The organism is Actinomycetospora sp. (genome assembly GCF_036497245.1).
GTDB lineage: Bacteria > Actinomycetota > Actinomycetes > Mycobacteriales > Pseudonocardiaceae > Actinomycetospora.
Map to the genome: position 1 here is coordinate 1 of NZ_DASXJS010000081.1, position 50,995 is coordinate 50,995.

General features: G+C 74.6%; 53 protein-coding genes and 1 pseudogene. 33 read left to right on the top strand and 21 right to left on the bottom strand.

Annotated features, from left to right (window positions below; translation table 11 throughout):
- Window positions 1-145: pseudogene (locus VGI02_RS08775) on the top strand (DNA polymerase IV); the annotation flags it as partial.
- Window positions 146-196: 51 nt separating this feature from the next.
- Here the strand turns inward: VGI02_RS08775 and VGI02_RS08780 are convergent.
- On the bottom strand, window positions 197-1,384 hold the full coding sequence (locus VGI02_RS08780; protein WP_331626939.1) for an epoxide hydrolase family protein: 1,188 nt from the start codon (window positions 1,382-1,384) through the stop codon (window positions 197-199).
- A 142-nt stretch (window positions 1,385-1,526) separates the two neighbouring features.
- Between VGI02_RS08780 and VGI02_RS08785 the strand changes: the two genes are divergently transcribed.
- The 7 genes from VGI02_RS08785 to VGI02_RS08815 all read left to right on the top strand — a co-directional run bounded on the left by VGI02_RS08785 (window position 1,527) and on the right by VGI02_RS08815 (window position 8,411).
- Entirely contained in the window at window positions 1,527-1,799 is a 273-nt protein-coding gene (locus VGI02_RS08785) for a hypothetical protein (protein WP_331626940.1), read from the top strand.
- Window positions 1,800-1,844: 45 nt separating this feature from the next.
- The gene (gene mdlC / locus VGI02_RS08790) at window positions 1,845-3,482 is read left to right on the top strand and encodes a benzoylformate decarboxylase (protein WP_331626942.1); all 1,638 of its coding nucleotides are present in this window, start codon (window positions 1,845-1,847) and stop codon (window positions 3,480-3,482) included.
- Window positions 3,483-3,618: 136 nt separating this feature from the next.
- Entirely contained in the window at window positions 3,619-4,572 is a 954-nt protein-coding gene (locus VGI02_RS08795) for an ATP-binding protein (protein WP_331626943.1), read from the top strand.
- 35 nt (window positions 4,573-4,607) lie between these two features.
- A complete protein-coding gene (locus tag VGI02_RS08800) occupies window positions 4,608-5,006 on the top strand; it encodes an SCO5389 family protein (protein ID WP_331626944.1) in 399 nt (132 codons plus the stop codon).
- Between the two features lie 191 nt (window positions 5,007-5,197).
- Window positions 5,198-6,217, top strand: a complete 1,020-nt coding sequence (locus VGI02_RS08805) for an ABC transporter ATP-binding protein (RefSeq protein WP_331626946.1) — start codon at window positions 5,198-5,200, stop codon at window positions 6,215-6,217.
- An 8-nt stretch (window positions 6,218-6,225) separates the two neighbouring features.
- Window positions 6,226-7,029, top strand: coding sequence for an ABC transporter permease (locus VGI02_RS08810; protein ID WP_331626947.1), 804 nt, complete (start codon window positions 6,226-6,228; stop codon window positions 7,027-7,029).
- Between the two features lie 95 nt (window positions 7,030-7,124).
- A complete protein-coding gene (locus VGI02_RS08815) occupies window positions 7,125-8,411 on the top strand; it encodes a pyridoxamine 5'-phosphate oxidase family protein (RefSeq protein ID WP_331626948.1) in 1,287 nt (428 codons plus the stop codon).
- Window positions 8,412-8,461: 50 nt separating this feature from the next.
- Here the strand turns inward: VGI02_RS08815 and wrbA are convergent, their stop codons facing one another.
- Window positions 8,462-9,058 carry an NAD(P)H:quinone oxidoreductase gene (gene wrbA, locus VGI02_RS08820; protein WP_331626949.1) on the bottom strand — a complete coding sequence of 199 codons (597 nt, stop codon included), beginning with the start codon at window positions 9,056-9,058 and terminating at the stop codon, window positions 8,462-8,464.
- Window positions 9,059-9,379: 321 nt separating this feature from the next.
- Here wrbA and VGI02_RS08825 point away from each other — a divergent pair, with 321 nt between their 5' ends.
- Together VGI02_RS08825 and VGI02_RS08830 are read left to right on the top strand one after the other, a co-directional pair.
- Window positions 9,380-10,696 (top strand): PucR family transcriptional regulator, encoded by a 1,317-nt coding sequence (locus VGI02_RS08825; RefSeq protein ID WP_331626950.1) that lies wholly within the window; start codon window positions 9,380-9,382, stop codon window positions 10,694-10,696.
- Window positions 10,684-12,678 carry a homocysteine S-methyltransferase family protein gene (locus VGI02_RS08830; protein ID WP_331626951.1) on the top strand — a complete coding sequence of 665 codons (1,995 nt, stop codon included), beginning with the start codon at window positions 10,684-10,686 and terminating at the stop codon, window positions 12,676-12,678. Before VGI02_RS08825 ends, VGI02_RS08830 begins: the two co-directional genes overlap by 13 nt.
- Window positions 12,679-12,695: 17 nt before the next feature.
- Here the strand turns inward: VGI02_RS08830 and VGI02_RS08835 are convergent, their stop codons facing one another.
- From VGI02_RS08835 to VGI02_RS08865, 7 genes are all read right to left on the bottom strand, one after another.
- Window positions 12,696-12,896: a hypothetical protein gene (locus VGI02_RS08835; RefSeq protein WP_331626953.1), complete on the bottom strand. Its 201-nt coding sequence runs from the start codon at window positions 12,894-12,896 to the stop codon at window positions 12,696-12,698.
- Window positions 12,897-13,021: 125 nt separating this feature from the next.
- Entirely contained in the window at window positions 13,022-13,810 is a 789-nt protein-coding gene (locus tag VGI02_RS08840) for a tyrosine-protein phosphatase (RefSeq protein ID WP_331626954.1), read from the bottom strand.
- 22 nt (window positions 13,811-13,832) lie between these two features.
- A complete protein-coding gene (locus VGI02_RS08845; protein WP_331626956.1) occupies window positions 13,833-14,579 on the bottom strand; it encodes an energy-coupling factor ABC transporter ATP-binding protein in 747 nt (248 codons plus the stop codon).
- Window positions 14,576-15,340, bottom strand: coding sequence for a cobalt ECF transporter T component CbiQ (gene cbiQ / locus VGI02_RS08850; protein ID WP_331626957.1), 765 nt, complete (start codon window positions 15,338-15,340; stop codon window positions 14,576-14,578). The genes VGI02_RS08845 and cbiQ overlap by 4 nt, the downstream gene beginning before the upstream one ends.
- Complete coding sequence (locus tag VGI02_RS08855) at window positions 15,341-15,724, bottom strand: PDGLE domain-containing protein (RefSeq protein ID WP_331626958.1); 384 nt, start codon at window positions 15,722-15,724, stop codon at window positions 15,341-15,343. It abuts the gene before it with no gap.
- Entirely contained in the window at window positions 15,721-16,434 is a 714-nt protein-coding gene (locus tag VGI02_RS08860) for an energy-coupling factor ABC transporter permease (protein WP_331626960.1), read from the bottom strand. Before VGI02_RS08860 ends, VGI02_RS08855 begins: the two co-directional genes overlap by 4 nt.
- Before the next feature lie 87 nt (window positions 16,435-16,521).
- Complete coding sequence (locus tag VGI02_RS08865) at window positions 16,522-17,163, bottom strand: TetR/AcrR family transcriptional regulator (RefSeq protein WP_331626961.1); 642 nt, start codon at window positions 17,161-17,163, stop codon at window positions 16,522-16,524.
- A 112-nt stretch (window positions 17,164-17,275) separates the two neighbouring features.
- Between VGI02_RS08865 and VGI02_RS08870 the strand changes: the two genes are divergently transcribed.
- Entirely contained in the window at window positions 17,276-18,571 is a 1,296-nt protein-coding gene (locus tag VGI02_RS08870) for an FAD-dependent oxidoreductase (RefSeq protein ID WP_331626963.1), read from the top strand.
- A 44-nt stretch (window positions 18,572-18,615) separates the two neighbouring features.
- Here the strand turns inward: VGI02_RS08870 and VGI02_RS08875 are convergent, their stop codons facing one another.
- Together VGI02_RS08875 and VGI02_RS08880 are read right to left on the bottom strand one after the other, a co-directional pair.
- Entirely contained in the window at window positions 18,616-18,792 is a 177-nt protein-coding gene (locus VGI02_RS08875) for a VOC family protein (protein WP_331626964.1), read from the bottom strand.
- A 54-nt stretch (window positions 18,793-18,846) separates the two neighbouring features.
- The gene (locus VGI02_RS08880; protein WP_331626966.1) at window positions 18,847-20,145 is read right to left on the bottom strand and encodes a cytochrome P450; all 1,299 of its coding nucleotides are present in this window, start codon (window positions 20,143-20,145) and stop codon (window positions 18,847-18,849) included.
- A gap of 180 nt (window positions 20,146-20,325) precedes the next feature.
- Between VGI02_RS08880 and VGI02_RS08885 the strand changes: the two genes are divergently transcribed.
- Together VGI02_RS08885 and VGI02_RS08890 are read left to right on the top strand one after the other, a co-directional pair.
- Window positions 20,326-21,498, top strand: a complete 1,173-nt coding sequence (locus VGI02_RS08885) for an isochorismate synthase (protein ID WP_331626967.1) — start codon at window positions 20,326-20,328, stop codon at window positions 21,496-21,498.
- Between the two features lie 26 nt (window positions 21,499-21,524).
- The gene (locus VGI02_RS08890) at window positions 21,525-22,232 is read left to right on the top strand and encodes an RluA family pseudouridine synthase (protein ID WP_331626968.1); all 708 of its coding nucleotides are present in this window, start codon (window positions 21,525-21,527) and stop codon (window positions 22,230-22,232) included.
- Between the two features lie 51 nt (window positions 22,233-22,283).
- Here VGI02_RS08890 and VGI02_RS08895 read toward each other — a convergent pair whose 3' ends face one another.
- Complete coding sequence (locus tag VGI02_RS08895; protein ID WP_331626969.1) at window positions 22,284-22,745, bottom strand: SRPBCC family protein; 462 nt, start codon at window positions 22,743-22,745, stop codon at window positions 22,284-22,286.
- Window positions 22,746-22,818: 73 nt separating this feature from the next.
- On the opposite strand from VGI02_RS08895, the gene VGI02_RS08900 reads away from it, so the two are divergent.
- The gene (locus VGI02_RS08900; protein ID WP_331626970.1) at window positions 22,819-23,340 is read left to right on the top strand and encodes an O-acetyl-ADP-ribose deacetylase; all 522 of its coding nucleotides are present in this window, start codon (window positions 22,819-22,821) and stop codon (window positions 23,338-23,340) included.
- A gap of 205 nt (window positions 23,341-23,545) precedes the next feature.
- A complete protein-coding gene (locus VGI02_RS08905; RefSeq protein ID WP_331626971.1) occupies window positions 23,546-24,070 on the top strand; it encodes a L,D-transpeptidase in 525 nt (174 codons plus the stop codon).
- Window positions 24,071-24,092: 22 nt separating this feature from the next.
- Here VGI02_RS08905 and VGI02_RS08910 read toward each other — a convergent pair whose 3' ends face one another.
- The gene (locus VGI02_RS08910) at window positions 24,093-24,719 is read right to left on the bottom strand and encodes a copper resistance CopC family protein (protein WP_331626972.1); all 627 of its coding nucleotides are present in this window, start codon (window positions 24,717-24,719) and stop codon (window positions 24,093-24,095) included.
- A complete protein-coding gene (locus VGI02_RS08915; RefSeq protein WP_331626973.1) occupies window positions 24,716-25,729 on the bottom strand; it encodes an alpha/beta hydrolase in 1,014 nt (337 codons plus the stop codon). Before VGI02_RS08915 ends, VGI02_RS08910 begins: the two co-directional genes overlap by 4 nt.
- Window positions 25,730-26,110: 381 nt before the next feature.
- On the opposite strand from VGI02_RS08915, the gene VGI02_RS08920 reads away from it, so the two are divergent.
- Window positions 26,111-27,334 (top strand): acyl-CoA dehydrogenase family protein, encoded by a 1,224-nt coding sequence (locus tag VGI02_RS08920; RefSeq protein WP_331626997.1) that lies wholly within the window; start codon window positions 26,111-26,113, stop codon window positions 27,332-27,334.
- A gap of 25 nt (window positions 27,335-27,359) precedes the next feature.
- Here the strand turns inward: VGI02_RS08920 and VGI02_RS08925 are convergent, their stop codons facing one another.
- Entirely contained in the window at window positions 27,360-28,130 is a 771-nt protein-coding gene (locus VGI02_RS08925; protein WP_331626974.1) for an enoyl-CoA hydratase/isomerase family protein, read from the bottom strand.
- A 119-nt stretch (window positions 28,131-28,249) separates the two neighbouring features.
- Here VGI02_RS08925 and VGI02_RS08930 point away from each other — a divergent pair, with 119 nt between their 5' ends.
- The 3 genes from VGI02_RS08930 (at window position 28,250) to VGI02_RS08940 (ending at window position 30,738) form a co-directional block, all read left to right on the top strand.
- Complete coding sequence (locus VGI02_RS08930; RefSeq protein ID WP_331626975.1) at window positions 28,250-28,957, top strand: dienelactone hydrolase family protein; 708 nt, start codon at window positions 28,250-28,252, stop codon at window positions 28,955-28,957.
- Between the two features lie 74 nt (window positions 28,958-29,031).
- The gene (locus tag VGI02_RS08935) at window positions 29,032-29,778 is read left to right on the top strand and encodes an HAD-IIA family hydrolase (RefSeq protein WP_331626998.1); all 747 of its coding nucleotides are present in this window, start codon (window positions 29,032-29,034) and stop codon (window positions 29,776-29,778) included.
- Between the two features lie 102 nt (window positions 29,779-29,880).
- A complete protein-coding gene (locus tag VGI02_RS08940; protein WP_331626976.1) occupies window positions 29,881-30,738 on the top strand; it encodes a CPBP family intramembrane glutamic endopeptidase in 858 nt (285 codons plus the stop codon).
- A gap of 42 nt (window positions 30,739-30,780) precedes the next feature.
- On the opposite strand, the gene VGI02_RS08945 is transcribed toward VGI02_RS08940, so the two are convergent.
- Window positions 30,781-31,527, bottom strand: a complete 747-nt coding sequence (locus VGI02_RS08945; protein ID WP_331626977.1) for an SDR family oxidoreductase — start codon at window positions 31,525-31,527, stop codon at window positions 30,781-30,783.
- A gap of 172 nt (window positions 31,528-31,699) precedes the next feature.
- On the opposite strand from VGI02_RS08945, the gene VGI02_RS08950 reads away from it, so the two are divergent.
- Window positions 31,700-32,323, top strand: coding sequence for a hypothetical protein (locus VGI02_RS08950; RefSeq protein ID WP_331626978.1), 624 nt, complete (start codon window positions 31,700-31,702; stop codon window positions 32,321-32,323).
- A 25-nt stretch (window positions 32,324-32,348) separates the two neighbouring features.
- On the opposite strand, the gene VGI02_RS08955 is transcribed toward VGI02_RS08950, so the two are convergent.
- Both VGI02_RS08955 and VGI02_RS08960 read right to left on the bottom strand, forming a co-directional pair.
- Complete coding sequence (locus VGI02_RS08955) at window positions 32,349-32,795, bottom strand: DUF2267 domain-containing protein (RefSeq protein WP_331626979.1); 447 nt, start codon at window positions 32,793-32,795, stop codon at window positions 32,349-32,351.
- A gap of 61 nt (window positions 32,796-32,856) precedes the next feature.
- Window positions 32,857-33,162, bottom strand: coding sequence for a hypothetical protein (locus VGI02_RS08960; protein WP_331626980.1), 306 nt, complete (start codon window positions 33,160-33,162; stop codon window positions 32,857-32,859).
- A gap of 379 nt (window positions 33,163-33,541) precedes the next feature.
- Between VGI02_RS08960 and VGI02_RS08965 the strand changes: the two genes are divergently transcribed.
- Entirely contained in the window at window positions 33,542-34,528 is a 987-nt protein-coding gene (locus VGI02_RS08965) for an aldo/keto reductase (protein ID WP_331626981.1), read from the top strand.
- 28 nt (window positions 34,529-34,556) lie between these two features.
- On the opposite strand, the gene VGI02_RS08970 is transcribed toward VGI02_RS08965, so the two are convergent.
- Entirely contained in the window at window positions 34,557-36,023 is a 1,467-nt protein-coding gene (locus tag VGI02_RS08970; RefSeq protein ID WP_331626982.1) for a LuxR C-terminal-related transcriptional regulator, read from the bottom strand.
- A 94-nt stretch (window positions 36,024-36,117) separates the two neighbouring features.
- Between VGI02_RS08970 and VGI02_RS08975 the strand changes: the two genes are divergently transcribed.
- From VGI02_RS08975 to VGI02_RS09010, 8 genes are all read left to right on the top strand, one after another.
- Entirely contained in the window at window positions 36,118-36,771 is a 654-nt protein-coding gene (locus tag VGI02_RS08975) for a GntR family transcriptional regulator (RefSeq protein ID WP_331626983.1), read from the top strand.
- A gap of 207 nt (window positions 36,772-36,978) precedes the next feature.
- Complete coding sequence (locus VGI02_RS08980) at window positions 36,979-37,395, top strand: GlcG/HbpS family heme-binding protein (RefSeq protein ID WP_331626984.1); 417 nt, start codon at window positions 36,979-36,981, stop codon at window positions 37,393-37,395.
- Window positions 37,396-37,426: 31 nt separating this feature from the next.
- Window positions 37,427-38,329, top strand: coding sequence for an MIP/aquaporin family protein (locus tag VGI02_RS08985; protein WP_331626985.1), 903 nt, complete (start codon window positions 37,427-37,429; stop codon window positions 38,327-38,329).
- Window positions 38,326-38,742 (top strand): diol dehydratase small subunit, encoded by a 417-nt coding sequence (locus VGI02_RS08990; RefSeq protein ID WP_331626986.1) that lies wholly within the window; start codon window positions 38,326-38,328, stop codon window positions 38,740-38,742. Before VGI02_RS08985 ends, VGI02_RS08990 begins: the two co-directional genes overlap by 4 nt.
- A 39-nt stretch (window positions 38,743-38,781) precedes the next feature.
- Window positions 38,782-40,494, top strand: a complete 1,713-nt coding sequence (locus tag VGI02_RS08995) for a propanediol/glycerol family dehydratase large subunit (protein ID WP_331626987.1) — start codon at window positions 38,782-38,784, stop codon at window positions 40,492-40,494.
- On the top strand, window positions 40,491-41,072 hold the full coding sequence (locus VGI02_RS09000; RefSeq protein ID WP_331626988.1) for a propanediol/glycerol family dehydratase medium subunit: 582 nt from the start codon (window positions 40,491-40,493) through the stop codon (window positions 41,070-41,072). The genes VGI02_RS08995 and VGI02_RS09000 overlap by 4 nt, the downstream gene beginning before the upstream one ends.
- 88 nt (window positions 41,073-41,160) lie before the next feature.
- Window positions 41,161-43,020: a diol dehydratase reactivase subunit alpha gene (locus VGI02_RS09005; protein ID WP_331626989.1), complete on the top strand. Its 1,860-nt coding sequence runs from the start codon at window positions 41,161-41,163 to the stop codon at window positions 43,018-43,020.
- On the top strand, window positions 43,017-43,448 hold the full coding sequence (locus VGI02_RS09010) for a glycerol dehydratase reactivase beta/small subunit family protein (RefSeq protein ID WP_331626990.1): 432 nt from the start codon (window positions 43,017-43,019) through the stop codon (window positions 43,446-43,448). Before VGI02_RS09005 ends, VGI02_RS09010 begins: the two co-directional genes overlap by 4 nt.
- On the opposite strand, the gene VGI02_RS09015 is transcribed toward VGI02_RS09010, so the two are convergent.
- Together VGI02_RS09015 and VGI02_RS09020 are read right to left on the bottom strand one after the other, a co-directional pair.
- Window positions 43,416-44,375 (bottom strand): patatin-like phospholipase family protein, encoded by a 960-nt coding sequence (locus VGI02_RS09015; protein WP_331626991.1) that lies wholly within the window; start codon window positions 44,373-44,375, stop codon window positions 43,416-43,418. The genes VGI02_RS09010 and VGI02_RS09015 overlap by 33 nt on opposite strands.
- A 214-nt stretch (window positions 44,376-44,589) precedes the next feature.
- Window positions 44,590-46,299: a metallophosphoesterase gene (locus VGI02_RS09020; RefSeq protein WP_331626992.1), complete on the bottom strand. Its 1,710-nt coding sequence runs from the start codon at window positions 46,297-46,299 to the stop codon at window positions 44,590-44,592.
- A gap of 110 nt (window positions 46,300-46,409) precedes the next feature.
- On the opposite strand from VGI02_RS09020, the gene VGI02_RS09025 reads away from it, so the two are divergent.
- The 4 genes from VGI02_RS09025 to VGI02_RS09040 form a co-directional block, all read left to right on the top strand.
- Window positions 46,410-48,062, top strand: coding sequence for a CocE/NonD family hydrolase (locus VGI02_RS09025; protein ID WP_331626993.1), 1,653 nt, complete (start codon window positions 46,410-46,412; stop codon window positions 48,060-48,062).
- Window positions 48,063-48,401: 339 nt separating this feature from the next.
- Entirely contained in the window at window positions 48,402-49,355 is a 954-nt protein-coding gene (locus VGI02_RS09030) for an alpha/beta fold hydrolase (RefSeq protein ID WP_331626994.1), read from the top strand.
- A gap of 137 nt (window positions 49,356-49,492) precedes the next feature.
- Window positions 49,493-50,320, top strand: a complete 828-nt coding sequence (locus VGI02_RS09035) for a SigB/SigF/SigG family RNA polymerase sigma factor (RefSeq protein WP_331626995.1) — start codon at window positions 49,493-49,495, stop codon at window positions 50,318-50,320.
- Window positions 50,321-50,577: 257 nt separating this feature from the next.
- The coding region (locus VGI02_RS09040; RefSeq protein WP_331626996.1) for an amino acid permease at window positions 50,578-50,995 on the top strand (418 nt) is incomplete at its 3' end.

Genomic DNA, 50,995 nt, shown 5'->3' on the forward strand with positions numbered 1-50,995 from the left:
CGGGCACGGCTGGGTGCAGGGAGCCGGGCACGGGCGGGTCACCGTCCGGTTCGAGACGCGCACGACGGGTGCGGGGCGGGCGGTCACCTTCGCGAGCGACGATCCGGAGCTGTCCCGTGCCGATCCGCTGGTGTCGCTGACCTAGGTGGGCTACGCCCATGTGAGCACTTTCGGGTGCTATAGCCACCGAAAGTGCTCACGAGCCGAAGGCACCTCGCAGCTCCGCGACGAACAGCTCCGGCTCCTCCAACGAGGCGAAGTGCCCGCCCCGGTCGAGGACGTTCCAGCGGCGTAGGTCGGTGTAGCGGGCCTCGACCCACGACCGCGGCATCTTCGCCATCTCGGCCGGGAACACCGACACCGCCGAGGGCACGGTCACCGGTGCCGTCCGGTCCACGCGGCCGAAGCTCTCCCAGTACAGCCGCGCCGACGACGCCCCGGACGCGCCGAACCAGTACAGGGCCACGTTGTCGAGCAGCCGCTTCCGCGGGACCGAGGGCTCGAGGCCCGCGCCCCCGTACGTCCACACGGCGAACTTCTCCGCGATCCAGGCCAGCTGCCCGGCAGGCGAGTCGACCAGCCCGTAGCCGAGGGTCTGCGGGCGCGTCCGCTGCTGGCCGGAGTAACCGCTCCCGACCTCGCGGAACTCCCGCGCCTGCGCCAACCACTCCTGTTCGAGCGCGGGCAGCTCCTCGGTGCGCGCGCCCTCCGGCCGGTCGGCCAGGGGCATCGTGGTGTGCAGCATGGCGACCCGATCGGGATGACGGACCCCGAGCGCGGTCGTGACCATCGCGCCCCAGTCGCCACCCTGCGCGAGGAACCGCGGGTAGCCCAGACGGTCCATCAGCTCGGCCCACGCGTCGGCGATGTGATCGACGTCCCAGCCGGTCGTGGTCGGCTTGTCCGAGAAGCCGAACCCGGGCAGCGACGGCGCGACGACGTGGAATGCCGGGTCGGAGGCCTCCGGCGGGTCGGTGAGAGCGTCCAGGACGTCGAGGAACTCGACCACCGAGCCCGGCCACCCATGGGTGACGATCAGTGGCTTTGCGTCACTACGCGGTGACCGTACGTGCAAGAAGTGGAATCCGAGACCGTCGATCACCGTCCGGTACTGACCGCGTCGGTTGAGCTCGTCGGACAGGGTTCGGACGTCGTGGTCCTCGAGCCACGAGCGGCACAGGTCCGCGACCACGTCGGCCGGGATCCCCTGGGACCAGTCGGGCACCGGGGCGGGCTCCGGCAGTCGCACCCGGCGGAGACGTTCATGCAGGTCAGCGACCTGTTCGTCGGGGATGTCGAGCACGAACGGGACGACCTCGCGGGTCGCGCCGAGGGGCGTGGTTCCGGTCGCCGCGTCACGGGGCGCGGTGGCGTCGCGGGACATGGGCCCGACGCTAGACGCCCGGCGATCACGCTGCCGTACCGGCCACCGGATGGGGTGTCACCCCACCCCGCAGTCGTCGGAACCCGGTCCCCCGAAGGTGGCATCTTCCGCCCGCGGCGTCACACGGGCCGTCATCGTGGCGATGAACGGAGCGGAGGTGATCAACGTGCTGAACGAACAGCCTGCGGCGCTGCTGGCGGCAGCGGCGGATCTGGACGAGTGCGACGGCTACGTGGTCCTGGTCTTCGACCCCGAGACCGGCGAGATGGACGCCCACGGCCCGTACGAGGGCGTCCCGGCCACGATCCGCGCGGAGGAACTGCGCCGGAACTTCGACCAGGACGACCTGCCGGACGTGGTCGTCCGCGTGAGCAGGTTGCACCTGCCTGCGCCGGTACCCCAGCAGGTCTGGTGATCGGTCGTCTGGTGATCGGTTGCGCGAGGGGGTAGACCCTGGGGCGTGGCCACGGACGCGAAGCGAAGCGGAGCCGGACCCGGGACCTCCGTGCGGGAGCTCGCGCTGGAACTGTTCCGGGCGCACGGCATGACGACGGTGTTCGGGAACCCCGGCTCGACGGAGCTCCCGATGCTCCAGCAGTTCCCCGACGATTTCCGCTACGTCCTGGGGCTGCAGGAGGCGGTCGTCGTCGGGATGGCCGACGGGTACGCCCAGGCGTCCGGACGGCCGGTGCTGGTCAACCTCCACACCGCGCCGGGAGTCGGCAACGCGGTGGGGGCGCTGGTCAACGCGACGGCGAACAAGACGCCGCTGGTCGTCACCGCGGGCCAGCAGGTGCGGCCGATGATGGCGCTCGAGGCGATGCTCACGAACCCACGGGCGACCGAGCTGCCGCGCCCCGCCGTGAAGTTCTCCGGTGAGCCTGCGCGCCCGGCCGACGTGCCCGCGCTGCTCGCCCGCGCGATCCACGCGGCGACGACCCCGCCGATGGGCCCGGTCTTCGTCTCGATCCCCATGGACGACTGGGACGTCGAGCTGACCGGTCCGGATCTCGAGGTCGCGCAGCGGGCGGTGCACCGGACCGTCCGTGCGCCCCTGCTCGCGGACGAGGCGGGCCTCGCCACCCTCGTCGCGGCCCTGGACGGCGCGAGGTCGCCGGCGCTGGTGGTCGGCGGCGACGTCGACGCGGGCGGTGGGTTCGACGACGCCGTGTCGCTCGCCGAGCACTGCTCGGCCGCGGTCTACGGCCCGCCCGCCGACGGCCGCGTCGGGTTCCCGGAGGACCACCCGCACTTCCGCGGCGCGCTGCCGATGGCCATCGCGCCGCTGGCGGAGGCGCTCGAGCCGCACGACGTCGTCGTCGTCCTCGGGACCGCCGTCTTCCGCTACTACCCCTACGTGCCGGGCCGGTTCCTGCCCGAGGGCACGGCGCTGCACCACGTCACCACCGACCCCGACGAGGCCGCCCGCGCCCCGATGGGGGACGCCCTGATCGCCGACCCGACGGCCGTCGTGCGGGCCCTGTGCGAGCGCGTCGCGCCGTCCGGGCGGGCGGTGCCCGGGACGAGCCCCGCCGCCGAGCCCGCCCAGGCCTCGGCGACCCCGGGGACGCTGACCCCCGAGGAGGTCTTCGACGTGGTCGGCGCCGTGTGGCCCATCGACGGCGTGGTGGTCGACGAGTCGCCGTCGAACCGGGCCGCCCTGCACGCGCGCCGCCCGGTGCGGCGTCCGGGAAGCTCGTTCTTCACGACGTCGGGCGGGCTGGGGTTCGGACTGCCCGCGGCGGTGGGGGTGGCGCTGGCGGACCCGTCGAGGCCGGTCCTCGCCGCGATCGGCGACGGCTCGATGCAGTACGCCATCCAGGCCCTCGCGACGGCCTCGGCGCTGGCGGTGCCCGTCACGGTGATGGTCCTGGAGAACCACGAGTACGCGATCCTCAAGTGGTTCGCCGCCCGCGAGAATACCGCGAAGGCGCCCGGGCTGGACCTGCCGCCGGTCGACTTCACCGCGCTCGCCGCGGGATACGGGGTGCCGGCGGAGTCGGTGTCCACGCCCGACGAACTGCGCGCGGCGCTGGAGCGCGGGCGGGACGCGGACGGTCCGCGCCTGGTGTCGGTGCCGATCGGCCGCGCGGGCTGATCGACAGGGCGGACCCGTCCGCGGACGAGTGGGTGGCCCGTTCCGCTCGTCAGGTGACAGCAATGGTCCATTGCTGGCACCCCGGTGGTGTCCCCCGATCGATAACGACAACCGTTGTCGTCTAATCTCCCGTCCCGTGAAGATCGCCTTCGTCGGCAAGGGTGGGAGCGGGAAGACCACGCTCGCGTCGCTGTTCGCCCTGCGCGCGGCCGCGAGCGGGGCGCCGGTCCTCGCGCTCGACGCCGACATCAACCAGAACCTCGCCGTCGCCCTCGGCGCGGCACCCGAGGTCGCCGCCGGTCTGCCCACGCTCGCCGGACACGTCGGCGCGCTCAAGGAATGGCTGCGCGGCGACAACCCGCGCCTGCCCGCCGCCGAGCAGATGATCAAAACGACGCCGCCCGGGCGCGGGTCCCGGCTGGTGCGCGTCGTCGAGGACAACCCGGCCTTCGACGCGGCGATCCGCGAGGTCGTCCCCGGGGTGCGGCTCGGTACGGCGGGCGCCTTCGACGACGCCGACCTCGGCGTCGCGTGCTTCCACGCCAAGACGGGGGCCGTCGAGCTGCTGCTCGGCCACCTCGTCGACGGACCCGGCGAGTACGTCGTCGTCGACATGACCGCGGGCGCCGACGCGTTCGCGTCCGGGCTGTTCACGCGCTTCGACCTCACCGTGCTGGTGTGCGAGCCGACGCTGCGCGCCGTCGGGGTGGTGCGCCAGTACGCGGGCTACGCCCGTGACTTCGGGGTCCGCCTCGGCGTCGTCGGCAACAAGATCGCCGATCCCGACGACGAGGAGTTCCTGCGGTCGTCGCTCGCGGACTCCGACGTCGAGCTGCTCGGGTGCGTGGGCGCCTCGCGCCACGTCCGCGCCGGCGACCGCGGCGGCGACCGCGCGATCGACCGTCTCGAGCCGGCCAACGCCGCTGCCGTCGACGGGCTGCGCGCCGCCCTCGACGCGATCCCCCAGGACCTGGCGCGCTTCCACGCCGACACCGTCGCGCTGCACCGCCGCAACGCGCAGTCGTGGGCGGGCGCGCACCTGCTCGACCAGATCGACCCCGACTTCGTCCCGTCCCTCGCCGGCCACTGAGCCGGTTCCCCCAGCCGATACCCCGGAGGTTTCCCGTGTCCCTCGACGTCTCTCCCGACCTGCTGGCCGCCGCCGAGCGCGGCGAGGTCGACGACGCCGCGTTCGTCGACTGCGTGCGCGGCTCGCTGCCCTACGCCTGGACGGTCGTGTCCTCGGTCGCCGGGGCGGACCCGGTGCCCGGCTCGCCCACGGTGCACGAGGTCCCGCCGCCCTCGGAGGCCGAGCGCGGCGAGCTGCTGCGCGCCCTGGCCTCGGACGCGATCCGCGGCGGGCTCGAGCGCCACTTCGGGGTGCGGCTCGCGTTCCAGAACTGCCACAAGGTCGCGGCGTTCTCGCCCGCCGGCCTGGAGGGGGTCGACGCCGGCACCTACGCCGCGTTCGTCTCGCCGCGGGGTCAGCTGCTCAACCAGAGCCCGGAGCTCCGCGACTGCTGAGCGGTCCCGCCGGAGCGCCCACCCCGTTCTGACCGAAGGGCCCCTTCGCTCGACTAGATCGACCGAGGGGCCCTTCGCTCGGAGCCGGGCTTGACCTCAACGATACTTCAGGTCGCACCCTGTCCGGCATGACCGCGACCACGAGCAATCGACATGCCCCGCCCGCCGGGCCCCCGGTAGCGTCGACGCACGTGTCCACCGAGACCCGGGCCCTCGCCCCGGACAGCCCCGCGCCCGACGTCGCCGCGCCGGCCGTCGAGGTGGCCGACCTCGTCAAGCGCTACCCCAAGGCCCGCACCAACGCCGTCGACGGCATCTCGTTCGCCGTCGCCCCCGGTGAGGTGTTCGGCCTGCTCGGGCCCAACGGCGCGGGCAAGACCACCACGATCGGCGTGCTCACCACCCGGGTGCGCAAGACCGCCGGGCGGGCCACCGTCGCCGGTATCGACGTCGCGTCCGACCCGGTCGGGGCGAGGGCGGTGCTGGGCGTCGTCCCCCAGCGGCCCAACCTCGACCGGTCCCTCGACGCCAGGGCCAACCTCGTCTGGCACGCGGCGTACCACGGCGTGCCCCGGGCGCGGCGCGGTCCGCTCGCGGACGAGCTCCTCGAGCGGATGGGACTCACGGAGAAGGCGTCGACCAACCCCGACGAGCTCTCCGGCGGCCAGGCCCAGCGCCTGATCATCGCGCGGGGGCTCATGCACGACCCCCAGGTGCTGTTCCTCGACGAGCCCTCCACCGGCCTGGACCCGCAGGCACGCCTGTTCGTCCACGACCGGGTCGCCGAGCTCGCCGCGGGCGGGGTGACCGTCGTGTTGACCACCCACGACATGGACGAGGCCGCGAAGCTCTCCGACCGCGTCGGCATCGTCGATCACGGCCGCCTGCTCGCCCTCGACACCCCGGCGGCGCTGGTCGCCGGGCTGTCCGGGTCGGCGACGGTGGACCTGGACGTCGTCGGGGCGGACGCCGCGGCGCTGCGGGAGCGGCTCGCGGGAGTGCGCGGCACCGCGGGCGCGGAGGTGCTCGACGCCGGCGCGGAGGGCGGCACGGCCCGGCTGCGCGTCCGCGTGGACGGCGAGGCGGGTGCCGCGCTGCCCGGCCTGCTCGACGAGGTGGCCGTGGCAGGCGGCCGGGTCCTCGACGTGGCGCTCGGCGAGCCGACGCTCGAGGACGTCTTCATCGACCTGACGGGACGGGGGCTGCGATGAGCGCGGCGATGACCACGACGATCACGCGGCCCTCCCGCCGGGCGACCACGACGCGGGCCTTCCTCGGGGTGCTCGGGCGGGACGTCGCGGTGACCGGACGCGAGTTCGGGAGCTTCCTGTCCCAGGTGATCGTGCAGCCGTTCTTCCTGCTCTTCGTGTTCGGCAAGGTGCTCGGCCAGCTCGGCTACATCGCGCCCGGCTACGCGCAGCTGCTGCTGCCCGGCCTGCTCGCGCTCAACGCGTTCCTCGTCGCGGTGCAGGCGGTCGCGCTGCCCCTGGTGATCGACTTCAGCTACACCAAGGAGATCGAGGACCGTCTGCTCGCGCCGCTGTCGACGCGGATGGTCGCGCTCGAGAAGATCGTGTTCGGGGCGATGAGGGGCCTGCTCGGCTCGCTGCTCATGATCCCGGTCGGCTATCTCGTGCTCGACGACGTGTCGTGGAACCTCGCCGGCCTGCCGGAGTCCGCGTTGCTCCTCGTGCTCGGCGCCCTGGCCGGCGGCGCCGCGGGCCTCGTCATCGGCACCCTGGTCTCGCCCCGGCGGATCAACATCGTGTTCGCGGTGGTCATCACGCCGCTGCTGTTCACCGGGTCGACCCAGTTCCCGTTCCTGCAGCTGTCCTCGTTGCGCTGGTTCCAGGTGGTCTGCGCGCTCAACCCGATCACCTACGTGTCGGAGGGGCTCCGCGGGGCGCTGACGCCGCAGATCCCGCACCTGCCCGCGTGGGTGTGCTTCGTGGCCCTCGTGGTGGCGTGCCTGCTGTTCGGTGCGGTCGGCATCCAGGGGTTCGTCCGGCGTGCGCTGGACTGACGCACGGTTTGCACGGCATCCTCCAGACGTCACGCGGCCGGTACCCCGTTCGGGGCATCCGGCGCCTGCTGTGACTCCGGGGGGCGGGGATGGACATGACACCGGACACCGATCGGGTCGGTGACCAGCGCACCGACGAGGGCGCCGGACGGGGCGCGCCGGGGGACCGGACCGTCCCGGTGCCGCAGCCGCGCGGCGCGTCGCCCGCGGTCGACGACTCGCCGACGGGGGAGGTCGACGTCCCCCGGCGGCGCGGCGCCGCGGACGTCCGCAACGGCCGTGCCGACTCCGACGCCGGCCCCGAGGACTCCGACCCCGGCCCCGAGGACACCGACCCCGGCGACGAGACCGACCTCCCGGAGGACGACGACGAGGAGCTCGGGGGCGGTCCGCTGCGCGGTGACGTCCTCGGGCGGATCGCGGGCGCCACCGCCGCGGTCCTCGCCACCGCCGACCGCGACGGCGTGCAGGACATCAGCGTCCTCGGGGGGTCGCGCTGCTTCCTACGGGTGCTCGACCGGCACCGCTTCGCGTTCCCGGACTCGGGCGACGAGCCCACCACCGCGGCTCGGGCCAACCTCGCCGAGACCCCCGCCGTCGGGATGCTGCTGCTGGTGGGCGGCACCCGACGTGCGCTGCACCTCAACGGCACCGCCGCCGTGGTGCCCGCCGAGGAGCTGCGCGCGGAGGACCCCACCGTCCCGGAGCACCCGATCCCCGGCGAGCCCACGGACGTGTGGGTCGTCGTGGAGGTCGGCGATCTCTACCCGCTCGACGGCGAGGAGGCCCCGCGCCTGGCCGACGCCCCCGCGGTCGCGGCGCCTGCCCCCGCGTCGTCCGGTCGTCGGGGGCGGGCGGTGGTGGCCGCCCTGGTCGCTCTCGCCGTCGTCTGCCTGGCGGTCGTCGGCGTGGCCTCCGTCGTCTCACAGCCCCCGGTGCCCGCGGCCGCCCCACCGCCACCGGCACCCGTCGTCGATCCCGGTCCGACGGGTCCGGCGACCCTGCGCGGTCAGGTCACCGAGATCCGTGATCCCGCGACCGTGGTGGTCGACGTGGCCGGGCGCCCCGTCACCGTCGGCATCGTCGGGCTGGACGCGGCGACGGTCCCGGACTGCGCCCGCGCGGAGTCGACGGACTTCGCGCGCCGCACCCTTGACGGGCAGACCGTCACCCTGGTCCCGGATCCGACGCTCCCGGTGCAGCCGGGCGTCACCCGCGCCTACGCGGTGCTGGGCAGCCAGCTCTCCTACACCGACGCGGCGATCCGCGGCGGCCACGCCCCGGCAGCAGGGCCGTCGCAGTACGGCGGGGTGTTCGACGGCGAGCAGACCGAGGCGAGGGACGCCGGCGTGGGCATGTGGGGTCCGCCCTGCGTCCGTTAGGTGCGCTCCCCGCTCGTGAGCAGGAACTGACGCGGTAGCGACACCCGGGGTCACCCCGTGAGCCGGGCCGTCACCTCCGCCAGCCGCGCCCCCTGCACCCGGGCGGCGCCGAGAGCAGCGTCGTCGGGCCTCGCCGAGCGCCGCGACACCCACGACGCGCCGTACGGGTTCCCGGTCTCCATCAGCGAAGGGTCGTGCGCGTAACCGAGCGGCATGATCAGCGAGCCCCAGTGGTAGAAGACCATGTTCATCGCGACGATCGTCGCCTCCAGCCCGCCGTGACCGGTCGAGGCCGACGTGAACGACGTGCCGACCTTCGACGCGAGCTTGCCCTGCGCCCACAGCCCGCCGGTGGTGTCGAGGAACGCCTTGAGCTGCTCGGCCGCCGCCCCGAATCGGGTCGGGCTGCCGAGCGCGATCCCGTCGGCCCACTCGAGGTCGTCGAGGGACGCGACGGTGTCGTAGGGGTTGTTCTCCACCCACTCCTTCCAGCGGCGGTTCCCCTCGATCGCCTCCGCGGGCGCGCGCTCGGCGACCGGGCGCACCCGGACCTCGGCGCCGGCGTCGCGTGCGCCCTCGGCGAGAGCCTCGGCGAGGGCGGCGACGTTGCCGGTGGCGGAGTAGAAGACGACGGCGATGCGAGCCAACGCGGACCTCCGGGGAGCGAGAGCGACGGTGTCGGCCCACCCTCTCGCGGGGACGCCACGCGCGCGTGGCAGGACCCCGCGCGTGCGGCGCGGCACACTGGTCTGGTGGCGACGGCGGGCCGGTTCCCCTCGGGCCGTCCGGCGGGTCCCGTCCGGGCGGCCTCGTCGCCGACGGCCGGGGACACGCAGCGCAGCGGAGCTGGACCATCGGGTCGGGACACGCAGCGCAGCGGAGCTGGACCATCGAGTCGGGACACGCAGCGCAACGGATCCGGATCGTCGGGCCAGGCGGGCGGCACGGAAGCCCTGCGCGGACTGGTCGTGCTCCACCGCCGCCTCTCCACCCTGGCGACCGCGCACGACACCGGACCCGCCGCCGTCGTCGGGCTGCTCACCGAGGAACTGGGTGCGGTCGCGGGCGTGATCGGCCCGGGCCCGGACCACACGGTCCTGGCCGCCTGCGCGCCCGGTGCCGACGAGGCCCGGGCGGCCGCGGTCCTGCGCGCCGAGGTCGCCGGGGCCCGCGCCCGGCGCGTCCTCGCGGCGGCGGGGCGGGGTGGGCGGGCGCTGCGGGTGCCGGGCAGCGGGACCTGGGTGCGTGTCGTGGTGCCGGTCGTCGTGGGCGGGGACACCGCCGCGTTCCTGATCGCCGAGGAGGACCCGGCGCAGCGTGACCGGCCCGCCGCGCTCGAGGGTGACGACGTCCTGCTGCTCGCCGCCGAGCACGCCGCGACGATCGTCGGGGTGCTCCTCGGCCGGGAACGGGTGCTCGCCGTGGCCGCGGGCACCGTCCGGGACGACCTGCTCTCCGGGCTCCTGCTCGGCCGTGCCCGCTCGACCGACGAGGCCGCCCAGTGGGCCGAGCACGTGGGGTTCGACGTCGGCGTGGCCCACCGGGTGCTCGTCGTCGTGCCGCGCGGCCGGCCCACCCACCCCGACCCCACCCGCCCGGACCCCACCCACGCCGAGGTCGCCCCGGACCCCGAGGCCGCGACCGCCCGCCCGCTGCTGCTGGCCGAGGTGCGCGACCGGCTGGCCCGGCTCGTCCCCGGTGTCCTCGCCCTCGTCCGCGACAGCGAGGTGGTGGCGCTCGTCCCGGTCGCCGCCGACCCGGTCGCGGTCGGGACGGCCGCTGCCCGGGCCTTCGCCCGGAGCCCGGCCGCCGAGGCCGCACGGGGCGCCGAGGGTCAGGGACGGTGGCCGGTGACGGTGGCCCTGGGCCGCGAGGTCGACGACGTGGCCGGGCTGCCCCGCTCCTACGACCAGGCCCGCCGCACCGTCGAGGCCGCGCGCCGCCTGGGCCGGGAGGGGCGACTGCTGCGCTTCGACGACCTCGGGGTGCACCGGCTCCTCCTGCAGGTCCCCGACCCGGAGGACGCCCGCGTGTTCGCCCGCGAGGTGCTGGGGCGCCTGGCGACCGACTCCTCCGAGCGCACGGTCGAGCTCATCCGCACCCTCGCCCGGTACTTCCGCGAGGACGGGAGCCCCCAGCGCACCGCGAAGGTCCTCTCGGTGCACCCGAACACCGTCGGCTACCGGCTGCGCCGCGCCGAGGAGCTCTCCGGCCTCGCGCTGGACCGCTACCAGGACCGGCTGGCCGCGCAGGTCGCCCTGGAGATCCTCGGGTGGATGGAGTGAGCGGGTTCGTCGAGGCCCTCCGCGGCAGGCCGCTGCTCGGCGACGGCGCCATGGGCACGCTGGCGCAGGCCACGGGGGCCCGCTCCGAGGGCGCGGGGACCGAGCTGGCGCTGTTCGCCCCGGAGCTCGTCGCGGCGCTGCACCGGCGCTACCTCGACGCGGGCGCCGAGGTCCTCCAGACCCACACCTACGGCGCGATCCGGCCGCGTCTGGCCCGCCACGGCCTGGCGGAGCGGGTACGTGACATCAACCTCGCCGCGGCCCGGCTGGCCCGGCAGACCATCGAGGACGCAGCCCCCGGCCGGCCGGTGTTCGTGGCCGGCTCGGTCTCGCCCGCCACCTCGCCCCGGGCCGCGGCCCCGGTCGAGGCCGCCGCGGTGCGCGCCGCGGTCCGCGAACAGGTCGCCGCTCTCGACGAGGGCGGGGTCGACCTGGTGGTGCTGGAGACCTTCGCCTGCGCCGAGGAGCTCGCGGCGGCCCTCGAGGCGGCCCGCGAGGTCAGCGACCTCCCGATGATCGCCCAGGCCACGTTCGCCGACGAGGACGGCACCCCGGTCACCACCCGCGGGGAGACCCCGGAGCAGGTGGCCGCGATCGTGGGGGCGCTGCGCCCGGTCGCCGTCGGGTCGAACTGCACGCTCGGCCCCCAGGGGCTGCTGGCGGTGGTGCGGCGGATGGCGACCGCCGTACCGGACGGTGTGCTGGTCACCGCGCTGCCCAACGCCGGGCTGCCCCACGTCGTCTCGGACCGGTCGGTGCGCTTCGCCTCCGACGCCGACCACTTCGGCCGCTACGCCGCCCACTACGTCGCCGCGGGCGCACACCTGATCGGCGGGTGCTGCGGCACCACACCCGCCCACGTCGTCGCGGCCGCCCGTGCCCTGGCCGCGGCGCCCGCCCTCGACGGCGTGCTCACTCCGACGTCGGCCCTGCCGGCGCGGCCGGTGGTCGTCGCCGGTCGCGGACCGGTCCTCGACGTCGGCCCCGCGGACGACGCCGGCCCCGTCGAGGACGCCCGCTCCGACGACGGGTCCGCCTCCGGCCCCACGGTCCCCGGGCCGGGTCACGGGGCCCTGGCCACGTGGCTCGACGCACGGCCCGGTCGGCGCCGGTCGCTGCTGGTCGCGGAGGCCACGGTGCCCGGCTCGGACGACCTCGCGGTGTCGCTGGCGCGGGGCCGTGCGGCGCTGGGGGCGGGAGCCCAGGTGCTCTGGTCGGCCCGGGAGCGCTCCCGCCGCCCGCGGACCACGGCGTCCGCCGTCGCCGCGGCCCTGCACGACAGCACCGCGGCCGACGTCATGCTCACCGTGACCAGCTGGAACACCAGCCGGATGACGCTGCAGGCCGACCTGCTCGGGCTGGACGCGCTCGGCGTGCACGCGCTCGTCTGCGAGACCGGCAACCCGCCGGTGCACGCCGACCGCGCGGTCCGCGACGGCGTGTGGGAGGTCGACGCGGTGGGTCTCGTCGAGCTCGCGACATCCCTGGCCCGCGGGGTCGATCCCGACGGGTCGCCGCTGCCGGTGGCGTGCCCGTTCCGGGTCGGGGTCCGCGTCACGCCCGGGTCCGACGACCTCGACCGCGAGCTCGCGCGGGTGCGGACGAAGGTGGAGGCGGGTGCGGAGTACCTGGTGACCCGCCCGGTCTACGAGCTCGACCGGCTGCGCCGGGTGCTCGAGGGGCTCGCCGCGACGGGCATCCGCCTGCCGGTGCTCCTGACCGTGGCGCCGCTGTCGGGGTTCGCGGAGGCCGAGCAGCTGCGCCACGAGGTGCCCGACATCGTGCTGCCCGACGCGGTCCTCGAGGGCGCACGCAGCGCGGGGGAGGACCCGGGGCCGGGCCTGGAGCTCGCCGCCGACCTCGTGGCCGAGGCGGTCGGTGAGGGCCTCGTCGACGGCGTGGTCGTGCGGCGGCCGGGTCCGCCGGGCGCCCTCGCCGAGGCGGTGTCACACCTCGGAGCGGCGCTCGCGGTCCGCACCTGAGGCAGCCCCGTCGGAGCTCAGACGGCGACGGGCGCGCTCGGGGCCGGGCGCGGGGCGGGCACCGTGGTGTGCACCGCGGCGCGCAGGTGCGCGACGGTCTGGCGCAGGTAGGCGATCTCGCGGGTCAGGGACGCCACGGTCTCACCGGCGAAGTCGTAGGCCAGCTCCTCCGGCATGACCATGACCCCGCAGCACGGGCAGGTCGCGGGCGTCGTCATGGGTGGCCACCTTTCGCGGTGATCGGGCCTGATGACACCAGTGTCCTGACCCCTCCGGGGTGCGGCACTGTCCCGCAGGACAGCCTTTCCCCGTCGCGCGTTGTGGTCGGGCACAGTCGCCCGGGTCACTGGCCCAGGAGGACCTTGCGCCACTGCTCCACCCGCTCGCCGGGGATGCCCGCGAGGGAGGCCACCCGCTCGGCACCGTCGCCGTCGAGGCGGTCGAGGACGGGGACGATCTGTTCGCGGCGCACCCCCACCTCGCCGGCCCGGACCACCCCGGGGCGCAGGGCGCCACGCCGTTCCAGCCGGCGTTGCAGCCCGACCCGGCGGGCGTTGGTCCGGGCGAAGTCGGCGTCGACGGCCGCGCGGGTCACCCCGGCGAGGCGCAGCAGGACCGCGACCGCCACCCCGGTGCGGTCCTTGCCCGCGGCGCAGTGCACGAGGACGGGGTGCGGCCCGTCGATGACGGCGTCGAGCACCGTCGGGAGCCAGCTGCGCGCCGCGTCGACGAGGCCGAGGTACAGCTCGCCCGGGGCGAGCCGGTCCTCGCGGCCGCGGGCGAGGATGTCGGGCGCCAGCGCGTCGACCACGGGCAGGTGCACCCAGCGGGTGGTCGCGGCGGGGAGCGGATAGGGGTGGTCGAGCTCGGGATCGCCGCGCAGGTCGATCGCGACGCCGGGCGGCCAGGCCAAGCCCTGCGGCCACCCGGGCGAGGAGGGGCCGTCGTCGGCGAACGGGGCGTCGCCGCGCAGCAGGATCCCGGGGCGGGTGCGCCCGCCGTCCTCGGTCGGCAGACCGGCCACGTCGCGGATGTTCGTCGTCGGGGGGCCGGGCGGGACGTGGGCGGCGAGGTCGCGGACGTTGCCGGCCTCGCGTCGGAGCCGGCGCAGACGCCGCAACGGGTTCCTCACGGGTGCCGATCCTCGCACCGGGTCATCGGCCGCCGTCGGGGACGCGGAATCCGAACGGCAGCTCGAGGCGGTGGCGACGCAGGAACTCGTCGTCGGCGAGCAGTTCGTGGGTGGGGCCGTCGGCCACCACCACGCCGCCGTCGAGCACCACCGCGCGTCCGCAGAGCTGGAGCGCGTAGGGCAGGTCGTGGGTGACCATGAGCATCGTCCGGTCCAGCCCCACGAGCACCTCGGCCAGCTCGCGCCGCGCGACCGGGTCGAGGTTCGACGACGGCTCGTCGAGCACCAGGATCTCCGGGTCGCAGGCCAGGACGGTGGCCAGGGCCACGCGTCGGCGCTGTCCACCGGAGAGGTGCATGGGGGAGCGGTCGGCGTGTTCGGCCATCCCGACGGCACCGAGGGCCTGGGTCACCCGCTGCTCGAGGGCGGGCCCGGTGACCCCGAAGTTCGCCGGACCGAACGCGACGTCGTCGGCGACCGTGGGCATGAACAGCTGGTCGTCGGGGTCCTGGAAGACGACGCCGACCCGGCGGCGGATCTCCTGGAGGTTCCGCTTCTCGACGGCCAGCCCGCCGACGGAGACCGCGCCCGCCCCCGCGCGGTGCACGCCGTTGAGGTGCAGGACCAGCGTCGTCTTGCCCGCGCCGTTGGGGCCGAGCAGCGCGACCCGCTCGCCGCGCTCGATGCGCAGGTCCACCCCGTAGAGCGCCTGGTGCCCGTCCGGGTAGGCGAAGGCGAGGCCGGAGACGTCGAGGGAGGGAGGACTCACGTCAGCGCGTACCCGGTCGCCGCGCCCATCACCGCGAGGACCGCCGGGACGAGCGCGCGGGCCCAGGTCCGGCGGCTCGCGCCCGTCTCCCCGACGAGGGGCATCGCCCCGGTGTAGCCCCGGGCGAGCATCGCGAGGTGGACGCGCTCGCCCCGCTCGTAGGAGCGCAGGAAGAGCGTGCCGACCCCGCGCACCGTCGGGCCGATCTGCCACAGGAACCGCGGGTCGTGCCCGCGCGCCACCCGGGCCAGGCGCATCCGCCGGCCCTCGGCGGCGATGACCTCGAGGTAGCGCACCATCAGCGTCGCGATCGTCGTGACCATGCCCGGCACGCGGAGCCGGCCCAACCCGGTCAACAGGTCACGCACCGGCGTCGTCATCGCCAACGTCACCGAGATCAGCACCCCGAGGGTGCCCTTGACCAGGATGTTCCAGCCGGCGAGCAGCCCGTCGACGGCCAGCGAGAGCCCGAGGAACTCGGTGCGCGGGCCCGCGGCGGCGAACGGGAGCAGGACCGAGAGCACCACGAACGGCGCCTCGATCAGCGAGCGCACCGCGATCGCGCCCACCGGCAGCCGCGCCACGATCCAGATCCCGACGAGCAGCGCGAGGTGGGCCCCGAAGATCCAGAACGCCGCGCGGGGGGTGGCGACGACCGCCAGCACCATGACGAACGCGACGACGATCTTCACGTGCGCCGGGAGGCGGTGGACGACGCTGTCGCCGGCGTGGTGCAGGGCGTGCGCGTGGCCTGCGCCCATCTAGGCGGTGTCGTCGGAGCCGGACCCACCGGTCGTCCGACGGCGGCGCAGCAGCCAGAAGAGACCGCAGGCGACGAGCAGCGTCGCGATCACCCCGACGACGCCCGCCACCCCGGTGAGCGCCTCGTTCCCGCCGACGGCGTAGCCGGCGAACGGGCTGCCCTCCGCGGCGTGCTCACCGGCGCTCTGGGCGATGCAGGTGCCCTGCAGCTGCTCGCCCTCCCCGGTCCCGACGGTCTCGCAGCCGGACTGCGTGACGGCGTCGAGCCCGTCGGGGGAGCTGCTCGCGGCGTAGGAGACGACCCCGGCGAGCAGCAGCGCAACGACCAGGAAGACGCCGAGGAAGGCCCCGTGGCGACGGTTCCGCGTGGTCGGGGCGCTCATCGACCGGCCTGCTCGGACGTGCGGATCTCGAGGTCGGGACGTTCGCCGCGCCACAGGTAGACGAGGTCGGGACGGACCGCCGCCACCGCCCCGACGGTGAGCGCGGTGATGATGCCCTCGCCGATCCCGATCAGCGCGTGGAACCCGGTCATCAGCCCGAACACGGTGCCGAGCGCGAGCCCTTCGCCGCCGAGGGCGTACTCGAGCACGAAGCCCAGCGACGCGACGACGACGTTCACCCAGGCCGCGACGAACGCGGTCACCAGCAGGCCCGCGCGGCCGCGGCGGGCGAGCGGGCGCAGCGCCACCGCGACGCCGAAGCCCACGAAGGTGCCGATCAGCGCCATGTTGGTGATGTTCATGCCGAGTGCGGAGAGCCCGCCGTCGGCGAAGAGCAGCCCCTGCAGGGCGAGCACGATCGCGATGCACAGCGCCCCGACGTAGGGGCCGACGAGGATCGCGGTCAGCGCCCCGCCGAGCAGGTGACCGCTGACGCCGGGCAGCACCGGGAAGTTCAGCATCTGCACGGCGAACACGAAGGCGGCGACCAGTCCGGCCAGCGGCGCGGTGCGGTCGTCGAGGTCGCGGCGGGCGCGGGCGACGCAGAACGCCAGGCCGACGACGGCGACGACGCCGAACGCCAGCGACACCGGAGCGTTCACGATGCCGTCGCTCATGTGCATCGCGACGACGGAACCGTCCGCTTCCATCCGCGACCTCTCTCGTCACCCGTTCGGGACCCGCCGGGGTTGAGAGTGTCGCAATGTCGTGCTTGTCGCACTAGTCCTGCGACTACATCAGACTGGCTGTTCGGAGGGTGGTGTCCGACCGAGAAGGGTGTCCACGGCCCGGACGAAGCCGTCGGCGTCGTCGAGACCGAAGGCCTGGCGCTGCAGGATGAACCCGGGCAGCAGGGCCATGACGACGCGGGCGCCGTGGTCGGGGTCGAGGTCGGCGGGCACGTCGCCCGCCGCCTGGCCGCGCCGCAGGACCTCCGCCACCCGGACCCGGACGACGTCGAACCCCGCGGCGGCGCGCCGGCGCAGCGTGTCGTGGCGCATCAGCTCGCCCCAGGCCTGGACCCCGCAGCGGGCCAGCTCGTCGGTGGGGGCCACGTCTCCCGGGCCGAGCTCGATCGTGGGACCGCTCATGGGGCCGACGACGGCGGCGACGATGTCTGCGACGCCGGCGGGGGAGCCGTCCTCGCCGACCGCCACGATGCGGCCCGCCATGGCCCCGAACGCCTGCCCGGCGATCTCGAGGATCACGTCCTCCTTGCTCGGGAAGTACCGGTAGAACGCCCCGGCGGACATGCCTGCCTCCCGCGCGATGTCGGGCATCGAGGTCTGGTGGAAGCCGTCGCGGGCGAAGCAGCGCCGGGCGGCGGCCAGGATCTCGGTCCGGCGGGCCTCCCGGCGCTCGGCGGTGATGCGGGGCAACTCCGACCTCCTCGGCCGCCGGCCAGCTTCCGTGAATGCTCGTTCGCCTTGACGGGGCGCACGGTTCGCCGCCATCATAATGAATGAGCGTTCACGGAACGAGGAGGCGGTCATGGCGACCGAGGAGATGACGTCGAGGACGACGTGCTGCGTCGTCGGTGGCGGTCCTGCCGGGATGATCCTCGGCCTGCTGCTCGCGCGGGCCGGGGTCGAGGTGACCGTGCTGGAGAAGCACGGGGACTTCCTGCGCGACTTCCGCGGGGACACCGTCCACACCTCGACGCTGACCCTGCTCGACGAGCTGGGTCTCTGGCCCCGGTTCGCCCAGCTGCCCTATCGCGGGCTGACGAAGGCCCGGATCCGGCTCGACGCGGGCGACGTGGACTTCGCCGACATGACCCGGCTGCGCGTGCCGCACCCGATGATCGCGATGGTCCCGCAGTGGCACCTGCTCGACATGCTCGCCACCGCGGCGGACGAGGAGCCCTCGTTCACCCTCCGGATGAGCACCGAGGTGACGGGGACGGTGCGGGACTCCTCCGGCCGCGTCACCGGGGTCCGGCTGGCCGACCGGGCCCAGGACGGCACCCTCGGCGCCGAGTCCGAGCTCGCCGCCGACCTCGTGGTGGCCTGCGACGGACGTGACTCCCGGCTGCGCGCCGACTCGGGGCTGCCGCTGCGCCGCTACGACGTGCCCCTCGACGTCGAGTGGTTCCGGGTCCCCCGGCACGACGGGGACCCCGAGGGCGGCCTGGGACGGGTCGGGCGCGGCCGGTTCATGGTGTTCCTCGACCGCGGCGACTACTACCAGTGCGCGCTGATCATCGGGAAGGGCACCGACGCCCGGCTGCGCTCCGGGACGATCCAGGGGTTGCGCGACCTCGTGGGCGGCATGAACCCGTGGATGGCGGACCGGCTCGACGCCATCGCCTCCTGGGACGAGGTGAAGCTGCTCTCGGTCACGCTCGACCGGCTGCGGCAGTGGTCGGCGCCCGGCCTGCTGTGCATCGGCGACGCCGCGCACGCGATGTCGCCGGTCGGCGGGGTCGGCATCAACCTCGCGATCCAGGACGCGGTGGCCGCGGGCCGGGTGCTCGCCGGGCCGCTGCGGGCCCGGGACCGGGTCGCCGTGACCAAGGCGGCGTCCTCGGTGCAGCGGCGCCGCACGTTCCCGACCGTCATCACGCAGACGCTGCAGGACCTCGCACACCGTCGGGTCGTCGCGCCGCTGCTCTCGTCGGACGCGGTCGCCGACGAGGCGGACATGACCCTGCCGCTGCCGATCCGGCTGATCCAGCGGTTCCCGGTGCTCCAGTGGGTGCCCGCACGGCTGGTCGGGGTCGGCGCGCTGCCCGAGCACGCGCCCGAGTTCGCGCGCCGGGCCCCGATGCCGGTGCCGTCGGGCTGAGGTCCGCCGTGGTGTCAGCGACGCGGCATCGCTGACACCGGACGTCAGCAACTCCGCATCCTCGTCGGCCCGGCGATGCCGCTGTGCTCGATGCCGGCCGCGTCCAGGTGGTCGCGCCAGGCGGCCACCGCGTCCGCGTCGGCGCAGCCGAACCCGATGTGGTCGAGCCCGACCCGTGCCGGGTCGAACCGGTCGTCGTCGGTGGGAGGGATCGAAGGCATGCCGTAGCCATGCCCCGTGACGTGAGTCACGACACTCCGGGCCTGCCCGACCGGTCAGGCGGCGACGGGGAACCTGCGCGGTCCGCGCAGGATCGTCGCGGTCTTCCCGACCACCCGTCCGGTCGTGCGCAGGCCCGGCATCCGCTGCGCGAGCATCCGCAGGGCCACCTCTCCCTCGAGCCGGGCGAGGGCGGCGCCCAGGCAGTAGTGCGCGCCGCCCGAGAACGCGAGGTGCGGCGTCGTCTGGACCCGTCGCAGGTCGAACCGGTCCGGGTCGGGGTGGGCCTCGGGGTCGCGGCCCGCCGCGGCGACGAGCACCAGCACGCCCCAGTTCCGGCGGAACTCCACTCCGCCCAGCTCGGTGTCCTCGTGGGCGATCCGGGCGGTCAGCTGCACCGGTGGGTCGTAGCGCAGCGTCTCCTCGACGGCGCCCGGGGCGAGCGACGGGTCGGCGGCGAGGGCCTCCCACTGCCCCGGGGTCGACTGCAGTGCCCGGACGGCGTTCCCGACGAGGTTCGTGGTCGTCTCGAACCCCGCGACCAGCAGCAGCTGCGCCAGCGTCACCAGCTCGTCCAGGGACATCTGCCCGGCGTCGAGGGCCCCGACGAGCTGCGAGACGACGTCCTCGCCCGGATCGGCCCGACGGCGCTCCACCAGCTCGGTGAACAGGACGCGCGCCTCGGCGGTGGTGCGGGCGAGCTCGTGCGCGTGGGCCACCGACCGGACCCCGTCGAGCGACGTCCCGAGCGCCCGTCCCCAGCGCGCGAAGCGGTCCGCGTCCACCGACGGGATCCCGAGCAGCCGCGCGATCACGGTGATCGGCAGCGGCGCGGCCAGGTCGGCGACCAGGTCGAACCGGCCGCGGGCGGCGGCGTCGTCGAGCAGTCCCGCCGTGATCTCCTCCGCCACGCCGCGGTACTGCTCCAGCCGCCGCGGGGCGAACGTCGGCTGGGCGAGGCGCCGCAGCCGGGAGTGGTCCGGCGGGTCCAGGCCCAGCAACGAGAGATCGACCGGCTCGAGGAGCGAGGGCTCGCCGTCCGCGGGCGCGAACGGCGGCCGCCCGTCGGCGAGGCGGACCCCGAACCGGCGGTCGCGCAGCACCTGTTCGCAGAGCGCGTGCGTCCCGACCGCGGAGATCCCGACGCGGCTGCGGGCGAGCCCGCCGGTGGCGCGGATCGCGGCGTAGGTCGGGTACGGGTCGAGGCGCCACGGCTTGTGCATGAGCCGCGCGACGGGGTCCCCGCGGAGTGCCAGCGCGAGGCCGCCGAGGCGCATCGCGGTGATCCGCCCGCCGAGCGCGAGGTCCTCGCCCAGAGATGTCGGGCCCGGGGATCCCGGGGAGCGCAGGGCCATCGGTCGGGATACCTCGCACGGGTGCGGTACGGCTCACGTGGCCGGTCCGGGCGGACCGGGCGAGAGTGGGGATCAGGACGCCGTCCCCCACGATGCCAGCACCCGGGCTCCGGGGCCGGTCGACGGGACGCGGCCGACCGGCCATGATCGGCGTGGGCGACGCCGGAAGGGAGCCGCCAGGTGACCAGCGAGGGCACGGTGGAACTGCTCGGCGCCATGGCCGTCCCGGACGCGCCGTGCGACGACCCGGCGGCGTTGCTGGCCCGGTGGCGACCCGGCCGCGGCACCTGGTTCTCCGGACCTCGCGGCGGTCTGCTGGCCGACGGGGCCCTGCGGCGCCTCGAGGAGCCCGACGACGTCGGCGCGGTGCTCGACGAGGTGGCCGCGTCCGGATCGGGACCCGCCCTCGTCGTCGGGGCCCTGCCGTTCGACCCGGCCGGTGCGGCCGCGCTCGTCGTCCCCCGCGAGGTGACCTGGTCCCCGGCGCTCGGGCGGGCCGTCGAGGCGCCCGTCGCCGGCGGGCCGTCCCCGCGGTGGGGCTCGCGCTCGCTGCCCGAGCCCGCGGGGTACGAGGCGATGGTCGCCGAAGCGCTGCGCCGGATGGGCGCGGGTGACCTGGAGAAGGTCGTGCTGGCCCGTGTCCTCGACCTGCAGGCCGACGCTCCCGTCGACCAGGCCGCGATGCTGCGGGGCCTCGCCGCCCGTGACCCGTCGGGGTACGTCTTCGCCGTGGATCTCCCGACCGTCGGGGCGCCGAGGACCCTGCTCGGCGCCAGCCCCGAGCTGCTGATCTCCCGCCGTGACGGCGAGGTGATCGCGAATCCGCTGGCCGGGTCGGCCCCCCGCCGACGCGACCGGGCCGACGACGAGGCCGCAGGCGCGGACCTGCTCGACTCGGCGAAGGACCGCCACGAGCACGCCCTCGTCGTCACCGACGTCTCCGCCGCGCTCGCCGGGGTGTGCGACGACCTCGAGGTGCCCGCCGAGCCCTCGCTGATCCGCACCGACGCGATGTGGCACCTGTCGACGACGATCCGGGGGCGCTCGTCCCGCTCGGCGCTCGACCTGGCGCGGGCCCTGCACCCGACGCCCGCCGTGGGCGGGGTGCCCCGGGACGCCGCGAGCCGCGCGATCACCGAGCTCGAGCCGTTCGACCGCGGCTTCTACACCGGCATGGTCGGCTGGACGGACTCCTCGGGCGACGGCGAGTGGGTCGTGGCACTGCGCTGCGGCGAGGTCTGCGGCCCGTCCGCGCGGCTCTACGCGGGGGCCGGCCTGGTGCCTGCCTCCGTGCCCTCGGCGGAGCTGGCGGAGACGACGGCGAAGCTGGAGACCATGCTCGCGTCGATGTGACGGGTCCGGGCGCCACACTGGGGCCCGTGGACTGGGCGGAGCTCCGGGCGGGCCGGACGTTGCACGAGGACGACACGCTGCTCGTGCTCGACAAGCCCACGGGCTGGTCGGTCATGGGGGAGCGGCACGACACCGACCTCGTGCGCCTCGCGGCCGACGACGGCGAGAAGCTCTGGCCCGCCCACCGCATCGACAAGGTGACCAGCGGCGTCGTGCTGTTCGCCAAGGACCTGGCCCACCACGGCGACCTCACACGCCAGTTCAACGCCCGCACCGTCGAGAAGAGCTACCTGGCGATCACGGCCACGACGGGGCTCCCCGAGCGGGGCCGCATCGAGCTGCCGCTCTCGGTCGGGCGCAAGAACCGGGTCCGGATCGCGGCGCCCCGCGAGTCCATCGTCCGCGACGGTGACGTCTGGACCGTCCCCGACGACGCCGTCCTCCAGGGCGTCAGCACCTATCCGAGCACGACGACGTTCGAGCGCCTCGACGAGGCCGACGGCACGACGCTCCTCGCCGTGCACCCGGAGACGGGCCGGCGCCACCAGATCCGGGTCCACCTCGCCTGGATCGGGCACGCGATCGTCGGCGACCCGCTGTTCGACAAGCACGCCACGACCCGCGCCGGCCTGCACGCCCACCGGCTCGCGTTCGACGCCCCCGACGGGCAGCGCCTCACGATCACCGCCGAGCCGGGGGAGGACTTCCTGTCGCTAGGTGGCTTCGCCTGGTGAGCACTTTCCGGGCCTATAGCCCCGGAAAGTGCTCACGAGGCCGAAGGCCACCTACGCCAGCGCCTCCGCGAGCAGGTCGAGCGAGGCCGCGAGCCCGTCGGCGTCGATGACCGGGAAGTACGTCAGCATCTCCGGGTCGGTGATCCCGGACCAGTCGTAGGTCAGGGTCACGACGGTGCCGTCGCCGTCCGGCGCGAGCCGGTAGATCCACGTGTGCCCGGCGGGCGCCTCGCCGACCGCGGCGGGAGCCCACCCCAGGGCCGTGTCCGGCTCGTAGACGATGACGTGGTTCTCCATCGTGTAGTCGCCGAACATCTCGTTGTGCATGTCCATCGTGAACACGTCACCGAGCTCCTCGATCGCGAGGTGGGTGCGTGACGCGCGGACCATCCCGGACGAGTCGAGGTCCGGGTGGCGGTCGGGGTCGGCGATGAGTGCGAACGTGCGCTCCGGGGGAGCGTCGATCGTCCGGGACACCTGGATGCTGCGGTCGGTCGTCTCCACGGACGTCATGGTGCTGATCGTGGCACGACCCCGGGAGCCCGCCGACGCATGGCCCGGCGCGGCTCCGGGTAGACGAGCCGCCGTGGGAGCCCGCATCACCCTCGTCCGGGGAGACATCACCGCCCAGGACGTCGACGCGATCGTCAACGCCGCGAACTCGAGCCTGCTCGGCGGCGGCGGGGTGGACGGCGCCATCCACCGCGCCGGCGGACCGGAGATCCTCGCCGCCTGCCGCGAACTACGGGCGACGACGCTGCCCGACGGCCTGCCGACCGGGCAGGCGGTGGCGACGACGGCCGGGAACCTGCCCGCCCGGCACGTCATCCACACGGTCGGCCCGGTCTACGCGAAGCGCGAGGACCGCTCCGCGCTGCTCGCCTCGGCCTACCGGGAGTCGCTGCGGGTGGCGGACGAGGTCGAGGCCCGGACGGTCGCGTTCCCCGCGGTGTCGGCCGGGGTCTACGGCTGGCCGATGGACGACGCGGCCCGGATCGCGGTGGAGACGGTGACGTCCACCCGGACGGCCGTGGAGGAGGCCCGGTTCGTCCTGTTCGGCGACGAGGCCTACGACGCGTTCACCCGCGCGGAGCAGGCTCTGGGCTGACTGGGCGCACGCTCGGGCCGAACACTCCGGACGACGTGTCAACCATGTCCGGGTTGCGTCGTTGCGACCGATATCGCTGCTCCCGTCCGGGTCGTCACCGTCCCGTATGCGTGTCGTTGTCCGGTCCGTGCGCGCTCGCGGGCAGCTGTGCGTGCATGCCGGCGCGGGAGTGCGGCCGGCGGTCGAGACCATCGAGCGAGGTCGAGTGAGTCAGGGCAGGCACCGCAAGCAGCGCCGCGACGACCGCCCCGGCGCGGGGCGCGTCGCGCTGTCGGCGGCAGCGGTCGGGATGGGCGTGATCCAGTTGTCGGGTGTCGCCGCGGCGGCCCCCGCACCCGGGGCCCCGGCCGGGACGGCACCCGGGGTCGGCGGGACCCCGTGCACGACGCCGGCGATCAAGGCGTGCGTCGATCTCTCCGAGAACAGGACGTGGCTGCTCGACGGGCGGGGTGCGGTCGTGCTCGGTCCGGTCGCCAACACGCACGGCGCGCCGGGCCACGAGACGCCGGTCGGGGACTTCGTCGTGCAGCGCAAGGACCGGTACCACGTCAGCCAGGAGTTCGAGGGCGCGAAGATGCCCTACGCCGTGTTCTTCGACAACAACGGCCGCGCGTTCCACCAGGGCACCCTGGAGCGGCAGTCGGCGGGCTGCGTGCGACTGAACGAGGCCGACGCGAAGCGCTTCTTCGAGCACCTCAACCCGAACGACCGGGTGCAGATCGTCCCCTGACGGCGGGCACGACGGGCCCGGCTCAGGACCGACGGCGCAGCACCATCGCGAGGGCGCCGAGCACGACGACGACCGCGAGCACGACGAACGGCCAGGCCGGCAGGCCGCCGTCCGGGGCGGGCTCCGCCGCGGCGGCCGGGCTCGGCGTCGTCGCCGGGGCCGTCGTCGGGCCCGCGACGGGAGCAGCGGGCGTCGCCGCGGTCGGGGCGGCGCCGTTCGCGGTACCGGTGCCCGGCATGGTGAGGGTGAACGACAGGGCGCCCGAGACCGGGTGCCCGTCGCCGGACACCACGCGGTACCCGACCTGGTACCGGCCTGCCGGGCCGAGCGGGTTGACGCCGACCGAGACACGGGCGCCGTCCGTCGTAGCCGTCCCCTGCTCCCACCGGCTGCTGCCGTCCGGCCCGACGACCGTGACCGTGGCGGTGTCCGGGGCGGGCGCCTCCCCGAAGGTCAGGGTGATCCGGGACGGGGCGGCCGCGACGGAGGCACCGTCGGCGGGGTCGCTGCCCTCGATGACGTCGTGCGCGGCGGCGGGGCCGGCCGCCAGGGCGAGGAGCACGGACACCAGGGCGGCGAGGACCGCGAGCCCGGTCGTGCGGCGGGGACGGCGACGCAGCGTCGTGCTGGCCGCCGGAGGTCGCGTCACGAGACCACGGTAGATGCCCCGCCCGACGTCGTGGGCGCGTTCACGAGTTCCGAGCGCGCCCAGTCGGCGATCTCCCACGCGGCCTGGTGCGCGATGGTGGGGAGCAGGCGCGGCATCGAGATGTAGCCGTGCGGTGCCCCCTGGTACTGGGTGTGCCGGACCGTGACGCCGGCCCGGCGCAGGGCGTCGACGTAGTAGGTGCCGTGGTCGCGCAGCGGATCGTGCTCGGCGGTCTGCACGAGGGCGGGCGGGAGCCCGGTCAGGTCGGCGCGCAGCGGGGAGGCGTAGGGGACCGTGCCGTCGGCGCCGGCGAGGTAGAGCGAGACGAAGCCGCGGATGTCCGAGGCGTCGAGGATCGGCGCGTGCGGGGTGGCGCGCTCCGACGGGAGCACGTCGACCATCTCGGTGCCGGGGTAGACCAGGCACTGCGCCCCGATCACCGGGGCGTCCTCCCCGCGACGGCGGGCGTCGCGGGCCATGAGGCAGACGACGGTCGCGAGGTTGCCGCCCGCGCTGTCGCCCATCACCGCGACGCGCGCCGGGTCGATGCCCCACCGGCCGGGCTCGGCGGCGAGGGACGCGGTGGCCGCGTAGGCGTCCTGCGCGGGGACGGGGAACGGGTGCTCGGGGGCCAACCGGTAGTCCACGGACACGACGACCGCCCCGGCCAGCAGCGCCACCTGGCCGCAGAACCAGTCGGACTGGTCGAGGTCGCCCTGGACGTAGCCACCGCCGTGGAAGTTGACGACGAGCGGCGCGGGCACCGTCGCGGCCTCCGGCGGCCGGTAGACGCGGACCGGCAGGACCGCGTCCGGCGTGGTGACCACGGTGTCCTCGGTGACGACGCGCCGGTCGTGGCTCCCGACGATCAGGCGGCCGGCCGGGCCCGCCTGGATCCGCCCCGAACGTTCGCGCGCGGCGGGCACCTCCTCGGGCGGGAGGTCGGCGACGGATCCGCCGAGGCGGGCGCGGAGCACGCCGACGAGCCGGGTCCGCAGGGGGAGACGCACGCCGTCGAGCGTAGGCGAGGAGCGGGTGAGGCGCGGATCGCACGAACTCCCCGCTCGCCGCCGGTTGACAACCACGGTCGGTCTCCGTTTGAGTCGTCCCCGTGGTCGAGACGATTCCGGTGATGGCGCGGACGCGATTCACGCGCCGCCGTCACATCGACCACGCGCTGGTCACCTCCGGCGCCTGTCGCCGCTGACGCGAGCGCTCTCCTCTCACGCCGCTCCGGCGTTCTCCCTCACGCCGCTCCGGCGTTCTTACCGTGCGCACCGCCGTCGTCGGCGTGCGCCATTCCCGCGCGTCGACGATCGGCGTCGCCGCGATTCCGGCCTGCCCTGGTGCCCGGCTCTCCCCGTTTCCCGAAAGGAACTCCCGTGACCGGAGTGCTCGATCCCGCCCCCACCCGCTCGGAGGTCGCCGACCTGCCGACCCCGACGACCGAGTCCGAGTGGCTCGACCGTGCCCGCCTCGTCCGCCGGGTGCTCGAGACCGACGCCGCCGAGCGCGACCGGGCCGGCGCGACCCCGCACGACGAGGTCGCCCTGCTCAAGGATTCCGGGCTCGTCACCGTGCTCGGGCCGCGCGAGCACGGCGGGGCGGGCCTGGAGTGGCCCGCCGCGTACCGGATCGTCCGCGAGGTGGCCGCGGGCGACGGCTCCATCGGTCAGCTGCTCGGCTACCACTACCTGTGGTTCTGGGCCGCGCGGCTGGTCGGGACGCCGGAGCAGGTCGAGGCGGTCGAGGCGGACGCCACGCGGAACCGCTGGTTCTTCGGTGGCGCGGTGAATCCGCGTGACACCGACGTCCTCATCTCCGACGAGGGCGAGGAGATCGTGTTCCGCGGGAAGAAGTCGTTCTCCACCGGGGCGAAGGTCTCGGACGTCACCGTTCTGGAGGGCGTTCTCGACGGTACCGAAACGCACATCTTCGCGATCGTCCCGTCGGACCAGCCGGCGCTCGCGTTCCACGACGACTGGGACAACATCGGGCAGCGGCTCACCGAATCGGGTGGCGTGACGATCGACGGCGTTCGTGTCCCGTGGGCGGCCGCCGCGGGATTCCGGGACAAGCAATTCACCCCGCGGGTCTACAACACGATGAACGTGCCGGTGATCCAGCTGGTGTTCGTCAACCTCTACCTGGGCATCGCCCGCGGCGCCCTGCAGACCGCTGCCGAGTACACCCGCACGACGACGCGCCCGTGGCTGCACGGCGGCCAGGAGCGCGCCGTCGACGAGCCGTACGTGCTGGACACCTACGGCGAGCTGTGGTCGCGGCTCTGGGCGGCCGAGGCGCTGGCGGACGCGGTGGCCTCGGAGGCGCTGGTGATCCACCGTGACCCGGACGCGCTCACCGAGCGGGCGCGCGGCGAGCACGAGGTGCGGGTCGCGGCGGTGAAGGCGCAGGCCACGGACGTGGCGCTCGACACGACCTCGCGCATCTTCGAGGTGACCGGGGCTCGGGCGACGTCCGCGCGCCTGGCGTTCGACCGGTTCTGGCGCAACGTCCGCACGCACTCCCTGCACGACCCGGTGGCCTACAAGCGCCGCGAGGTCGGGGCGTACGTGCTGACCGACGAGCTGCCGCAGCCGACCTGGTACTCGTAGGCGCGCTCACGAGGGCTCCGCCCACCTATGGCCAGCTGGGCTTGCGCTTCTCCACGAACGACGCGACCCCCTCGCGCCCCTCCGGCGAGAGGCCGCGGTCGCCGATCGACTTCGCCTCCAGGTCGAGGTGGGCGTCGGTGAGGGCGGTGCGCGCGGTGCCCACCAGCTTCTTCGTCGCGGCGAGGGCCTGCGGCGGTCCGGCGGCGATGGTCGCCGCGATCGCCGCGGTCTCGCTGTGCAGGTCCTCGTCGGGGACGACGCGGCTGGCGAGCCCGCAGGCGAGGGCCTCCTCGGCGCCCATCGGCCGGTTGGTCAGGAACATGTCCATCGCCCGGGCCCGCCCGACCGCCGCGGGCAGCGTCGCCGTCATCCCGCCGTCGGGGGTCAGCCCGATCGCGGTGTAGGACGGGCGCAGGCGCGCCCCGGCCCCGAGCACGATCACGTCCCCGGTGAGCGCGAGGGACAGCCCGATCCCCGCCGCCCAGCCCTGGACGCCCATGACGACCGGCTGGGTGAACCCCAGGATGAGCCGCTGACAGGAGTGGAAGTCGTCCGCCAGCGCGGTGAGGCTCGCGTCCGGGTCCGCCGCGAACCCGCGGACGTCGCCGCCGACGCAGAAGTTCGGTCCCTCGGCGACGATCTCGACGACGCGACCGGACCGCGCCGGGCCGCCGAGGGCCTCGCGGAACTGGCGGCCGAGCTCGAAGTCGACGACGTTGTGGCCCGGTCCGTTGGTGAGCATCACCCGCACCACGCCGGGCGTGTCCTCGGACACCCGCACCCGTTCCTCCGCCACCGCGGACCTCCTCCTCGAGCCGTACCGCCGGGTTCGCCCGCGATGACACTGCACGGGGCGCCGCGAGCCTGCCACGCTGTGTCCCGCCCCGCGCTGCCCCGTCGAGAGAGGAACCCGACGTGCCCGACCTGCACATCCCGGCAGGCGCCGGCTCGCACCAGCAGGCCTACCTGGCGACGCCACCCGTCGGGGACGGGCCGTGGCCCGGCGTCGTCGTCCTGCAGGACGCCTTCGGCATGACCGACGACCTGCGCGAGCACACCGACCGGCTCGCGACGGCGGGCTACGTCGCGGTCGCCCCGCGCCTGTACACCCCCCGGGGTGGCGGCCCGCGCTGCGTGGCCGCCGTGTTCCGGTCGATGACCAGCGGCACCGGCCCGGTGTTCGACGACATCGAGGCCGCCCGGGACTGGCTCGCCGGGCGGGACGAGTGCACCGGCCGGATCGGGGTCATCGGGTTCTGTCAGGGCGGCGGGTTCGCGCTCCTCGCCGGGGCCCGGCAGGACTTCGCGGCGGCCGCGCCGAACTACGGGCACGTGCCGACGGACGCCGAGCGCGACCTCGAGGGCATCTGCCCGGTGGTCGCGAGCTTCGGCGCCCGCGACGCGACGCTCAAGGGCCACCCCGAGCGGCTTGAGTCGGCGCTGGACGCGCTCGGCGTGGAGAAGGACGTCAAGACCTACCCGACCGCGGGCCACTCGTTCTTCGAGCGGGTCCCGGCCCAGACCGTGGTCCGCCGGCTCGGCTTCGGCTACGACCACGACGCCTCCGAGGACGCGTGGGGCCGGATCCTGCGGTTCTTCGAGACCCATCTGAAGGCGGCATGACCGACGACGACGGGCGCGCGCCGGTCGGGTCCGACTCCGAGGGCCTCGCCGACCTCGAGCACTACCTCATCGACATGGACGGGGTGCTCGTCCACGAGGAGAACGCCCTGCCCGGAGCCGACGAGTTCATCCGGCGGCTCGGTGAGGCGGGGAAGCACTTCCTCGTGCTCACCAACAACTCCATCTACACGCCCCGCGACCTGCAGGCGCGCCTGCGCGCGAGCGGTATCGACATCCCCGTCGCCAACCTGTGGACCTCGGCGCTCGCCACCGCCCAGTTCCTCGACGCGCAGCGCCCCGGCGGCACCGCCTTCGTCGTCGGGGAGGCGGGTCTGACGACGGCGCTGCACCAGGTCGGTTACGTCCTCACCGAGCGCGCGCCCGACTACGTCGTCATCGGCGAGACTCGGACCTACTCGTTCGAGGCGATCACCCGGGCGATCCGGCTCATCGAGGGCGGCGCGCGCTTCATCTGCACCAACCCCGACGCGACCGGCCCCTCCGCGGAGGGGACCCTGCCCGCGACCGGGTCGGTCGCGGCACTCATCACCCACGCGACCCGCAAGAAGCCCTACTTCGTCGGCAAGCCCAACCCACTGATGATCCGGGCGGGGCTCAACACCATCGGGGCGCACTCCGAGACCACGGCGATGATCGGCGACCGCATGGACACCGACATGGTCGCGGGCATGGAGGCGGGCCTGCACACGATCCTCGTGCTCTCGGGTGTCACCGACGAGAGCGAGATGGATCGCTACCCCTACCGGCCCAATCAGGTCGTCGAGAGCGTGGCCCACCTGTCGGTGGGGTCGCGCGGATAGCGGGTACCCGCCACGCATGCCGGACGACTTCGCGGAGCTCCCGCCGATCCTGCCGCTCCCGTCGGAGGACTCCCGCGCCGCGCGGGCCGACCGGACGCGGCGGTGAGCGACGTCCGCGACGAGGCCGAACCACGACCGGGAGAGCCGGGACAGCCGGGGGGATCGCCGGATCCCGCGCCCGAGGCGGACGGGCCCGGCCCGGACCGGGTCGACGACGCGGCGGATTCCCCGCCCGATCCCGCCGCCGTCGCGCCCGCGGGTCTCGGCGGGGCCGATCTCCCGCCGCGCCCCGAGATCGGGGTGGGCCGCGACGGCCGCCGCCTGGGCTGGGTGGAGTTCGCGGTCGGCGCGGTCGTCTACGTCCTGGTGCAGCTCGGGGCGGGCGTGGTGCTCGTCGCCGCGAACGGGCGGCTGCCAGGTGCGCCGGTCCTGCTCGGCGTATCGGCGGTGGCGGCGTTCGCGGCCGTCGCCGTGGCCCTGGCGCTGCGGGTCCGGGCCCCGTCCGCGATCGGGATCCGGCGGATCGCGCCCCGCACCGTGGTGTTCGCGGTCGGCCTCGGGATCGGCGTGTGGCTGCTGTCCCGGCTGCTCATCATCGTCTACGTCTCGATCACCGGGGACCGCAGCGACCCGCAGCAGGACCTGACCCAGTTCTCCGGGGTCGGCGCGGCGTTCTGGATGGTGCTGCTCGGCGGACTCGTGGTGCCCCTGGGCGAGGAACTGCTCTTCCGCGGCGTCGGCTACGGGTCGATGCGCCGCTACGGGCCGGTGATCGCGACCATCGTGTCGAGCCTGGTGTTCGCGCTGGCCCACGGGCTGAACGTCGTCTTCCTCGCGGTCCTCGTGCTCGCCGTGCTCAACGCGGTCCTCTACGAGCGCACCCGCTCGATCTGGCCGTGCTTCGCCACGCACGCCGCGTTCAACATGTGTTCCTTCGTCGTGCTGCTGCTGCTGACCTGAGCGCCACCCGCGACCATCTCGCCCGCGAGCCGCTCCCGCCCGTCAGCGGGTCTGCTCGGTCGGGCGCACGAGGATCTCGTTCACGGCCATCCGCCGCGGGCGGGTCACCATGTAGACGATCGCGTCGGCGATGTCCGCCGCCTCCATGAGGCCGAGCTCGAGCTCGGCCTCCGCCTGCCGGGCCAGGTCCCCGCCCTCGGTCAGCTCGCTGCGCACCAGGCCCGGTTCGACGAGTCCGACCCGGACGTGGTCGGCCCCGAGCTCCTGGCGCAACGCCTCGGAGAACGCACCGACCGCGTGCTTGGTCGCGGCGTAGACGTTGACCGCGGGTCCGGCCACCTTCCGCCCGGCCACCGAGGACACGGTCACGACGTCGGCGATCCCGCGTTCGCCCGTCGCGGCCCGCTGGAGGTGCCCGAGCGCGGCGTGCGTCGTCGCGAGCACGCCCGTCACGTTGACGTCGACCATGGTGCGCCACTCGCTCAGCGCCGACTCGGTCGCCGGTGACATCGAGCCGTAGCCGGCGTTGTTCACGAGCACGTCGAGGCGTCCGTGACGGGCGACGACGTCCTCGATCGCCCGGGCGACGGCGTCGTCGTCGGCGACGTCGACCTCGTGCACGCTGGCCTCGCCGCCGAGTTCGCCCGCCAGTGCCTCGAGGCGGTCCCGGCGCCGCGCCAGCAGCGCCACCCGGGCCCCCTCGCCGGCCAGGGCCCGCGCGGTGGCCTCCCCGATGCCGCTCGAGGCCCCGGTGACCACCGCGACCGTCCCGTCCAGTCGTGCACCCACGTCGGCGTCCTTCCGTTCGATGATCGGCCGCCGTCGGTTACCTCGCCCGGTCCGGCGCCACACAGCGGATTGATCACACCGTGCGACAGGAACGAGATCTGTGATCACCGTACGTGGTCGTCCCACCCAAGTGCGTCACCCCTGAACGGGTGACGTCGTTACGTCCCACGTGATGCCGCAGTCGCCTGCGCCGGGGTCGTCGGCGCCCGAGCCGGAGACCTCGCTGATCGATCCGGAGGTCCGTACTCCGCATCGGCGCCCCGGCGTGCCCGGCGCCGCGCACTCGCTGCTGGGATTCGTCGTCGCCGCGACCGCGGCGCTCGGCCTCGTCGTGGCCACCGGGGTCGCGCCGGTGACCAGCCTCGCGGCGATGGCGGGGGTGGCGACGCTCCCCGCGTCGGCGGGCGCCTTGGTACCCGACCAGCCGCTGCTCCCCGCCCTCGGACCGCCGTCCTCGTCCGACGAGGCGACCGGCGACGCCACGCCGACCGGCGAGAGCCCGACCTCGACCGAGGCCACGACCCGGTCGGGGACCTCGCGGCAGGTGCGCACGACCGATGCGGCCGTGCCGCCGCCCGCGTCGGTCGCGCCCGCGCCACCACCGGTCGTCGCGCCCCCGGCGCCGCCGGTCCAGGACCCGCCGAAGCAGGACCCGCCGAAACAGGACCCGCCGCAGACGCAGCCGACCAGGCCGACGAAGCCCACCGAGCCGACGAAGACGCAGGACCCGGACCCGCCGACGCAGGTCCCGGGGCCGACGGACCACCCCGGGCCCACGAAGCAGAAGAAGCCCTGACGGGCCGGGCTCCGGCGCGTCGGTCCTAGCGCATCAGCCCGGCCAGCTCGCCGGGCAGCTGCTCGAGGGTGCGGTCGACCTGGTCCTCGGGCAGCCACTCGCGCAGCAGCCGCAGCACCTGCTCCACCTGGTGCTCGACCTTCTCGGCGTCCACCGAGTGCACCGGGCCGCTGACCGCGTCGACGAACGCCGCCTTGCCGACGGCGCGGGCCTGGTTGTCGGAGTGTCGCTGGGCCCGCAGCTCGGCGGAGAGCTCCGGCGGGAGGCTGACCGTGAGGTCCTCCGCGAGGCCGGAGCTGATCGCCTTCCCGAGCTCGTTCAACGTGGCGCGGGTGAGGATCTCGGCCTCGTTCTCGGTCTCCAGCCCGATCCGGCGCTGCACCTGCCCGGTGAAGGCGGCGAGGGTCGCGCTCGAGCGGGCCGGGTTCGGGTCGTTCGGGTTCGGGTCATGCTGGACGGGGGGCGTGGTCACGGATGTCCTCCAGGTCTGACGGGGGCGACGGCGGTTCGGTACCGCCGCGACGGGTCCGGGCTCAGTAGCCCTCGGACCCGGCCCGATCCAGTCCGTGCGACCACCGCGTGCGGCGCTCGTCCTCGGACTGCTCCCACCACCGCGGTCCGCGCTCGCCGAGCGCGGTCTTCGCCGCGTGGACGCGCTCGCGCGCCCGTCGTTCGGTGTCGCGGTCGCCTGCTCGCGTGGCCGACCCGACGTCGCGCCGGGCGGCCATGAGCCAGCGCCGCAGCCGGGACGCGTCATCTTCCGGGATGGCCGGATCGGTCGCGCGCCAGCGGCGGCCGTCGACGACGATCCAGCGACCGTCGGCAGTGGTCTCGGGCACGGGCCCGGGTGCCCACCGGGTCCCGCGGCGGACACGTCGATCTTCTCGCGGACATGCCACGGGCCCGGCCACCGGTGACCTGGGAGCACCGGTGACCGGGCCCGCGGACCCGAACCGTCGCCCGTGACAGGGGCGGCGGAGCCGATTCAGTTGACGGCGGAGACGGGCTACTGCACCTCGTGGCGTCGACGGCGGAGTCGCCGTGGTCAGCCGTCGGGAGCAGCGGAACCGACTGCCGTGCGATGACATCAGGTCAACTGCCCGGTCCCGGGAAGCGTCACGAATCTTGTCGCCCGTTCAGCGGAACGGGTGACGGAACGATGATCGAGGTTCCGGGGCCGCGCGGCGTGGACCGGGCAGGATCCGGTAGCAAGGAGGCATGCGTTACCTCGAGCTCCCGACCGCGAAGCGCTGGTCGGCCATCGGTCTCGGCACCTGGCAGTTCGGGTCCGCCGAGTGGGGCTACGGCGGCGACTACGCCTCGGGCCCCGACTCCGAGGCCGCGCGGATCGTGGCGCGCGCCCTCGAGCTCGGGATCACCCTGTTCGACACCGCCGAGGTCTACGGCTTCGGGCGCAGCGAGCGCATCCTCGGCGACGCCCTCGACGACGCCGACGCCGACCCGGAGACCACCGTGGTCGCCTCGAAGATCCTTCCGGTGCTGCCGATCGGCCCGGTCGTCGAGCAGCGCGGTGTGGCCAGTTCCGGCCGGATCCGCCGCACGCTCGACCTCTACCAGGTCCACCAGCCCAACCCGGTGGTCGGCGACCGCCGGACCATGCCGGGCATGCGCACGCTGCAGGCCGCGGGCGTGGTGGACGAGGTCGGCGTCTCGAACTACTCGCTCGACCGGTGGCAGGAGGCCGAGAGCGCCCTGGGCTCGCGGGTGATCTCGAACCAGGTGCAGTACAGCCTCGTCGCCCGCGAGCCCGAGGCGGAGCTGCTGCCGTACGCGGCCGAGGCCGGCCGCGCGGTCATCGCCTACAGCCCGCTCGCGCAGGGCCTGCTCTCGGGCAAGTTCGACGCCGAGCACCGGCCCGCCAACCGGGTCCGCTCGCTCAACCCGCTCTTCCTGCCCGAGTCGCTGCGCCGGGCGCGGCCCCTGATCGACACCCTGCGCGGGATCGCCGACGCCCACGACGCGACGCCCTCACAGATCGCGCTCGCCTGGACGATCCACCGGCCCGAGGTGTGCGCCATCCCCGGGGCGTCCTCGGTGGCCCAGCTCGAGAGCAACTGCGCGGCGGCCGAGATCGTGCTCGGCGGCGACGAGTGGGCCGCGCTCAACGAGGCCTCGGACCGCTTCACCCCGGTGAGCGGGCTGTCCGCGGCCGTCGGGATCGCCAGGGGGTTCTCGCCGCTGTGAACGGCGGTGGTCGTGGGACCACGGCCGTTCACAGGCCGTGCAGGGCCACGAGCATCGTGCGGTTGCGGGCGCCGGTCTTGCGCAGCAGCGACCCGACGTGCTTCTCGACGGTCTTCGCCGAGATGCGCAGCGAGGACGCGATCTGGCGGTCGGTGAGCCCCTGCGCGACGAGCCCGCGGACCTCGCGCTCGCGCTCGGTCACCCCGCGGGCGCGGACGGGCGCCGCGGCGAGCAGGCCGAGCTGATCGGCGGCGAAGGCCGTCTCGCCCCGCCCGGCGGCGGCGACCACGGCCACCAGCCGGTCGCCGGCGTCGGGCCCCACGCAGCCCTTGACCCCCGCCGTGACGGCGGTGCGCAGCCGGTCGCCGGGGCACGACGGCGCCAGCAGCACGACGGCGGGCGGCGCAGGGAGGGCCGCGACCCGATCCAGGGCGCCCGCGAGGTCGCCGTCGGGAGCGAGGACGTCGGGCTCGACGACGAGCACGTCGGGCCCGAGCAGCCGGCAGGTCGCCGCGAGGTCCTCGGGCCCGTCGACCTCCGAGACCATGCCGAGCTCCGGGGCGCCGAGCTGGAGCAGACGCACGACACCCGCGCGCACCACCGGGCGGGCGGCGGCCACGAGCACCGACGGGCGGGTACGGCCGGGGACGGCGGGCTCGGGCCCGCAGGGCACGGTGAGGCGCAGGACGGTGCCGCACTCCGGCGCGCTGTCGATCTCCAGCTCACCGTCGAGGCGCCGGGCGCGCGCCGCCATCGCCGCCAGCCCCTGCCGGGAGCCGGAGGCCGCCACGTGCAGCCCGCCGTGGGCGGCCGCGTCGAAGCCGCGGCCGTCGTCCTCGACGAGCACCGTCAGGGTGCCGGGGCCGGGGAGCACGCCGACCTGCACGTGGCGGGCGCCGGCGTGCGCGACCACGTTGGCCAGCGCCTCCTGGACCACCCGGAACACCTCGTCGGCGACCGGCCCGTCCAGCGCCGGCTGGCCGACGGCGACGAGGTCGGCGCGGACGCCGGCCCCCTCGACCCAGGCCAGCTCCTGGCGGAGGGCCTCGACGAGCCCCCGCCCCGAGAGTGACCCGTGGTCGGCGAGCGCGAGGGCGGCGTACTCGGCGACCAGTTCGGCCAGCCCGCGATCGGGCGCGGCGAAGGCGACGCGCGGCGCCGCCGAGGCGACCACGCAGACGCCGACCAGGCGGGGACCCCGGTGCACCGGGACGGCGAGGACCGACCGGGTCCCCGGGGCGCCGGCGACGACCGCGGCGCCGCCGGTGCGGACGACCTCGGCCACCACGCCGCCGGGCGGGAGGCCGGGACCGTCGGCCGCGTCGAGGGCCCAGGTCCCGGCGGCCTCGTCCACGCGCACCACCCAGCCCGCGTCGGCACCGGTGAGCTCGCGCAGCCGCGCGACGACCCGGGCGAGCAGGGTGTCGGGACCGGCGGGCGCAGCACTGCCCCGCGGTGCTCCGGTGCGGACGCATGACGGCGTCGTCGAGCTCACGTGCGTCCTCCTGGCCCCCGATGGCGCATGCATACAAGATGCATCAATGCGGTGAGAGTAGGGTCACCGCGTCGGGCTCGGCAAGGGTGGGGACGTGGTGGGCGCGGGACTGTCGGCCAAGGAACGGGCGTACCGGCACACGAAGGCCGGCATCCTCGACGGCACGCTCCCCGGTGGCGACCTCATCAGCGAGGGCCAGGTGGCCGAGGTGCTGGCGATGAGCCGCACCCCGGTGCGCGAGGCGTTCCTCCGGCTGGAGGCCGAGGGGCTGCTCCGGTTGTTCCCGAAGCGCGGCGCCCTCGTCGTCGCGGTCTCGCCGACCGAGGTGGAGTCCGTGCTCGAGGCCCGCGAGCTCGTCGAGGGCCACGCCCTGGCCAAGCTGTGCGCCGCCCCGCAGGCCGAGCGCGACACCGTCGTCGTCCGGCTGCGCGAGGAGCTCGCCGTGCAGCGCGCCGCCTTCGCGGCCGACGACGAGACCGGGTTCGCCGAGGGCGACCGCCGGTTCCACACCGTGCTCGTGGAGAGCGCCCACAACCCGATCCTCGTCGAGCTGTACGGCTCGCTGCGGGACCGCCAGCTGCGGATGAACCTCGGCTCGATGATGGGCCGCGGGCCGGACCGGGCCCAGGCGATCCTCGCCCAGCACGAGGCGATCCTCGACGCGCTCGATCCCCAGGCCCCCGACGAGGCGCACCGCCGTCTGACCGAACACCTGAACGCGACCCGCACCGCCGTCCTCGGCCGGTAGGTCCGGTCGCCGACGGCGGCCGTCGGGCCCATCCGGGGCGGGGCTGCCCGGGCTACGGGAAAACCCCCACGGGGCGAAGTGGGAACACTCCCCGTGGTCGGGAGAGGGCGCGCGCTCCTAGCGTCGTGCCCCGTCGGGCGGCTGCCCGGCCGGCCACGCGACGAAGTGTCACCGCCGTGGCGATCCCCCGTTCCCGTGGAGGTTTCCATGCCGGGCCTGACCCTGGCCGACGCCCGTATCGCGCTCGACGCCGGGCTCGCCGAGGCCGACGTGATCGGCCAGCCGATGAACATCGCCGTGGTCGACGACGGCGGTCACCTGCTCGCCTTCGCCCGCCAGGACGGCGCCATCCGGGCGAGCATCGACATCGCCCAGCGCAAGGCGACCACGTCGATCCTCATGGAGGCCCCGACCGCGGCCCTCATGCCGCTGGTCCAGCCCGGCGCCGAGCTCTACGGGCTCGAGCAGACCGCGGGCGGAATGGTCGTCTTCGGCGGCGGCATCCCGGTGTTCCGCGACGGCCGCCTCGTCGGCGCCGTCGGGGTGAGCGCCGGCTCCGCCGAGCAGGACGTCGCGGTGGCCACCGCCGCGGTCGCCGCGATCAGCACCCCCGTCCCCGCCTGACCCGCCGGCACCGCCGCCGATAGGAGCCACCGTGTCCCGCACCTCCCCCCTCACACGAGAACTGATCGGCGAGTTCGTCGGGACGTTCATCCTCATCCTGTTCGGTACCGCGGCCGTCGCGCAGTACGTCGTCAGCGAAGGCAAGGCGGGCGACTGGAGCACGCTGACCTGGGGCTGGGTCGCCGGCCTGATCATGGGGATCTACGTGGCCGGCCGCCTCGGCGCCGGTCACCTCAACCCCGCGGTCACGCTCGCGATGGCGGTCTACCGCAAGCTCCCGTGGCGCAACGTGCTGCCGTACGCGCTGGCCCAGACGGCGGGCGCCTTCGTCGCCGCGCTGATCACGCGGGCGGTCTACAACTCGGGGATCGTCGCCGTGGACCCCGGGCTGACCTCGGCGTCGCAGACGATCTTCTCGACGCTGCCCAACCACGGCGTCACCACGGCGTTCTTCGACCAGATCGTCGGCACCGCGCTGCTGGTCTTCGTCCTGTTCGCGCTGCTCGCGACCCTGCAGGGCGCGGCGTCGATGCTGCTCCCGTTCATGGTCGGCCTGCTGCTGCTCGGCATCGGCTTCGCGTGGGGCACCAACGCCGGGTACGCCATCAACCCCGCCCGCGACTTCGGTCCGCGCCTCGCCCAGTGGCTCACCGGCTACCAGTCCGCGTGGGTGACGCCGACGGGCGTCCAGTACTGGTGGCTGCCGATCGTCGCGCCGTGCATCGGCGCGCTCATCGGCGGCGGACTCTACGTCCTGATCGTCGAGCGCCTCGAGGTGCCGGCGGCGCTCGACACCCCCGTGCCCGCGCCGACCCCGGAGTCCGCGGAGGCGGGGGCCAACGTCGACCCGCGCCACCCCGCCACCCCGGCCGACGTCGTCGTGCCCGACCAGCCCGGCACCCCGTCCTCGTCGCCGAAGGAGGCGTCCCGATGACCGTGGAACTGACCCCCGCGGACTACCCGCTCTCGATCAATCGCACGGACCTGCTGCGCACCCCCACCGGGAAGTCGATCACCGACATCACGATGGCCGCCGTCGTCGCGGGTGAGATCACCGACGAGGACCTGCGCGTCACCCCCGACACGCTCGTGCTCCAGGGGCGGATCGCGGAGTCGGTCGGCCGCCGCCAGCTCGGCGAGAACTGTCGCCGCGCGGCGGAGATGACCTCGATCCCCGACGCGGAGGTGCTGGCGATGTACAACGCGCTGCGCCCCAACGCCTCCTCCGCCGCCCAGCTCGAGGAGATCGCCTCCCGCCTCGAGGGCACCTACTCGGCCACCACGTGCGCCGCGCTCGTCCGCGAGGCCGCGCAGGTCTACGCCGACCGCAACCTGCTCGCGGAATGATCCCCCCGTCGCTCCGCTCGCCCCTGAAAGAGGCCTGACGTGACCGCTGTAGCCCCCCGCCCGGACGCCGCGGTCAAGACGTCCAAGCGCACCGAGATCCTCGAGGCCCGCCCGGTCAACCTGGACGGCTTCGTCGAGGAATGGCCCGAGAAGGGCCTCGTCGCGATGGAGTCCGACTTCGACCCGCAGCCCTCGGTGCGCGTCGAGGGCGGCCGGATCGTCGAGCTCGACGGCCGGACGCGCGAGCAGTTCGACTTCATGGACACCTTCATCGCCGACCACGCGATCGACGTCGACGCCTGCGAGGCGGCCCTCGCGATCCCGTCGATCGAGATCGCCCGGATGCTCGTCGACCCGCGGACCTCGCGCGCCGACGTCGTCGCCCTCGGTCGTGGTCTGACCCCGGCGAAGATCCTCGACGTCGTCAAGCTGATGAACGTCGTCGAGATCATGATGGGCATCCAGAAGACCCGGTCGCGGCGCACCCCGGCGAACCAGGCGCACTCGACGAGCGCGAAGGACAACCCGATCCAGGTCGCGGCCGACGCCGCCGAGGGCGCCGTGCGCGGGTTCGCCGAGCTGGAGACCACCCTCGGCGTCGTGCGCTACGCCCCGCTGGTGGCGATCGGCCTGCAGGTCGGTGGCCAGGTCGGCCGGGGCGGCACGCTCACCCAGTGCGCGCTGGAGGAGGCCACGGAGCTCGACCTCGGGATGCGCGGCATCACTGCCTACGCCGAGACGATCTCGATCTACGGAACCGAGTCGGTGTTCGTCGACGGCGACGACACCCCCTGGTCGAAGGCGTTCCTGGCCTCGGCCTACGCCTCCCGCGGCATCAAGATGCGCTTCACCTCGGGCACCGGCTCCGAGGTGCAGATGGGCAACGCCGAGGGTCGCTCCATGCTGTACCTGGAGATCCGCTGCATCCTCATGGCCAAGGGCGCCGGGGTGCAGGGCCTGCAGAACGGCTCGATCAGCTGCATCGGCGTCCCCGGCGCGGTCCCCGGCGGCATCCGGGCCGTGGCGGCGGAGAACCTCATCGCGAGCTGGATGGACCTCGAGTGCGCCTCGGGCAACGACCAGTCGTTCTCGCACTCGCCGATGCGCCGCACCGCCCGGCTGCTGCCGCAGATGCTCCCGGGCACCGACTTCGTCTGCTCCGGGTACTCCGCGGTGCCGAACAAGGACAACATGTTCGCCGGGTCGAACCTGGAGACCGACGACTACGACGACTGGAACGTCATCCAGCGCGACATGCAGGTCGACGGCGGCCTGCGCCACGTCCGTGAGGACGTGATCCTGCAGGTCCGCAACAAGGCCGCCCGCGCGATGCAGGCGGTGTTCGCCGAGCTCGACCTCCCCGCGATCACCGACGAGGAGATCGAGGCGGCCACCTACGCCGACTCCAGCGACGACTACCCGGACCGGGACGTCCTCGCCGACCTCGAGGGCGCCCGCAGCGTGATGGAGCGGGGGGTCACCGGGCTGGACCTGGTGAAGGTCCTCGAGCGCACCGGCTTCGGTGACGTCGCCGAGAACTACCTCCGGGTCCTCCGGCAGCGCGTCTCCGGCGACCTGCTGCAGACCGCCGCCGTGCTGACCGCCGACTTCGTCCCGCTGGCGGCGATCAACGACGCCAACGACTACGCCGGCCCCGGCACCGGTTACCGCCTGTCCGGCGAGCGGTGGGAGGAGCTCAAGAAGCTCCGCCACGTCACCTCCGCCGCGAACCCCGAGGAGGAGGTCGTATGACCGCCGCAGTGGAGTCGGTCCGCACCCTGACGCTCCGCGAGATCGGGCCCGCCGAGCGCGGCACCCGGCCCGAGGAGGTCGTCATCGCGCTCTCCCCGGCGTTCGGGGACCCGTTCACCAAGACGATCGTCGAGGTGCCGCACGCCGAGGTGATCCGCCAGCTCCTGGCGGGCATCGAGGAGCGCGGGGGCGTGGCGCGCGTGATCAAGGTCTACAGGACGGCCGACCTGGCGGCGATCGCGCACTACGGCGCCAAGCTCTCCGGCTCGGGCATCTCGGTGGGGGTGCTGTCGCGGGGCACCACGGTGCTCCACCAGCGCGACCTGGCCCGGCTGTCGAACCTGGAGCTCTTCCCACAGGCGCCGTTGCTCGACGCCGAGGTCTTCCGGATGATCGGGGCGAACGCCGCGCAGTACGCGCAGGGCCAGTCGCCCCGGCCGGTGCCCACACGCAACGACCAGATGGCGCGCCCGCGGTGGCAGGCCAAGGCCGCGCTGCTGCACCTCAAGGAGTTCGAGTGCATCGACCACGCCCGCGCCGCGGTCGAGGTCGAGCCGATCATCACCCGGGTCGATTAGGTGGCTTCGCCTTGTGAGCACTTTCCGGTGCTATAGCCCCGGAAAGTGCTCACGAGCGCGGAGCGCACCTCGGAAGGAAGGCCGGCGAGTGTCCCTCGTCATCGGCGTCGACATCGGCAACTCCACGACCGAGGCGTGCATCGCCGAGGTGACGACGGGTCAGGTGCGGCGGCTGGCCTCCTCGCTCACCCGGACGACGGGGGTGAAGGGCACCCCGGCGAACACCGCCGGGGCCGTCACGGCCGTCCGGCGTGCCCTCGAGGCCGCCGGGCGGCCCTCTGCGGCGCTCGCGACCGTGCTGCTCAACGAGGCCACACCGGTCATCAGCGGGCTCGCGATGGAGACGATCACCGAGACGATCATCACCGAGTCCACGATGATCGGGCACAACCCCGACACCCCGGGCGGCGACGGCCTCGGCGTCGGGACGACCGTGGCCCTGCCCGAGGTCGCCGACGTCGAGCCCGGGGTCCCGGTCGTCGCCGTGGTGGGTGCGGGCGCGGACTTCGACGACGTCGCGCACCTGCTGAACCGGGCCGTGGAGCGCGGCGTCGACGTGGTCGCGGCGGTGATGCACGGCGACGACGCGGTCCTCGTCGTGAACCGCCTGCGCCACCGCATCCCGGTGGTCGACGAGGTGTCGGCCGTGGAGAAGGTCCCGCTGGGCATGCTCGCGGCGGTGGAGGTGGCGCCGCCCGGGCGGACCATCCGCACGCTGTCGGATTCCTACGGGCTGGCCTCGACGTTCGACCTCGACGCCGAGCAGACCCGGCAGGTCTCCCCGGTGGCCCGGGCGCTGTCGGGCAACCGGTCGGCCGTGGTCGTGCGGACCCCCGCGGGTGACGTGACCGACCGGCGGATCCCCGTCGGGACGCTGACACTGTCCGGCTCCGGACGATCTCTGGACGTCGGCGTCGGCGGGGGCGCCGAGGCGATCATGGAGGCGATCGGCCGGGTCGCGCCGCTGAGCGACGTGCACGGCGAGGCGGGGACCCACGTCGGGGGCATGCTCGCGAACGTCCGGGACACGATGACCGACGTGACGGGTCAACCCGCCTCGGAGATCCGTATCCGAGACGTCCTCGCCGTCGACACCGTGGTCCCGGCTGTGGTGCGCGGCGGCCTGGCCGGTGAGGTCTCGCGGGAGAACGCGGTCGCGCTCGCGGCGATGGTGCGCACCAGCCGCAGCCGCATGGAGGCGGTGGCGGACGCGATCTCCGCCGAGCTCGACTGCGAGACGCTCATCGGCGGGGTGGAGGGCGAGGTCGCGGTGCGCGGCGCGCTCACCACCCCCGGCTCGTCGGTGCCGATCGCGATCATCGACATGGGCGGCGGCTCGACCGACGCGGCCCTGCTCGACCGGGACGGCGCGGTCTCGGCGGTGCACGTCGCCGGTGCGGGCGAGCTGGTCACCAAGCTCGTCGACTCCGAGCTGGGCCTGGAGGACCGGGACGCCGCGGAGTCGGTGAAGCGCCACCCGCTGGCGAAGGTCGAGAGCTTCTTCCACGTCCGCCACGAGGACGGCACGGTCCAGTTCTTCCCCGAACCGCTGTCGCCTGCCGTCTTCGCGAAGGTCGTCACCGTGACGCCCGAGGGGCTCGCGCCGGTGCCGGTACGCGGTCCGCTGGAGGAGGTCCGGCGGGTGCGCCGCGAGGCCAAGCGCCGGGTGTTCGTGGTGAACGCGCTCCGGGCGCTCGTCCAGGTGGCCCCGCAGGGGTCGCTGCGACTGCTCGGCTCGGTGGTGCTGCTCGGGGGTTCGGCGCTGGACTTCGAGATCCCGGGGATGGTGGCCGACGCGCTGGCGCCGCACGGCGTGGTGTGCGGCATCGGCAACGTCCACGGCACCGAGGGCCCGCGCAACGCCGTGGCCGCCGGTCTGGTGGACGCCCACGCCGGGACGTCGGCCGGGCCCACCCCGGCGTCGGCCCGACGGCAGGCGGCGTCGTGACCAGCAGGCTCTCGGGGGTGTCCGGCTCCGGCGGACCCGAGATCCGCGTCCCAGTGGTCTCCGACCCGGCCGACCCCACCCTGCCGCCCGCGGTCCTCGTCACGGTCCACGACGACGCGCCGCCCGGCGTGCTGCGCGAGGTGTGCGCGGGCGCCGAGGAGCAGGGCATCCCCACCGCGATCCTCGGTGGTCCACCCACCGACGCGGACGGTGCCGGACGGCACGCGGCGGGCGAGTCGCGGCTCGAGGTCGGAGTCGGGATCGGGCCCGACGGCGCCGTCGTCGTCCGTCACGCCCTGGTGCCGGATCCGGTGGTCCGGCTGGACGGAGGAACCCCGCAGGCGCGGGTCCGGCAGGCGGGGACGGACGCCGCCCGGATCGTGGCCGGCCTGCCGCTATCCCAGGGCAGGCTCCACCAGCACCCGTAGCGCGACGCACCCGATCTCGACGCCCTCGCGGAGGACGTCGGGGTCGGTCTCGAGCGGGTTGATCGTCCCGGAGCCCTCCGGGGGGCGGATCTCCAGCAGGTGCGGGGGCCGGTCGCCGGTGCCGTCCGCGCTCGCGCCCGCCAGCCACTCGTCGTCGGCCCGGCGATTCTCCAGCCGGTTGCCGAGGACGTGCACGAGCCCGGGCACGCGTGCCTGCCCGAGCCGGGTGACGAGCGCCTTCTCCAGACGCGTGGCGTCGATCGCCTCCTGGTCGGCCCGGCGGGTGCGCAGCATGAGCACGTGCGTGGCGCCCTGGTCCAGGGCGGTGTGGAAGGGCAAGGGCTCGGCCACCGCGGCGTCGACCAGCCTGCGGCCGTGGATCTCGATCGGCAGCCCGGCGAGGATCGGCACGTTCGCGGACGCCCGCAGCGCCCGCTTCAGCGTGGCGGGGTCGCTGATCGTGCCGTGGAGGTCGAAGGCCTGGCCGGAGTCGACGTCGGTGGCCACCGGGTGCAGCGGCACCTCGGAGTCGACGATCGCCTGCCAGTCGACCGGGACGATCTCCTCGCCGACGGTCTCGATGAGGTACTCGACATCGACGACCGGGCGGCCACGCAGGCCCCGGGCCGGTTTCGTCACCCGCGCCATGAGCCCGGGCTCCCACCAGCCGGCGCAGCACTTCTCGGTCTGCCCGCCCACGAGCCAGCTCCCGGCCAGCGCTCCGGCGGACGCGCCGTACACGGCGTCGAAGCAGCGGGTCAGCCCCAGCCGCTCGAGGCCGAGCACCATCCCGGACGAGTAGGTCGCCCGGCTGCCGCCGCCCTCGACGGCGAGGGCGAGCCGATACGGGTCGGCGCGGTCGGCCGGGCCCGAGCCGTCCGCGAGCCGGGACGCGAGGAGCTCGAGGACGCGGTGGGGCCGGGACACCAGTGCATCCTTCCGGGTGCTCCGGCGGTGGGCGACCCGGAGGTGGCACCGGCCACCGTGCGCCGCGTCGCAGGTCCTCCGCGTATGACGACGGAGAGTGCCGAACGGGATCGTCGACGGCGATGGGCGCCCTTCGACGACGGGCACACCACGCACCCGGGAACGCCGTTCAGGATGCGCTCGGTGCTCCTGATCTTGCACGGGTGCGCGCTCGTCAGCGCCCGCGGCGCTCCAGCACGACCCGGTCGATCTCCCGGCCGGCGTCGGTGATCGCCCGCAGCGTCATCGTCGTCGCCTGCCCCGGGCCGGGCGGGGGGACGACGTCCACCGTCACGAAGGCGTAGTCGAGGTAGCGGGCCTGCGACCAGTCGACGGCGTCGGGGATCTTGGCCACCTCGCCGACCGCCTGGTAGCTCACCACGTCCACCCCGCTGTCCGGAGCGGTGCTGCCCCGGTAGCGGTCGGTCTCGTTCGGCTGCCAGCTGTAGCGGGGCCGCCCCCCGGAGCCCACGCAGACGTAGGTCGTGCCGTCGGTCTCCGGACGCACCGTCGCCCCGTCCGGGGCCTGGGCGGCGGAGCGGCCGCGGCGGATCGGGTTCGAGCGCTCGTACTGGTGGTTGTGGCCCTGCAGGGCGAGGTCCACCGAGAACTCGTCGAACAACGGCGCGACCGCGGCCCGGACCCCGGCGTCGGAGGCGTGCGTGCTCGACGTCGCGAACGCGCAGTGGTGGAAGAACGCGACGACGAAGTCGACCGCCGGATCGGCGCGCATCTCGCCGAGGGTCCGGCGCAGCCACGCCGTCTGGGTGCCACCGGAGTAGCCGGCGTTCGTCGGGATCTCCGTCGAGAGGTCGTTGGCGTCGACGCTGATCACCCCGACGTTGCCGTAGCGCATCGAGTAGACGCTCGGACAGGCGCCGGGTCCGGTGCGCGGCAGGTCGAGCCGGGCCGCGTGCCCGCCGTAGCCGTGGCGCGCGCCGTGCGCGGTGTTGTCGTCGTAGAGCGCTTCCATGTCGTGGTTGCCGGTCGCGAACATCCACGGCGTCGTCGCGGCACTGCGCTCGATCAGCCCGAAGTACGTCGTCCACACCGTCGGGTCGAAGCTGTCGAACCCGGTGGGCGACTTCGAGGTCCCGGTGCTCCGTACGGGCTTCCCCTCACCCGACGGGTCGGCGTAGCAGATGTCGCCCGCGAGCAGGTGGAACGCGGGGCGGGTCCCCGCGATGCGCTCGACCATCGACGTCGACGGCGTCATCGACCGCCGGGTGTCGTCGGGCTTGTAGGTCTGGTTGGTGAACCCGCCGAGGCCGCTCGGCGGCACGGTGTCGACGCCCTGGTCGGCGAACGCGGTGAAGCTCCACGGGGCGGCCGCGGTCCTCGGGGCGGTGGTGAACGTGGCGGTCGCGGTGGTCGTCCCGTCGGGCATCCGGAAGCGGTAGGAGTAGCTGGTTCCCGGCTGGAGGCCGTTCGCGAGGGCGTGCACGAAGTACTGGTCGCTCCCACGGATCGAGCCGTCGGCCTGGGGGACCTGGGAGACCAGGTGGCGCACCTCGACGGGGATCTGCACGCCGAACGTGCCGCCCTGCCCGAGGTCGACGACCGTCGCCCCGGACGGCGGGGGCGCGGTCAGCTCGCCCGCGATGGCCATCGAGCGCATCGGGTCGTCCCCGAACGCCAGGTGCCGCCCGACCACCGAGACCGGGGCCGCCGCGGCCTGCGCGCAGGCGGCGAGCGTCCACGGCGCGGACGCGAGCCCGAGGGCGGCGACGACCCCGGACCCCTGCTTCAGGGCGGTGCGCCTGCTCACCGGGTGGCGGCGCAGGAAGCCCCGGACCCACTCGTGCTGCTCGGCGACGGTCATGTGCTCGGCGAGGTCGGCGGGCACACCGACGTCGGGGGCCTGGCCACGGGGAGTGCGCGTCACGGACCGCAGCGTCACCCGGCCGGAAAACGTGTGCGACCGGGCCCCGGCGAACACGGGGTGAACAGCGGCCGCGCTCCGCCGCGGCGGGAGGTTCCCGTCATCATGGACCGATGAGTCCCGTCACCCGGCTGCTGCGCCGGGGCATCGGCCTGCCCTCGCCGCGCACCCCCCGCGTCCGCGTCGTCCGGGACGTGGCGGTCCCCATGCCCGACGGGGTGGCGCTGCGCCACGACCGGTACGTCCCGGTGGGCATCTCGCGCGGGCCGGTCGTGCTGGTGCGCAGCCCGTACGGCCGGGCCGGCTGGATCGGCGCCGTCTTCGGCCGGATCGTCGCGGAGCGGGGGCACCAGGTCGTCGTGCAGTCGGTGCGCGGCACCCGGGACTCGGAGGGCGAGCTGTCGCCGTTCGACGAGGCCGACGACGGCGTCGCGACGGTGCGCTGGCTGACCGCGCAGCCCTGGTGCGACGGGCGCGTGGTCACCCTCGGGCCGAGCTACCTCGGCATCACGCAGTGGGCCCTCGCCCCGGACGCGGGACCGGCGCTGCGGGCGATGGGGACCATCGTCACCGCGTCGCAGTTCCGGGACCAGACCTATCCCGGCGGCACGTTCTCGCTCGACAACGGGCTCTCCTGGGCGGCGATGATGCAGCGCCGGGGGATCGCGGCGCAGCTCGCCGAGCGGGTCCGTCACCGGGTCGAGGCGGGCTTCGCCGCCGTCCCGCTCGCGGGCGCCGACACCGTCGCGTCGGGACGGGCGATCGACTTCTTCCAGGACTGGCTGCGCGAACAGGCCCCCGACTCCGCGTACTGGGCCAAGCGCTCCTATGCCGCCCGGGTCGCCGAGGTCGCCCGCAACGGGGTGGCGGTGAGCATGACCGGCGGCTGGCAGGACATCTTCCTGCCCTGGCAGCTCGCCGACCACGCGGCGCTGCGAGCCGCAGGTGCCCGTCCCGTGCTGCGGATCGGCCCGTGGGTCCACACCACTCCCGCGGGGATGGCCGCCGGGATCCGCGACGCGCTCGCGCTGTTCGACCGCACGCTCGACGGCGTCACCGGTCCCGAGGAGGAGCTCCCGGTGCACCTCGAGCTCTCCGGCGGCGGAGGTGAGCGCCGCCTGCCGGACTGGCCGCCGGCCCACGTCACCGAGCGGGCCCTCTACCTGCGGACCGACCACGGGCTCGGTGACGAACCCCCCACCGCCCCGAGCAGTGGCGGGGCGCACTGGGCGGGCACGCGGATCACCTACGACCCCCACGACCCGACACCCGCGGTCGGCGGCCCGATCCTCACGGGTCGCTCCGGTCCGCGGGAGCAGGCAGCGCTCGAGGCCCGCGACGACGTCGTCGTGTTCACCGGGCCGGTCCTCGACGAGGACCTGGTCGCGCTCGGCCCGGTCCGCGCGACGATCCACGTCCGCGCCGAGGTCGAGCACCTCGACGTGTTCGTCCGGGTCTGCGACGTCGACGGGTCCGGTCGCTCGGTCAACGTGACCGACGGGATACGGCGCCTCACCCCGACCGCCCCGGGTCCCTCGGCCGACGGCAGCGTCGCGGTCGAGATCGAGATGTGGCCGGTCGGGCACCGTTTCGCCGCGGGCCACCGCCTGCGCGTGCAGGTCTCCGGCGGCGCCCACCCGCGCTTCGCCCGCCATCCCGGCACGAGCGCCGCGCTGGGCGAGGCGGACCTCCTCGTCCCCCGGGAGCGGGAGGTCCTCCACGACGCCGCGCACCCGTCCCGTGTGGTGCTTGCGGTGGAGCGCTGACCCCCGGCCCGACCAACCGATCAGGGCGGTTCGAGACCCGCGTCGCAGGCTCCGACGCGGCGCCGGTCACAGGTTCCCGGTGAGTAGCATCGACTGCGCCGCCGGCTCGTCCGGCGGGACGCTCCCGGGCCCCCTCCCCCCGGGCGCCCGGAGCGTCGAGCGGACCGGTCGTCCCCCCGGCCGGTCCGCTCCCCCCGACCACGCGAACCTCGCGTGCGGCTCCCCGCCCCGCTCCCCGACGAGGGGGAGCGGACCTGGCCCGTGGTGGCCCGACCGGATGCCCGTCCCGGTACCCCGGTGAGCCGTGAGCTCCCCCCTGACGGGCATCGGAGGTCTGTGATGGACACCGCCTCGAGCACGACCCTCCACGGCGGCGGGCGAGATCGCCCGGTACCCGGCGTCGTCGGCGACGACGGCGTCCCCCTCGACGTCACGATCCGCGGCACGCGCGGCCCGACCGTCGTGTTCTGCCACGGCTTCACCGCCGACTCGCGGTTCTGGGACCCCCAGATCGCGGCGCTCGACGGGCACGCCCGGATCGTCACCTGGGACCAGCGCGGCCACGGCCGCTCCGGCTGGGGCGAGCCGTCCCACGCCACCATCGACCAGACCGGGCGCGACCTGGGCGCGGTCCTCGACGCCGTCGCCCCGTCCTCCCCCGTCGTGCTCGTCGGGCACTCGATGGGCGGCATGAGCATCCTGGCGCTGGCCCGGCAGCGACCGGAGTGGTTCGGCACCCGGGTGGTGGGGGCGTTCCTCGTCACCACCTCCGCCGGGGACCTCGTGCGCCAGGGCCCGATCGGGCTCGCCCACGACGCCGCCCGCCGGCTCGGGGTCCTCCCCGCCCTGCTGGGCGGTGCCCGCATGGCCGCCCCGCTCGCCGACGTGCTCCCGTGGCGCGACTCCTGGTTCGGTCGGTGGGCGGTACGCCGGCTGCTGTTCACCGCCGAGGCGACCGACGCGGAGGTCCGGGACGCGCAGTGGCACACCGAGGGGCTGCCGCTGCCGGTGGGACAGGCGTTCGGGGCGTCGCTGCTCTCCCACGACGAGTCCGGCGCCCTCCCGGTGCTCGCCCGGGTCCCCGTCGTCGTGGTCACGGCGGGCGAGGACCGTCTCACGCCGGCGGCCCACGGGCGGCGGATCACCGAGGCGATCGGCCCCTCGGCGCGCCTCGTGGAGGTCGAGCACGCCGCGCACGCGGTGACGCAGACCCACCACGACGTCGTGGACGCCGCGCTGCTGGATCTGGTGTGCGAGGTCCGCCCCGGAGGGGTGGTCGGACGCGGCGCCTGATCGGTGCGCTTGCGCCCCGGGGAGCCGGGCTGACAATCTCGGCCCGCTCCAGTCCTCCGGTTCAGCCCGCAGCCGCGACGACATCGCTCGCGACGTCCGTTGCCCGGCATGCCCGGGTGCGGTGGCGGGGACGGCACATGACGCACGCGGACTCCGGTGGCGACGACGCCGTGGGCGGCGACTTCGCGGCGCTCGTCCCGGTCTTCGTCGAGCACGCCGCCTGCGCCCAGGACGATCCGCGCCGGAGCGAACTGCGCGACCAGCTCGTGGTGTCCTACCTGCCCGTGGCGCGCAACATCGCCCGCCGCTTCGCGCGGCGAGGCGAACCGACCGAGGATCTCGAGCAGGTCGCGACCGTCGGGCTGATGCACGCCGTCGACCGGTTCGATCCCGGCCGGGAGCGGGACTTCCTGTCGTACGCGGTCCCGACGATCATGGGAGAGGTCCGGCGCTACTTCCGCGACTCCGCCTGGTCGGTCCGGACGCCGCGCAGCATCAAGGACCGCTATCTCGCCGTCGGCGGCGCGACCTCGATGCTCTCGCAGCGCCTGGGACGCGCCCCGACCGTGCCCGAGATCGCCGAGCACCTCGGGCTCGGGCGCGACGAGGTGGCCGAGGCGGTGGCCGCCCACGGGTCGTACCACCCGGCCTCGCTCGACGAGACCCTCGGCGAGGGGGACGACTCCTCGTTGGCCAACGTCCTCGGCACCGTCGACCCGGAGTTCGACCGCGTCGAGGTGCGCTCCCTGGTCAACTCGCTGGTGGCGAGCCTGCCCCCGCGGGAGCGGACGATGCTGGCGCTGCGGTTCGTCCAGGAGAAGACGCAGGCCGAGATCGCGGCGGTGCTGTGCATCTCGCAGATGCACGTCTCGCGTCTGCTGACCCGCACGCTGGGCCAGTTGCGGGCCCAGGTGGAGGCCCAGATCCGCGCCGACGAGGGCGAGGGTCCTCCGCTCGCGGTCTGACGGACGGTGGTGATCGGGTCACCGCGATGCACTCACACGGTGGGCCGAGGCGTCGCTGTGGATTCCGAACGTGACGGTCTGGTTACGGGGTGTCGGATTCTTCCGGAGTTGTGCACCGCTCTGCGTCGATGATCGCTTTTCGGCCGGAAGTCCGAGTCGCGGACAGGGCGAGTGGTGCGCACCATGCCGCTGATCGAGTGCGCCCGGGTCCGAAGGACGCGCCCGCCGCCCTGCCGTCGCCGCGATCGGGGAGACCCATGTCGACCACCGCCGAACCGCCCGTCCTGACCACGGGCACCGGGCTGCGCCGGACCGTCGGGTTCAGCGCGCTGATGTTCATCTCGCTCGGCTCGATCATCGGGTCGGGCTGGCTGCTCGGTGCGCTCACCGCAGCCAAGTCGGCGGGCGGGGCCTCGATCCTGTCCTGGGTGCTCGCCGGGGTCATCGTCATCCTGCTCGCCCTCGTCCACGCCGAGCTGGGGTCCACCTACCCGGTGGCCGGCGGCACGGCCCGCTACCCGCGGCTGGCGTTCGGCTCCATCGCCGGGTTCACGGCAGGGTGGGTCGGGTGGATCCAGGCCGTCGCGATCGCGCCGATCGAGGTCGAGGCGGCGCTGTCCTACCTCGACCACATCTTCCACGGCCTGGTCGACGACGGCGGCAACCTGACCGGCA

Coding starts and splice junctions, on each gene's coding strand:
- VGI02_RS08835 (WP_331626953.1), bottom strand. CDS start 12,896: ATGACGACGCCCGCGACCTGCCCGTGCTGCGGGGTCATGGTCATGCCG.
- cbiQ (WP_331626957.1), bottom strand. CDS start 15,340: ATGGGCGCAGGCCACGCGCACGCCCTGCACCACGCCGGCGACAGCGTC.
- VGI02_RS08950 (WP_331626978.1), top strand. CDS start 31,700: ATGCCGCAGTCGCCTGCGCCGGGGTCGTCGGCGCCCGAGCCGGAGACC.
- VGI02_RS08785 (WP_331626940.1), top strand. CDS start 1,527: ATGAACGGAGCGGAGGTGATCAACGTGCTGAACGAACAGCCTGCGGCG.
- VGI02_RS08990 (WP_331626986.1), top strand. CDS start 38,326: ATGACCGTGGAACTGACCCCCGCGGACTACCCGCTCTCGATCAATCGC.
- VGI02_RS09035 (WP_331626995.1), top strand. CDS start 49,493: ATGACGCACGCGGACTCCGGTGGCGACGACGCCGTGGGCGGCGACTTC.
- VGI02_RS09030 (WP_331626994.1), top strand. CDS start 48,402: ATGGACACCGCCTCGAGCACGACCCTCCACGGCGGCGGGCGAGATCGC.
- VGI02_RS08965 (WP_331626981.1), top strand. CDS start 33,542: ATGCGTTACCTCGAGCTCCCGACCGCGAAGCGCTGGTCGGCCATCGGT.
- VGI02_RS09000 (WP_331626988.1), top strand. CDS start 40,491: ATGACCGCCGCAGTGGAGTCGGTCCGCACCCTGACGCTCCGCGAGATC.
- VGI02_RS08880 (WP_331626966.1), bottom strand. CDS start 20,145: ATGGCCCTGCGCTCCCCGGGATCCCCGGGCCCGACATCTCTGGGCGAG.
- VGI02_RS08935 (WP_331626998.1), top strand. CDS start 29,032: ATGGACGGGGTGCTCGTCCACGAGGAGAACGCCCTGCCCGGAGCCGAC.
- VGI02_RS08815 (WP_331626948.1), top strand. CDS start 7,125: ATGACACCGGACACCGATCGGGTCGGTGACCAGCGCACCGACGAGGGC.
- VGI02_RS08860 (WP_331626960.1), bottom strand. CDS start 16,434: ATGGAAGCGGACGGTTCCGTCGTCGCGATGCACATGAGCGACGGCATC.
- VGI02_RS08875 (WP_331626964.1), bottom strand. CDS start 18,792: ATGCCTTCGATCCCTCCCACCGACGACGACCGGTTCGACCCGGCACGG.
- VGI02_RS08810 (WP_331626947.1), top strand. CDS start 6,226: ATGACCACGACGATCACGCGGCCCTCCCGCCGGGCGACCACGACGCGG.
- VGI02_RS08855 (WP_331626958.1), bottom strand. CDS start 15,724: ATGAGCGCCCCGACCACGCGGAACCGTCGCCACGGGGCCTTCCTCGGC.
- VGI02_RS08870 (WP_331626963.1), top strand. CDS start 17,276: ATGGCGACCGAGGAGATGACGTCGAGGACGACGTGCTGCGTCGTCGGT.
- VGI02_RS08780 (WP_331626939.1), bottom strand. CDS start 1,384: ATGTCCCGCGACGCCACCGCGCCCCGTGACGCGGCGACCGGAACCACG.
- VGI02_RS09025 (WP_331626993.1), top strand. CDS start 46,410: ATGAGTCCCGTCACCCGGCTGCTGCGCCGGGGCATCGGCCTGCCCTCG.
- VGI02_RS08895 (WP_331626969.1), bottom strand. CDS start 22,745: ATGACGTCCGTGGAGACGACCGACCGCAGCATCCAGGTGTCCCGGACG.
- VGI02_RS08980 (WP_331626984.1), top strand. CDS start 36,979: ATGCCGGGCCTGACCCTGGCCGACGCCCGTATCGCGCTCGACGCCGGG.